At 47.2% G+C, this 57,671-nt stretch carries 52 protein-coding genes and 1 riboswitch (2 of these 53 running past the window's edge); of the genes, 10 read left to right on the top strand and 42 right to left on the bottom strand.

The annotated features are described in order from the left end of the window. Positions 1 to 1,051: the 5' portion of a hypothetical protein gene (locus tag AXG56_RS16695; RefSeq protein ID WP_062515559.1), read on the bottom strand. The gene continues 347 nt to the left of window position 1, outside the view; the window shows 1,051 of its 1,398 coding nt (coding positions 1–1,051); its start codon is at positions 1,049 to 1,051; its stop codon lies beyond the left edge, outside the window. 289 nt (positions 1,052 to 1,340) lie between these two features. After that, positions 1,341 to 1,442: riboswitch (purine riboswitch) on the top strand. A 120-nt stretch (positions 1,443 to 1,562) separates the two neighbouring features. Between AXG56_RS16695 and AXG56_RS16700 the strand changes: the two genes are divergently transcribed. The 3 genes from AXG56_RS16700 to AXG56_RS16710 all read left to right on the top strand — a co-directional run bounded on the left by AXG56_RS16700 (position 1,563) and on the right by AXG56_RS16710 (position 3,993). Further along, the gene (locus AXG56_RS16700; protein WP_062515561.1) at positions 1,563 to 2,150 is read left to right on the top strand and encodes a xanthine phosphoribosyltransferase; all 588 of its coding nucleotides are present in this window, start codon (positions 1,563 to 1,565) and stop codon (positions 2,148 to 2,150) included. Further along, positions 2,147 to 3,439: a nucleobase:cation symporter-2 family protein gene (locus AXG56_RS16705; protein ID WP_008636428.1), complete on the top strand. Its 1,293-nt coding sequence runs from the start codon at positions 2,147 to 2,149 to the stop codon at positions 3,437 to 3,439. The genes AXG56_RS16700 and AXG56_RS16705 overlap by 4 nt, the downstream gene beginning before the upstream one ends. 86 nt (positions 3,440 to 3,525) lie before the next feature. Continuing rightward, the gene (locus tag AXG56_RS16710; protein WP_062515563.1) at positions 3,526 to 3,993 is read left to right on the top strand and encodes an N-acetyltransferase; all 468 of its coding nucleotides are present in this window, start codon (positions 3,526 to 3,528) and stop codon (positions 3,991 to 3,993) included. Between the two features lie 47 nt (positions 3,994 to 4,040). On the opposite strand, the gene AXG56_RS16715 is transcribed toward AXG56_RS16710, so the two are convergent. The 4 genes from AXG56_RS16715 to AXG56_RS16730 all read right to left on the bottom strand — a co-directional run bounded on the left by AXG56_RS16715 (position 4,041) and on the right by AXG56_RS16730 (position 7,975). Then, positions 4,041 to 4,325, bottom strand: coding sequence for a hypothetical protein (locus AXG56_RS16715; protein WP_152413366.1), 285 nt, complete (start codon positions 4,323 to 4,325; stop codon positions 4,041 to 4,043). 100 nt (positions 4,326 to 4,425) lie between these two features. Then, on the bottom strand, positions 4,426 to 5,016 hold the full coding sequence (locus AXG56_RS16720) for a bifunctional 2-polyprenyl-6-hydroxyphenol methylase/3-demethylubiquinol 3-O-methyltransferase UbiG (RefSeq protein WP_026578766.1): 591 nt from the start codon (positions 5,014 to 5,016) through the stop codon (positions 4,426 to 4,428). A 102-nt stretch (positions 5,017 to 5,118) separates the two neighbouring features. Further along, positions 5,119 to 6,519 carry a hypothetical protein gene (locus AXG56_RS16725; protein ID WP_062515565.1) on the bottom strand — a complete coding sequence of 467 codons (1,401 nt, stop codon included), beginning with the start codon at positions 6,517 to 6,519 and terminating at the stop codon, positions 5,119 to 5,121. Then, positions 6,512 to 7,975: a CDP-glycerol glycerophosphotransferase family protein gene (locus AXG56_RS16730; RefSeq protein WP_062515567.1), complete on the bottom strand. Its 1,464-nt coding sequence runs from the start codon at positions 7,973 to 7,975 to the stop codon at positions 6,512 to 6,514. The genes AXG56_RS16725 and AXG56_RS16730 overlap by 8 nt, the downstream gene beginning before the upstream one ends. Before the next feature lie 457 nt (positions 7,976 to 8,432). Between AXG56_RS16730 and AXG56_RS16735 the strand changes: the two genes are divergently transcribed. Beyond that, complete coding sequence (locus AXG56_RS16735) at positions 8,433 to 8,939, top strand: hypothetical protein (protein ID WP_062515569.1); 507 nt, start codon at positions 8,433 to 8,435, stop codon at positions 8,937 to 8,939. A gap of 37 nt (positions 8,940 to 8,976) precedes the next feature. Here the strand turns inward: AXG56_RS16735 and AXG56_RS16740 are convergent, their stop codons facing one another. From AXG56_RS16740 to AXG56_RS16820, 17 genes are all read right to left on the bottom strand, one after another. Continuing rightward, entirely contained in the window at positions 8,977 to 10,338 is a 1,362-nt protein-coding gene (locus AXG56_RS16740) for a GntP family permease (protein WP_008636418.1), read from the bottom strand. A gap of 42 nt (positions 10,339 to 10,380) precedes the next feature. After that, entirely contained in the window at positions 10,381 to 11,529 is a 1,149-nt protein-coding gene (gene dgoD / locus AXG56_RS16745) for a galactonate dehydratase (protein WP_062515572.1), read from the bottom strand. Next, entirely contained in the window at positions 11,526 to 12,170 is a 645-nt protein-coding gene (locus tag AXG56_RS16750) for a bifunctional 4-hydroxy-2-oxoglutarate aldolase/2-dehydro-3-deoxy-phosphogluconate aldolase (protein WP_008636416.1), read from the bottom strand. The genes dgoD and AXG56_RS16750 overlap by 4 nt, the downstream gene beginning before the upstream one ends. Before the next feature lie 14 nt (positions 12,171 to 12,184). Beyond that, positions 12,185 to 13,138: a sugar kinase gene (locus AXG56_RS16755; protein ID WP_062515574.1), complete on the bottom strand. Its 954-nt coding sequence runs from the start codon at positions 13,136 to 13,138 to the stop codon at positions 12,185 to 12,187. 12 nt (positions 13,139 to 13,150) lie between these two features. Continuing rightward, positions 13,151 to 13,900, bottom strand: coding sequence for an IclR family transcriptional regulator (locus AXG56_RS16760; protein WP_062515576.1), 750 nt, complete (start codon positions 13,898 to 13,900; stop codon positions 13,151 to 13,153). Positions 13,901 to 14,079: 179 nt separating this feature from the next. Then, the gene (locus AXG56_RS16765; protein WP_062515579.1) at positions 14,080 to 15,405 is read right to left on the bottom strand and encodes a hypothetical protein; all 1,326 of its coding nucleotides are present in this window, start codon (positions 15,403 to 15,405) and stop codon (positions 14,080 to 14,082) included. 153 nt (positions 15,406 to 15,558) lie between these two features. Then, positions 15,559 to 16,677 carry a D-alanyl-D-alanine carboxypeptidase family protein gene (locus tag AXG56_RS16770; protein ID WP_062515581.1) on the bottom strand — a complete coding sequence of 373 codons (1,119 nt, stop codon included), beginning with the start codon at positions 16,675 to 16,677 and terminating at the stop codon, positions 15,559 to 15,561. 193 nt (positions 16,678 to 16,870) lie between these two features. Then, positions 16,871 to 17,605, bottom strand: a complete 735-nt coding sequence (locus AXG56_RS16775) for a tryptophan-rich sensory protein (protein WP_062515583.1) — start codon at positions 17,603 to 17,605, stop codon at positions 16,871 to 16,873. Between the two features lie 183 nt (positions 17,606 to 17,788). Continuing rightward, on the bottom strand, positions 17,789 to 18,163 hold the full coding sequence (locus tag AXG56_RS16780; RefSeq protein ID WP_008636410.1) for a nuclear transport factor 2 family protein: 375 nt from the start codon (positions 18,161 to 18,163) through the stop codon (positions 17,789 to 17,791). Between the two features lie 130 nt (positions 18,164 to 18,293). Then, positions 18,294 to 20,033, bottom strand: a complete 1,740-nt coding sequence (locus AXG56_RS16785; RefSeq protein WP_062515585.1) for a glycoside hydrolase family 35 protein — start codon at positions 20,031 to 20,033, stop codon at positions 18,294 to 18,296. 74 nt (positions 20,034 to 20,107) lie between these two features. Next, complete coding sequence (locus AXG56_RS16790) at positions 20,108 to 23,209, bottom strand: glycoside hydrolase family 2 TIM barrel-domain containing protein (RefSeq protein ID WP_062515587.1); 3,102 nt, start codon at positions 23,207 to 23,209, stop codon at positions 20,108 to 20,110. 30 nt (positions 23,210 to 23,239) lie between these two features. Beyond that, a complete protein-coding gene (locus AXG56_RS16795; protein ID WP_008636407.1) occupies positions 23,240 to 24,067 on the bottom strand; it encodes a carbohydrate ABC transporter permease in 828 nt (275 codons plus the stop codon). Then, positions 24,064 to 24,996 carry a carbohydrate ABC transporter permease gene (locus AXG56_RS16800; protein ID WP_008636406.1) on the bottom strand — a complete coding sequence of 311 codons (933 nt, stop codon included), beginning with the start codon at positions 24,994 to 24,996 and terminating at the stop codon, positions 24,064 to 24,066. The genes AXG56_RS16795 and AXG56_RS16800 overlap by 4 nt, the downstream gene beginning before the upstream one ends. 126 nt (positions 24,997 to 25,122) lie before the next feature. Continuing rightward, positions 25,123 to 26,418: an ABC transporter substrate-binding protein gene (locus AXG56_RS16805; protein ID WP_008636405.1), complete on the bottom strand. Its 1,296-nt coding sequence runs from the start codon at positions 26,416 to 26,418 to the stop codon at positions 25,123 to 25,125. Between the two features lie 123 nt (positions 26,419 to 26,541). Beyond that, positions 26,542 to 28,347: a sensor histidine kinase gene (locus AXG56_RS16810; protein ID WP_062515589.1), complete on the bottom strand. Its 1,806-nt coding sequence runs from the start codon at positions 28,345 to 28,347 to the stop codon at positions 26,542 to 26,544. 9 nt (positions 28,348 to 28,356) lie between these two features. After that, positions 28,357 to 29,898 carry a response regulator transcription factor gene (locus AXG56_RS16815; RefSeq protein WP_062515591.1) on the bottom strand — a complete coding sequence of 514 codons (1,542 nt, stop codon included), beginning with the start codon at positions 29,896 to 29,898 and terminating at the stop codon, positions 28,357 to 28,359. A 201-nt stretch (positions 29,899 to 30,099) separates the two neighbouring features. Then, positions 30,100 to 30,456: a hypothetical protein gene (locus AXG56_RS16820; RefSeq protein WP_062515593.1), complete on the bottom strand. Its 357-nt coding sequence runs from the start codon at positions 30,454 to 30,456 to the stop codon at positions 30,100 to 30,102. 222 nt (positions 30,457 to 30,678) lie between these two features. Between AXG56_RS16820 and AXG56_RS16825 the strand changes: the two genes are divergently transcribed. Beyond that, complete coding sequence (locus AXG56_RS16825) at positions 30,679 to 31,452, top strand: carboxylesterase (protein ID WP_062515595.1); 774 nt, start codon at positions 30,679 to 30,681, stop codon at positions 31,450 to 31,452. A gap of 43 nt (positions 31,453 to 31,495) precedes the next feature. Here the strand turns inward: AXG56_RS16825 and AXG56_RS16830 are convergent, their stop codons facing one another. The 3 genes from AXG56_RS16830 to AXG56_RS16840 all read right to left on the bottom strand — a co-directional run bounded on the left by AXG56_RS16830 (position 31,496) and on the right by AXG56_RS16840 (position 34,880). Next, a complete protein-coding gene (locus AXG56_RS16830) occupies positions 31,496 to 32,446 on the bottom strand; it encodes a ribose-phosphate pyrophosphokinase (RefSeq protein WP_008636400.1) in 951 nt (316 codons plus the stop codon). Positions 32,447 to 32,601: 155 nt separating this feature from the next. After that, on the bottom strand, positions 32,602 to 33,837 hold the full coding sequence (locus tag AXG56_RS16835; protein WP_062515597.1) for an MFS transporter: 1,236 nt from the start codon (positions 33,835 to 33,837) through the stop codon (positions 32,602 to 32,604). Next, the gene (locus AXG56_RS16840) at positions 33,834 to 34,880 is read right to left on the bottom strand and encodes a helix-turn-helix transcriptional regulator (RefSeq protein WP_062515599.1); all 1,047 of its coding nucleotides are present in this window, start codon (positions 34,878 to 34,880) and stop codon (positions 33,834 to 33,836) included. The genes AXG56_RS16835 and AXG56_RS16840 overlap by 4 nt, the downstream gene beginning before the upstream one ends. Before the next feature lie 231 nt (positions 34,881 to 35,111). Between AXG56_RS16840 and AXG56_RS16845 the strand changes: the two genes are divergently transcribed. Further along, positions 35,112 to 35,357, top strand: coding sequence for a hypothetical protein (locus AXG56_RS16845; RefSeq protein WP_008636395.1), 246 nt, complete (start codon positions 35,112 to 35,114; stop codon positions 35,355 to 35,357). Positions 35,358 to 35,457: 100 nt separating this feature from the next. Here AXG56_RS16845 and wrbA read toward each other — a convergent pair whose 3' ends face one another. The 3 genes from wrbA to AXG56_RS16860 all read right to left on the bottom strand — a co-directional run bounded on the left by wrbA (position 35,458) and on the right by AXG56_RS16860 (position 38,313). Then, complete coding sequence (gene wrbA / locus AXG56_RS16850) at positions 35,458 to 36,069, bottom strand: NAD(P)H:quinone oxidoreductase (protein ID WP_026578777.1); 612 nt, start codon at positions 36,067 to 36,069, stop codon at positions 35,458 to 35,460. 173 nt (positions 36,070 to 36,242) lie between these two features. Continuing rightward, a complete protein-coding gene (locus AXG56_RS16855) occupies positions 36,243 to 37,649 on the bottom strand; it encodes a HAMP domain-containing sensor histidine kinase (RefSeq protein WP_062515601.1) in 1,407 nt (468 codons plus the stop codon). Then, on the bottom strand, positions 37,639 to 38,313 hold the full coding sequence (locus tag AXG56_RS16860) for a response regulator transcription factor (protein ID WP_062515603.1): 675 nt from the start codon (positions 38,311 to 38,313) through the stop codon (positions 37,639 to 37,641). Before AXG56_RS16860 ends, AXG56_RS16855 begins: the two co-directional genes overlap by 11 nt. Positions 38,314 to 38,483: 170 nt before the next feature. Between AXG56_RS16860 and AXG56_RS16865 the strand changes: the two genes are divergently transcribed. Genes AXG56_RS16865 through AXG56_RS16875 form a run of 3 tightly spaced genes read left to right on the top strand, consistent with a single transcriptional unit; the run spans position 38,484 to position 41,467 of the window. Continuing rightward, positions 38,484 to 39,197 carry a polyphosphate polymerase domain-containing protein gene (locus tag AXG56_RS16865; RefSeq protein ID WP_062515606.1) on the top strand — a complete coding sequence of 238 codons (714 nt, stop codon included), beginning with the start codon at positions 38,484 to 38,486 and terminating at the stop codon, positions 39,195 to 39,197. Then, positions 39,197 to 39,892, top strand: a complete 696-nt coding sequence (locus AXG56_RS16870) for a DUF4956 domain-containing protein (protein ID WP_062515608.1) — start codon at positions 39,197 to 39,199, stop codon at positions 39,890 to 39,892. The genes AXG56_RS16865 and AXG56_RS16870 overlap by 1 nt, the downstream gene beginning before the upstream one ends. A 60-nt stretch (positions 39,893 to 39,952) precedes the next feature. Continuing rightward, the gene (locus AXG56_RS16875; protein ID WP_062515610.1) at positions 39,953 to 41,467 is read left to right on the top strand and encodes a CotH kinase family protein; all 1,515 of its coding nucleotides are present in this window, start codon (positions 39,953 to 39,955) and stop codon (positions 41,465 to 41,467) included. A gap of 534 nt (positions 41,468 to 42,001) precedes the next feature. Here AXG56_RS16875 and AXG56_RS16880 read toward each other — a convergent pair. Then, positions 42,002 to 42,874, bottom strand: a complete 873-nt coding sequence (locus AXG56_RS16880; protein ID WP_062515612.1) for a peptidylprolyl isomerase — start codon at positions 42,872 to 42,874, stop codon at positions 42,002 to 42,004. Between the two features lie 12 nt (positions 42,875 to 42,886). Next, positions 42,887 to 44,050: a S1C family serine protease gene (locus tag AXG56_RS16885; RefSeq protein WP_062515614.1), complete on the bottom strand. Its 1,164-nt coding sequence runs from the start codon at positions 44,048 to 44,050 to the stop codon at positions 42,887 to 42,889. Positions 44,051 to 44,365: 315 nt separating this feature from the next. On the opposite strand from AXG56_RS16885, the gene glpT reads away from it, so the two are divergent. After that, the gene (glpT, locus tag AXG56_RS16890; RefSeq protein WP_062515616.1) at positions 44,366 to 45,727 is read left to right on the top strand and encodes a glycerol-3-phosphate transporter; all 1,362 of its coding nucleotides are present in this window, start codon (positions 44,366 to 44,368) and stop codon (positions 45,725 to 45,727) included. 82 nt (positions 45,728 to 45,809) lie between these two features. Here glpT and AXG56_RS16895 read toward each other — a convergent pair whose 3' ends face one another. The 12 genes from AXG56_RS16895 to AXG56_RS16950 form a co-directional block, all read right to left on the bottom strand. Then, positions 45,810 to 46,337, bottom strand: coding sequence for a VOC family protein (locus AXG56_RS16895; RefSeq protein WP_235601521.1), 528 nt, complete (start codon positions 46,335 to 46,337; stop codon positions 45,810 to 45,812). A gap of 81 nt (positions 46,338 to 46,418) precedes the next feature. After that, positions 46,419 to 47,390, bottom strand: coding sequence for a Gfo/Idh/MocA family protein (locus AXG56_RS16900; RefSeq protein WP_008634480.1), 972 nt, complete (start codon positions 47,388 to 47,390; stop codon positions 46,419 to 46,421). Between the two features lies 1 nt (position 47,391). Next, positions 47,392 to 48,072 (bottom strand): ribose 5-phosphate isomerase A, encoded by a 681-nt coding sequence (gene rpiA, locus AXG56_RS16905; RefSeq protein ID WP_026578783.1) that lies wholly within the window; start codon positions 48,070 to 48,072, stop codon positions 47,392 to 47,394. Between the two features lie 4 nt (positions 48,073 to 48,076). Beyond that, complete coding sequence (locus tag AXG56_RS16910; protein WP_255358541.1) at positions 48,077 to 49,054, bottom strand: sugar-binding transcriptional regulator; 978 nt, start codon at positions 49,052 to 49,054, stop codon at positions 48,077 to 48,079. A 74-nt stretch (positions 49,055 to 49,128) separates the two neighbouring features. Then, a complete protein-coding gene (locus AXG56_RS16915) occupies positions 49,129 to 50,283 on the bottom strand; it encodes an amidohydrolase (RefSeq protein ID WP_062515622.1) in 1,155 nt (384 codons plus the stop codon). After that, positions 50,280 to 52,412, bottom strand: a complete 2,133-nt coding sequence (locus AXG56_RS16920) for a helix-turn-helix domain-containing protein (protein ID WP_026578785.1) — start codon at positions 52,410 to 52,412, stop codon at positions 50,280 to 50,282. Before AXG56_RS16920 ends, AXG56_RS16915 begins: the two co-directional genes overlap by 4 nt. A 50-nt stretch (positions 52,413 to 52,462) precedes the next feature. Continuing rightward, a complete protein-coding gene (locus AXG56_RS16925; protein WP_026578786.1) occupies positions 52,463 to 53,131 on the bottom strand; it encodes a DUF1028 domain-containing protein in 669 nt (222 codons plus the stop codon). Positions 53,132 to 53,135: 4 nt separating this feature from the next. After that, complete coding sequence (locus tag AXG56_RS16930; RefSeq protein ID WP_062515623.1) at positions 53,136 to 54,098, bottom strand: ABC transporter ATP-binding protein; 963 nt, start codon at positions 54,096 to 54,098, stop codon at positions 53,136 to 53,138. Next, complete coding sequence (locus AXG56_RS16935; protein WP_026578788.1) at positions 54,049 to 55,074, bottom strand: ABC transporter ATP-binding protein; 1,026 nt, start codon at positions 55,072 to 55,074, stop codon at positions 54,049 to 54,051. The genes AXG56_RS16930 and AXG56_RS16935 overlap by 50 nt, the downstream gene beginning before the upstream one ends. Positions 55,075 to 55,085: 11 nt before the next feature. Beyond that, on the bottom strand, positions 55,086 to 55,925 hold the full coding sequence (locus AXG56_RS16940) for an ABC transporter permease (RefSeq protein ID WP_026578789.1): 840 nt from the start codon (positions 55,923 to 55,925) through the stop codon (positions 55,086 to 55,088). A gap of 15 nt (positions 55,926 to 55,940) precedes the next feature. Further along, positions 55,941 to 56,882 carry an ABC transporter permease gene (locus AXG56_RS16945; RefSeq protein WP_062515624.1) on the bottom strand — a complete coding sequence of 314 codons (942 nt, stop codon included), beginning with the start codon at positions 56,880 to 56,882 and terminating at the stop codon, positions 55,941 to 55,943. 72 nt (positions 56,883 to 56,954) lie between these two features. Then, a protein-coding gene (locus AXG56_RS16950; RefSeq protein WP_008634465.1) for an ABC transporter substrate-binding protein crosses the window boundary here: on the bottom strand, positions 56,955 to 57,671 show its end. Its footprint extends 849 nt past the window's final position; only the last 717 of its 1,566 coding nucleotides appear in the window; its start codon lies off the right edge, out of view; it ends in the stop codon at positions 56,955 to 56,957.

Genomic DNA, 57,671 nt, shown 5'->3' on the forward strand with positions numbered 1-57,671 from the left:
TGACCGTTTTATATTTTTGCTGGAGGGCAAGCGTTTGGGACGTTCTACTCTGTTTGCCGTTCCTCGGCTTGATCAGAATGTTGTATTTCCCTGTTTTCAAGAGCTTATCAATGATGATTTGTGGAATTTCCGTCTCCTGATGATGCAGAACCAGCAGAATGGTCTTTTTAGTCGGTACAAGTTTGAACTTCGCCTGAAAGACTTTGGGAGACATCGGTTTTCTCTTCACCATTTCGTCGAACCTAGGATGGCCGACCACTTTGATGACTGCCGGAGGGACACCTTTACTGGTGTACCAGGCTACATCTTTCGTCCCGTACACACCGAGATAGGTAGCGGCACGCGGGAGGTAGCCGAATTCAAGCAGTGGAATGCCGTGCTGAAGACAAATGGAGGGAATCCCTTTACTTGCAGCTGTCAATGCCAGTATCCTCGTGTCACTGCTGTTCGTCGTACCAAGCACGAGACAGGAAGCCGGGTAGCTCGCGAAAAACTTATTGGCAGCGAAGATCTGCTTCATGACGACCGGAATCTGTCTCAGAAATCGTTTCTTGAAATGTTTATTCCCGTAAATCAGATGCGATCGTTTGGAGAGAAGAATACGATTTGCTTTCTTTTTGAAATTATCTATCATCTTCTTAGGAATCGTTTCATATTTGCTTAATGCAATAGACGGAATAGATGATTTTACCTGGGACGGCCGATGCATGAGCAGGAGAGCTTTACCAGGCTTGAATTGTTCAGCGATCAACGAAGAAGGGATGCGAAGGACATTGTCATAGAAGACGACCCTCCCTTTCCTCTTCACTACTTTCTTCCGGTAAGGGGCCAGATGTTTTTCAAAATGAGCCTGAATGCTTTTTTCTTTGACGATTTTTGTGCGAAGTATTTTCTCCGCTCCTCCGCCTTTCAATTTATGGATGGCATTTTCATGAATAAGGACATAATATGGCATGACGAGAGGCAGGGAAATCCCAAGGTAATTCAATGCTTTAAAGTCATTAATGAAATCACAATAGGATGACCAATACCTTCGTTCGAATTGATTCATGGTAGTCAAAGAACCTCCTTTCTGAAGGACCCGTGCAGCCATAGGTCCCTACCATTTATGAGTCCTTAACTATCTTATGCCGGGATGCTGATTCTGTATAGTTGTGTGACTATGGTGCAGAAGGGAGAAAAATTTAATGACGAAGGAGCTTGAGATGAATGTTTGGTTGACACATACATTTCTTTGATTTTCCTCCTTTATTACAGACTGAATATTCCCTCTATTCATCCAGTTGTACAAAATGACGAATTCGGTATTGTCTTCCAGTTTTCGCGTGCTATACTGTGGATATTAACTGAATAAACGATTTCATATAATAGCAGGGATACGGCCTGCGAGTTTCTACCGGTTCACCGTAAATGAACCGACTATGAAAGGAAGAAAATAAGATGGATGATCGTGTTTGTCATGGTCGTTCTCTACGTTACATGCGCAGCAGCTTTGCTCCCTTCATAGTCAGGGAATGAAGCTGCTGCGCATTTTTTACTTTCCATAAGGAGTGATCCATTCTATGCATCTACTAGAAGAAAAGATAAAAAAAGAAGGCCGCGTCCTTTCCGACACGGTGATCAAGGTCGATTCCTTTCTCAATCATCAGATCGATCCACAGTTGATGAAGGAAATCGGTGAAGGCTTCGCCGAACGATTCCAACAGGCCGGCATTACCAAAATCCTGACGCTGGAATCCTCCGGCATCGCACCGGCCCAAATGACCGGACTCAGCCTTGGAGTACCCGCCATATTCGCAAGGAAGCGGAAATCCCTGACGCTGAATGACCATCTCTATTCTGCCGAAGTCTATTCGTTCACGAAACAGCAGACGAATGAGATATCTGTTTCGAAAGACTACCTGACTGCCGAAGATACCGTCCTCATACTGGATGATTTCCTCGCCAATGGACAGGCAGCACTCGGGCTTGTTGATATTGTTGAACAAGCCGGGGCAGCGCTTGCAGGTGTCGGAATTGTCATAGAGAAGGGATTCCAAGACGGCAGGAAGCGGCTTTTGGACAAAGGCATCCGGGTGGAGTCGTTAGCCATTCTATCTTCCCTTGAGAATGGAGAAGTACGCTTCGCTGAAGAGGAGGCGTCCGTATGAAAACAGGTGCACTGGCTGTCCAACACCTCCTTGCTATGTATGCGGGAGCCATTCTCGTCCCACTGATCGTCGGTGCTTCTCTCGGTCTGAATTCCGAGCAGCTCACTTACCTGGTCGCCATAGACATCCTTATGTGCGGCGTGGCGACGATCCTCCAGGTACTGAGGAACCGCTTCTTCGGGATTGGTCTCCCGGTCGTTCTCGGATGTACGTTCACAGCCGTCGGGCCGATGATCGCCATCGGCGGCGAATACGGGGTATCTGCGATATACGGGGCAATTCTAGTATCCGGTTTGTTCGTCATCCTCATCAGCTGGTTTTTCAGTAAATTGGTCCGCTTCTTCCCTCCTGTCGTCACGGGTACGGTCGTTACGATCATCGGGATTACCCTGATCCCTGTTGCTATCAACAACATGGGAGGCGGCGAAGGAGCAAGCGACTTCGGATCCGTTTCAAATATTGCCCTTTCTTTCGGTACGCTCTTATTCATCGTGCTCTTATACCGTTTCACGACAGGCTTCACCAGATCTGTCGCTATTCTGATCGGCATCATCGCCGGCACCGCGGCAGCATCCTTCATGGGGAAAGTCGATGTCACTTCCGTCATGGAAGCTTCCTATTTCCATATGGTCGAGCCCTTCTATTTCGGTACGCCCACCTTCCATTGGTCTGCCATCCTGACGATGATCCTCGTTGCCATGGTGTCTCTCGTTGAATCGACGGGTGTCTATTTCGCTTTGAGTGACTTGACGAAAAAAAAGATCGAAGAGAAGGATTTAGCCAACGGCTATCGAGCAGAAGGGATCGCCATTCTGCTTGGAGGAGTGTTCAACGCCTTTCCTTATACGGCTTTCTCCCAGAACGTCGGGTTGATGCACATGACAGGCGTAAAATCACGGAAAGTCATTTTCGTCACAGGCGCCATGCTCATCACCCTCGGATTCATTCCTAAAATTGCAGCCCTGACCACAATCATCCCGGAACCTGTGTTAGGGGGCGCGATGGTTGCGATGTTCGGCATGGTCATTGCACAGGGAATCAAGATGCTCAGCGCCGTCATCGCGGAATCACACGAGAATTCCATGATCGTCGCCTGTTCTGTAGGAATGGGGCTCGGCGTAACGGTCGTGCCCGAGCTGTTCGCCAAGCTCCCTCAAAGCTTTCAAATCCTCACGAGCAACGGCATCGTCGCTGGAAGCGTGACAGCAATCGTTTTGAATATCCTATTCCATATGCTCCCTTCCAAAGCCTCTAAGAAGGTTACGGTACTAAGCGAACGAGGAGCTTGAATAAACAAGGGGAGCGTAAATGCTCCCCTTGTTTATTTCCATAGAATGTATATACTTATTTAAAAAACAACCAGGGAGAGATGACCATGAACATCCACCAGGCTACCATCGAAGAAGTGGAAGCAGCCGCTGTTTTATTCGATCAATACCGCCAATTCTACAAGCAAGATCCGGATTTAGAAGGAGCGAAAGCCTACATAGAACAACGAATGACGCGGAAGGACTCTGTCATCTTTCTCGTAAAAGAAAAGGATAACTACGTCGGCTTCACCCAGCTCTATCCGACCCATTCTTCCATTTCCATGAGGAACGCTTGGATATTGAATGATTTGTATGTCATACCAGCAGCCCGCGGCAAAGGCATCGGAGAACTTCTGTTGAACAAAGCCAAAGACTTTGCCAAAGATACCAGAGCCGTCAGCCTCAGCCTGTCGACTGCTTTTGATAATTATACGGCGCAAAAGCTGTACGAGAAAAAAGGGTACAGCAAGGAAGCTGATTTCTTCCACTACAGTCTTCCCCTGGACGAAGCCGCAACTATACAAAATCCCTGATAACAGGTAAGGTCAGGCACAGGTCCCGACCTTACCTGTTTTTTTTGTCAAAAGGCCCTCATCACCTTCTTCCTCTTCCCGCACCTCCTGCATTCATAGATTGCTCCCGACGCCATTTGCTCATCCCAACCGATATGAACGAAACTGTGCCAGCCGACCCGGCAGCGAATGGCGGTCTCTTTATTAATCCTTACAGCATAGACGGTGAATAAGAACACAGCGGCGAAAAGACAGAGAAAAGGGAAGAAGATGAGGGCATCCCCCGTGATCCATCCCCATAGAAACAGAACCAAAGCTGCGAACAAGAAGACACCGGCAGACTTCTCTATCATGATATCCTCTCCAGACTTAAGCAGAATGTTCCTTTTATTCCCTTCCTTCAATCAGAAAAACTCTTCCTGGGAATATCCCAACAAGAGTCGCTTTCTGCTGTTATTTCAATTTTTTAAAGACCCGAAGCGTATACGCCTTCAATCCGGCAGCTTTTGCATTGCTTTCCGTCACTTGTTTAAAACCGAGATCTTCAAAGATAGCTTTGTAATTACGAGGGAAAATGTGCCAACCTGATGCTTGTTCTGCCTCGACCGTGATGATGTAATCCCGGGATATCCTTGCCATCTCTTCGAAAACCCAGTCGCTGTCCGGGTGTATATGAAGGAGTACGGCCATGGAAAACACGAGATCATAGGAATTGGACGGCAGGCGTTTGATGATTTGTTCCACGGGTGCATTCATGATGTGCGCCGCTTCGGCTAATTCCGGAAACGTCTCCTTCATCGCCATTACCGCTTCCTCGCTGATCTCAATTCCACTCAGGTTCTGGTAGCCCTGCTCTCTTAAATAGTTCAAGTTTCGACCGACGTTGCAGCCGACCTCCAGAATTTGTCCATTTCGGACGATGCATTTGCGGATATATTTGGTCAGGAACTCACTTCTCTCTACTCTCGGAGCATACAAATCTGGTGTACTGCTGCTCTTCCAGTGGTCATGAAGCTCTTCCATCGTTTTTTTCTCTTCTTCCATTCTCTTTATCCCCCCTTCTATTTTCAAGCATACGTTATTCTATGAAAGTTATGGAAAAGCGTATTGGTAGATGACTAAGATACTCTATCTTTTTATCGTTCGTTACAGAATTAAAGATCGAACAAGCTCTGCCAGAACCTTTGTAGAGGTTCCACTGCGGTTCTGGTAAAGGGATGCAATCGTCTTTTCCCTTACAGCATGATACCCCTGTTTATACGACCCGTCCTCAAGTAAAAGACAGAGGGCTTCAACGAGCTCTTCCGGCTTCTCAAATCGATAGTATTCCAATGAATCGTAATAATTGGTAGAACTGCGGGACAGGCTGTTCAGCGACCAAAGCAGGACAACCTTTCCAGCAAGCATCGCCTCAAGAACGATCGTAGAGTCATAACTGATCACCGCATCCACATGACGGAGAACGTCATGCAAAGGCAGATCATCGACATAAGTGAGTTTTTTATATTTCTTGGCAAGTGCAAGCGTTGCCTCCGATTGGCGTTGTCTGCCGTTTCGTCGCTTGACTACTATGTTGCACACCGCATTCTTTTGCAGCTCAGAAAGAATGGAATCCACCATCTCCATCTCTTCATGATGAAGCACCAAAAGGATAGTCTTCCTCTTTTTATTCAACGATAATCGATGACAGAAGGCTTCTCTGCTCATCCCTTTCCTCTTATAAATATCATCCATACGCGGGTGGCCGATCATCCGCAGAGTAACGGACGGAACCCCCCGGCTCTCATACCATCGCTTGTCTCTTTCCCCATAAACGGCCTGGAACGTGGCCACTTTAGGAAGATAACCGAACTCCAGCATAGGAATACCATGCTGCAGACAGATAGTAGGAATGCCCCGCTGCGAGGCAGCAAGTACGAGACTGCGGCTGTCGCTGCTGTTTGTCGTACCGACGATCAGACAGGAAACTTCTGTCGTTTCAAAGAACTTGGCAGCTGCCGCGATCTGCATAAGCGCAGAAGGCAGCAGCATCCGAGCCTTCTTCCGGAAGTGGACATTTCCATAGATCGGATGGTCGATATACTGATCCATCGTACTATTCCATTCTTTGATGAACGATTTCTTCGTTTCCTTATCCACCTGCTGAAGCGAATAGAAGTACTTCGTCTTATAAGCTGTATAGGGATTGACCGACTGCTTCTGACGGAGAATCAATGTCTCGGCCGGAGGGAAGGAAGACCGTAAGAGGTATTGGGGAATTCTTAATACCGCATCATAAAAAACGATTTTCCCTTTTCTTTTCATATTTCTTTTCTTATACGGCCTCAGTACTTGTTCAAAACGTGACTGCAGATCTTCTTCCTTCGCTAATGGGACAGACCACCTTCCCGCTGTAGCCGGGGTTCCTAACTTATGCAGCCCGCGATCCATGATCAGCACATAATAAGGGAGCACAAGCGCAGCAGGAATACCCATAAACTTCAACCCTTTAAATTTATCAAGAAAATCAAAATACGAACTCCAATAGTCTCTTTCATAATCATTCAAACGGAACCCCTCCTTGTTTCGAGAGACGCCGCAGGAGATCCATCAGTCTGGTACCGGACGGCTTGGCCGTTGGGTACGCATGATTCAGAAACGCCTGCCGTGTTTCTTTCACCTGCTGCTTCCATCGATCATCGCTGAAGTATTTCCCTACCATACGGGCTACTTTCATAGGACGCGGATCTACTAACGGGACCAGTCTGTCAAAATAACCTGTATAGGTCGGAAAAGTAGTGGATAGGACGAACACTGGTTTATCCGCGATCATCGCTTCCAGACCTACGGTTGATAAATAGGTTAAGACGACGTCGCTGTGGTGGATTAAATCATATAATGGAATCGCTGCGGATGAATAGATATGAGGAGAAAGTTTCGTGAGCGGATGAGGTGTGCCCCGATAGAGGAAGTCTTTGATGATGATATTATAGTTTCCTTCTTTACTTAAGTTCTGGACCAGCGTCTTCCACTTATCGACTTGTTTATCTTCTCTTACAATGACAAGAATCGTTTTTTTACCCGGATTTATTTTCAGCTGATTGACAAGCTCTGATTTCATTAGGGACGAACGGCGGAAGAGGTTATCAAACCGCGGATGACCAATGATTTCAACAGCCGTCTTCTTTACACCGATCTTCTGAAACCATTCCGATTCAAAATGTCCGTACACTCCTTCCACGTCAGCAATTTGGGGCATGTACCCTATTTCATCCCCGATAATTCCATGCTGCATGCAAACCGTCGGGATACCCGCTTCTGCCGCTACCATAGCTATCGTCCTGCTCTGATAATAATGGGTGGATGCAAAAACGATACAGGATACAGGGTTTTTTCGAAAGAAACGATTAGCCTCTTCGATTCTCTGGACAATCCCTGCCAATTGTTTGTGGAAGTTCACTCGAAACGATGAGTGGTTAAACATAGGATGACCAGAGTATGTTTGAATGATTTTATCCGCCTGCTTCTGCAGCACCTGGACGCTTGCTTCTACAGGGGCACGATAGGAACTCAAATAGTTGGACGGTACACCTTGGACCGGAATCCCTTTAACGATTTTCGGCTTCTTCTTTGCAGGAAAATCCTGAAGCAGTACGGTCTGGTCAGGGCGGAAATGCCGCTCCATCGTCTCTTTCGGGAAGCGAAGGAGATTGGCCGCATTGTACAACACAATTTTACCCTTTGGAGCCCTCATCCTTGGGAACAGTTTACTCTTTTTCTTTTTCACATGGGACTGTTTGTATTGATCGAACAGTGCCTGCAGAGCCTTTCTATCCTTCACATCCTTGGATAAATGTTTACGGAAGGCTGCATTCGGTAGATTCTCCCATATATACGTATTCTCATGGTTCAAACTCCTGAAATGGCACAGGTAAGGAATAGAAAACCCTTTATACCTGATCGACTGGAAAGCAGATAAAAACTCTGCATATAAGGACCAGTAATTTCTTGAGGCGTCGTTCATGTCCACACTCCTTTCTTTTTTAGTGAGATTACTCCTAACTATATATATGAAGACTCTATCAATCATGTGAAGTTATCTACCTATCCTACGAACGGATATCTATTAAAAATGAGCGGAAAGTAACACGGACGCACTCTTCCTGTTTCTTTCCGGCTTCCTTTTCCACAATAGGAACGTCACCTTCGACAGGAAGCGTTTTTAATAGACAAAATAGCTCAGCCCCTGCAATAGAAAAAGAGTAATTCCCTGCACCTAATAGTTCCCTGCGCCCATTCCCTTTCTGCCGTCAAAGGGATTAAAATGGTAGTAAGCCTCGATGGATGTCTGATGTATTCTGGGATTTTTTGCAATTAAAAGGGATATCAGGGAGGGGTTCTCCACCTTTTGTAGAACTATACATAATAGTACAGTTCACGCTTCACAGGTTCAGGCTTATACTAAAAGGAAGGTGACTAGTATGTTCAAAAATCCAGTATTTAAGAACGTTCTATTCAAATGGATGCCGCACAAGGAACAAAATATATGTGAGAAAAAACTTGAGAAAGTCATGAAACGTCTGAAGATTGACGACTATCACTTTAACTGGGACCGCAACAGCTGTTTTATCGAATTTGCATACCAAGGCGAACCTTACCGCCTGGAGCATTCGATCGAAAAGGCGAAAGAACGGGGAATTATTTTAAGAAACGGGCTGGACTGTTTGAATGAACTGACCCAGTCTCTCGAAGAGTTATGCGTCATTCTCGACCGTGGTATTTACAAATTCGAAATGTGGATTACAGGCATGAGGCTGCCTACTGCCAAACCGAAAGATGTCCCGGAGTTCCAGGAGGAATTCCACATTCGTTATAAATCAACCGGAACACAAGCGCCTCCCGAATTCCAGAAGAACGAAGAAAACCTTCCGTTCCAAAACGAATTCGAGGAAGAAGCTCCGAATATCCAGCGTCACTCGCTGAAATAAAAAAACCAGCCCTTTGCAAAGGGCTGGTTTTTCTTCCTTATGCTACAAACAAGCTGAGGATGAGCGAAACACCGAAACCGACAAGCGCGATGATCGTTTCCATCACCGTCCACGACTTCAACGTATCCTTCTCAGACAATCCGAAGAATCGGTTAACCATCCAGAATCCTGAATCGTTGACGTGAGAAGCAATAGTAGCACCAGACGCAATGGTAATAACCAGCAGCGCAAGCATCGGACCTTCGATTCCCATCGTGTTGATGACAGGAGAAATCAAGCTTGCTGCAGTAACCATCGCTACCGTTGCCGAACCTTGAGCGATACGGACAGCAGCAGCTACAAGGAAGGCGAAGACGATGATCGGCATATTCATGTTACTCATCGTATCGGCAAGGACATCGCCGATTCCTGTTTGTACAAGTACTTCACCGAAGACTCCACCGGCACCGGTGATCAAGATAATGACACCTGCAGGTTCCAGTGACTTCGTGGCAATCTTCTGGATTTCCTCTTTCGTATAACCACGGCGTGTTCCAAGTAGATAGAACGTAACTAAAGCGGTCATTGTCAAAGCAACACCGGGATCACCGATGAAGGAGAAGACCGTTACCCACGTGCTTCCTTCTGGTAAAGCGGCACTGCCGAACGTATTAAGTAGAATCAAGAATAGTGGAAGCAGGATAAGAAAAGCGATCATACCGAAGCTTGGAAGCTCCTTATCGTATTCTTTTCCTTTTGCTTCTTCTGCCATGTTCTTCAGCATTTCTGCAGGCACTTTGACATGGATTTTCTTACCGATGTACGTTCCGAATACCGGCCCTGCAAGGATCGCTGCCGGAATTCCGGCAATGAATCCGAAGAGGATAACCCAGCCGATGTTGGCACCGATCAAGGATGCTACAGCGATCGGTCCCGGAGTAGGCGGGATGAAGCTGTGTGTAACGGCAAGACCTGCAAGCAACGGAATACCGAAGTGCAGCAATGATTTCCCTGTTTTCTGTGCAAGACTATATAAAATAGGAACGAGAATGACAAAGGCTACATCTAGAAAAACGGGAATGGAAATAATGAAACCGGTAAGCACCAGCGCCCAGTTGACGCGTTTTTCACCGAATTTGTTCATCAAGGTCAAAGCAAGACGTTCCGCTCCGCCGGATGCTTTAAGAATTTCTCCGAACATAGCTCCGATACCGATGATGACCGCGACCTCAGCGACGGTACCTCCCATCCCTGCCTGAACCGCTTCCAAAACTTCCATCGGATTCATTCCGGACAAGAGCCCGACAATGTAACTGACAAGAATCAACGCGATGAACGCCTGCAGCTTCGTCTTCATGACGAGGAATAACAGCAGAGCGACTCCGAATACTGCAAGCAGGATCAATCCTGTTGTGGACATAATTATCTCTCCTTCATAGTTGTAAATACGAGTGAACTTTCTTTACCATTCAGCGACGGTACCGTCCGCATGCCGCCAGATCGGATTCTTCCAAAGCTCCGCCTGTTCCGACATTTCCTTGACTTTCTCTTCGTTGATATCGATTCCAAGCCCTGGTCCTTTCGGGATTTTCACCGAACCATTCTCATATTCAAAGACGGTCGGATCCACAAGGTAATCAAGCAGATCGCTTCCCTTGTTATAGTGAATACCTAGACTCTGTTCCTGGATGATGCAGTTAGGCGTACAGGCGTCGACCTGCAGGGACGCTGCGAGATTGATCGGGCCGAGCGGCGCGTGCGGCGCGACTGCTACATCAAAGGCTTCTGCCATAGCGGCGATTTTTTTCGTTTCCAGAATCCCACCAGCGTGTGACAAGTCCGGCTGAATGATGTCTACTACTCCATCCGTCAATAATTGCTTGAATCCCCAACGGGTGTAGTTCCGTTCGCCTGTTGCAATCGGAGTCGTCGTGTGCTGTGCAATCTCTCTAAAGGACTCTGCATTTTCTGTCAGAACCGGCTCTTCAATGAACATCGGACGATACTGCTCCAGCTCTTTGACGAGTATTTTCGCCATCGCTTTATGGACGCGCCCGTGGAAATCGATTCCAATTCCAAAATCCTGTCCGACAGCTTCACGAATTCCCGCTACCCTTGCTACTGCTGCATCGACTTTGGTATAGCTGTCTATGTAATTCATTTCTTCTGTACCATTCATCTTAATTGCGGTGAAGCCTGCCTCCGCTTTTTCCTTGGCAGCAGCTCCTACATCGCTGGGCCGGTCGCCTCCGATCCAAGAGTAAACTTGGATATTGTCACGGACAGATCCGCCGAGCATTTCATGGACAGGCATGTGGTAATACTTCCCTTTGATGTCCCACAGCGCTTGTTCAATTCCTGAGATGGCGCTCATCAAGATCGGTCCTCCCCGATAAAAGCCGCCGCGATACAATACCTGGAAGTGGTCTTCAATGTGACGCGGATCTTTACCAATCAGATAGTCCATCAATTCTGTAACACAGGCAGCAACGGTATGCGTACGTCCTTCCACAACAGGCTCTCCCCATCCGCAGACGCCTATATCAGTTTCTATTTTCAAGAACAACCAACGTGGTGGCAGCTGATACAGTTTGAAATCTATGATTTTCATACTCTCTCCACATCCTTTATCGCTTCACTGAATTGTCTTGCCGTTTCTGTCAATTCCCTGAGTGCCGTTTCATCCATCGTTTTATTGGAAGGGACAAGCGAGCTGCCAAGCCCTGCGGCTACTGCTCCTTTATCAAAGTATTCGCGGACGTTGGACAGGTCGACTCCACCTGTAGGCATTAACGGTATGTGTGGCAGCGGTCCGTGTACATCTTTGATATACCCAGGTCCCATCGCTCCTGCCGGAAAGACTTTAATCATGTCTGCACCCTGCTCATAGGCTGTCAAAATCTCAGTCGGAGTCATTGCTCCCGGAATACTTACAACGCCGTACCGTTTCGCCATCGTGATCGTTTCTTTGTCGACCGTCGGCGAGAAGATGAACTGCGCTCCGGCAAGAATGGCTGTCCGTGCTGTTTCCGGATCCAGTACCGTTCCGGCTCCGACAATCATGCGCTCACCGAAAGCTTCCTTGACTTGACGGATATGCTCGTCGAATCGTGGAGTATCCACCGTGATTTCCATCATGTGCACCCCACCGTCATGCAGCGACTGGGCGATGTTCACTATATCTTCTTCTTGTTGCCCACGAAGAATCGCTACAAGCTTATGCTCTAACATTCGTTGAAAGACTGTTCCCATTTGTCCATTCCTCCTTATCGCTCTACATCCTCTTTGACATCCTGATTTTGAAACGCTTCGACACGTTCCTTCGTTGGCAGCCCTTCTACGTCACCCTCGACTAACGTGACCATGGCCCCTGCAGCATTTCCGCGTCTGCATGCCTCTTCTACCGGCAAACCGTCCAGCAGGCCTGAGAGACAGCCGGCTGCGAATGCATCGCCCGCACCGACCGGATCGACCACATCATCGATGGGATAACCATCGACATAGCCTGTGAATGAATGGTCTTTCACGTAAGCTCCCCTTTTGCCGAGCTTCATGATGACGACAGAAGCTCCAAGTTCCTGAAATCTATCAGCCAGCTGCTCCGTAGAAGATGGTCCAAAAAGGAATTCTGCTTCATCGATACCGGGCAGCACAATGTCCGCCATGGAGGCAATTTCCAACAGAGCCGATCGTGCTTCTTCTTCTCCCCACAACTTCTTCCGCAGATTCGGATCGAAAACCACTGTTACGCCGTTACGCTTGGCATAATGAACAGCAGTTAAAACGCTTTCAAGACAACTTGAACTGAGCGCTGGTGTAATACCTGTAATATGCAGGAACCGGGCGCCGGCGATATAGGATTCGTCCAGATCGTCCGGAGTCATCGCACTCGCTGCAGATCCTTTACGGTAATACTGGACCCGCATCTCGTTCGGTGTCAGCTTCTCTTTGAACATGATACCTGTAGGAGCTCCTCCGTAAGAAGTAACTTTGTTGACGTCCACTCCTTCTCCTCGGATGAAGCTGCGAACCTTCTCACCGAATTCATCGTCTCCTACTTTGCTGATAAATCCAACATCATGTCCTAATCGTGCAAGGGCGATGGCAACGTTCGATTCTGCACCAGCCACTTTCATTGCAAAGTCTGAAGCGTAACGCATCAGTCCTGAAGATTTGGACGTGAAAGTAACCATTGTCTCTCCCAGTGTGACTACATCCATTTCGTACCCTCCTTATAAAACGTATCCATTCCTTTCTGAAATCGCTTTCGAAACTGTCAATAAAGATTCAGAAACGAATTCGTAACGCTCGAGGACCCTTGTTTTGGGACCGGCTGTGCTGATTGCCGCAACCATTTCCCCGGCAGCATTGTAGATAGGAGCTGCCAAGCAATACAATCCCACTTCATTCTCTTCATCATCAATCGCGAAACCCTGTTCACGAAAGCCCGCGAACTGCTCTTTCAATGCTTGAGGATCTGTAAGGGTCTTACTTGTAATCGGTTCCAATTTCATGTTCGAAAGAAGATGGTCACTGACAGGTTCCGGCATAAAAGCTAAGAAGGCTTTTCCAAGACCCGTACAGTACAACGGTTTCCGCATCCCGATCTGCGCGGTCGTTCGTATAGACCGATAATTATCGAATTTCGCCACATAGACAAGCTCTTCTTCAATCATCATTGCCATGAATACCGTCTCCTCGACCTTCTCCATTAATTCACGGAGAAAAGGACGTGCATCGGCATAGACATCGAGTGTCTCTAAAGCTCTCGTTCCAATCTGTACGAGCTTCGGACCTAGTTTATATACTTTCCCTTCAGCCACCGTCAGGAAATGCCGTTTCTGCATCGTCTGCAGCAGTTGGAATGTACTGCTTTGCGGCAGAGCCAACTGGGCGGCGATTTCTTTAAGGGAAAGACCGTTGGGATAATCCTTCAAGTGATCCAATATAGAAATGACACGATCTGCTGATTTGACCGTCATTTTCCTCACCTTCCCATTCACATATGTAAATCGGTTTCTCATATGTAAATTTCATACACAACACTATCACAATGAACCGCTTTCATCAATAGATTGACAGAATTTTTTAAATGAAAGTTTCATCTCTTCGTTTATACCAAATAAAAAAACTGCCAGTAATATACTGGCAGTTTTCCCATTTATTCTGTTGCCTTCTTACGATAGACGAAGCCTGCTCCTGCTGCAGCAAGTACTCCGAATGCGATCCACATCCAAATGTACTGGCCTTGATCACTCATACCGCCCAAACCTGTGTCAGGCATTGCATCAGGCATTTCTGTACCGAATTGTTCCGGCATCTGCATCACGATCGCATCGCCTAATGTTTCCCCGATACCGAACATGAATGCATACCCTTCGCGGAACGAATCGTATGCTGCTTCATAATCCTCTCCAGCATAGCTTTCGAATGTTTCCAGGACGTCTTCTTCATGAGACCAAACAGCTTCTGTTGCTGCATCTGCTGGAAGATTTCCTTCTGTCGCCGCATCCAGGAATGCACCGAAGTCTTTAGCAAACAACTGCAGACTGTCTTCAGCCATCTGCTTCGCTTCCTCGTCCCCTTCCAGCGCGGCAGATACGACATCTGCTTGTGCATTGATGTGATCCTGCTGCCATACCTGCTCAAACTGTGCCGCACCATCTTCTCCGTAAATAGAGGCAATAGCTGCTGTGAAGTCTTTCGTATGTTCGTTTTCTGCCCATGTCACGAAATCATAATCCTCCGCCTGGTCATAGCCCTTCTGCATTTCCAGGACGGCTAATGCAAAGTGCTCGGCTGCCAGTGCATTCAGATTAGAACGAAGATCTGCTGCCTTCGTATCGGCCTTGCTACCTTCGAATTGATCCGGCATTTGAGTCACAATCGCAGTAGATAGCGCTTCACTGACCGTGAACATCCGTTGAAAACCTTCGCGGAACGCCGTATATGCTTCTTGGTAGTCTCCATTTACATAGTGATCGAAGACATTGACTACATCCTGCTCATGCGCTTTCAACGCTTCCTTCGCTGCATCTTCCGGAAGATTTCCGTCCGTCGCGGCTGCCAGGAAACTCCCGAACTCATTTACGAACTCATCTACTTCCGCTTCCGCCATTTCACGTGCATCCGCATCATCATTCTTAGCTGCTTCCACAAACGCGTCTGAATAATCATTGTGGCCGCGGAAAATTTCTTCGAATTGCGCTGCCGCTTCCTCGCCATAGACGGAGGCAATGGCAGGTGTCATATCCGCTGCGTTTTGATCAAGCTTCTCCCATACCTGTTCCGCATCAGGTGCATCGTCATACGACTTCATCATATAAGTAGTCGCAAGGACGAAGTGCTCCGATAAAAGCTGATCCAGTGTCGATCGTAAATCTGCTGCCGGTGTTTTCACCGTAGGACTGTTTGATGCCATGGCGAGGGAGGGTACGAGGAGGACCAACGCCAACATCATGATCGTGATTTTCTTCAAGTGTTTCATCTGACACTCTCCTTTATTAAATAATTTCTACTCAGCTATCGGAAGAGGAAAAGAATTGGATCACTTTTTTAGAAAAAAATCATAATTTGTCTGAACAATAGAGGGAAAAGCAAATAAAAAAAGCCTCTCCTGTCTAAGGAAAGGCTTGTTAGATCAATATTTAAGTGCGGTAAGATCCTGATCGAGCGGATGACCCGTATAGTCCCATATGTCATCCACTTTCACAGCAGCGGATAGAGCGCCTGCTGTGGTATGCTTCCTGTCTACCTGCCGAAGCATACCGGATGTCAGGACGTCACCCATTTGGTTGGAAATAATCAAGACACCAGGCAGGATTACGTTCTGATCTATTGGATGATTAGTGGAATGGGTGTATGTCAACGGCTCTTCGACGGCATAAGGCTCACCCATGAAGTCATAGACATCGTCCGGAGATACCGTTGTCGTCTCAAAGTTATCAAACCCATAATCCAGCAGTTTCTCCGTATCATGGTAAGCGCCGAGCTGCGTACTGTTCTTCATCGTGATGGCAACAAGACTGGTACCGTCCCGTTCGGCACTCGTTGCCAATGTGAAGCCAGCCTGTCCGACATACCCCGTCTTGCCTCCAGTCACACCGTCATACGGCATTTCCCGCATCAGCTTATGGTGCGTGTATAACGTCGTATCCCAAGACTCACTGTCCCAGTCTATCTGCTTCTTTCCGAACATTTCTTTAAAGGTATCATTCTTCATCGCATAAGCGGTTATCCGTGCCAAATCCTCCGCTGTCGTCATATGCCGTGGATCAAACAAGCCGTGTGGATTGAAGAAGGTTGTATTCTCCACCCCCACTTCGTCTTTCAGGTATACGTTCAAATCTTTAGCAAACTGCCCCGAGCTTCCGCTGAGGTGCTCCGCAATCGCTACCCCTGCATCGTTTCCTGAATTAAGCAGCAATCCTTGAATGAGCTGACCGAGCCTCATCTGATCGCCTTCTTTGAGGAAGACGCTGGATCCGCCTGTTTCACTTGCCTGCTTACTCACTGTTACCGTATCATCCAAATCCCCATGCTCGATGGCGTAGATAGCGGTCGCAATTTTCGTCAAGCTGGCTGGGTACAAACGCTCTTCTGCATTTTTTTCATACAATATCCGTCCTGTATTCGCTTCCATGACAATGCCTGACTCACTATCGATCTGTGGAGTATCCCCGGCTTCTGCGGCAGCAGGAGAGGTTAAGATAAATGGTGCGATAATGAATGCAGCGATTATGGCTATAAATATTCTCACATTCCCTGACCCCTTATTTTTCAAAAATTCGTACTTCCGATTACAAAAACTAGAACCTATTATAATAGCAAATCCCTGATGTTTCGACATGTTCCGACTCTTTGTAACACAAAATTAATTCCATTGTAATTTTCAATCCAAAAAAAAGAAATTCCAACTCTTATAGAGCGGAATTTCTTCGAGGTGTCGAAACTTATGATGTTCTCTTTTGTTTAAATCCGAATACAATCGTCAGGATGAAAATCAACGCAGCCAAAAGGTAAGCGGTATAGACGACAACCGTCTCATCGGAACCCTGGTTGCGCACACCAATGCCTATGAACGCCCAGACGAAGACGAGCGGATATACCCAATCCTCTTCGCTTACAAGGAAAAATACCGCTAATACCGTGGCGACAACCAGCAGAATAATCGTCCAGACGGTATCAGAAAGACCAAAGCCGTCCCATCCAATATCTGTTAGATAATAGCTGATGTTAGCGATCGTCGCTACACTGATCCACCCTAAATAGATGGAGAATGGCAGAAGATCGAAAAACGATGCCCCGCTTGCTTTCACTGTCGTATACAGCCGGATCAGGGTAAGCAATAGCAGCAGCATGACGATCACGGTCAAACCGAAGTAATTATAATGCCAAAGGAAGATCCATAAACTATTGAGCAGGCTGCTCAGGACGAAAAGTCCACTCGTATTTAGATAAAGCGGCAGATCTCTGCGGCTTGCCGGGAACTGACGCAGCACCCAGATTCCAAGCAGAAGATAAATTAGTCCCCAAATACTGAAGACATACCCTGCCGGTGTAAATAGAACATCGAGGCGGTTGGAAATTTCACCAGTCGTTTGTCCATTCAACGGCAGCGCGTTCGCAAGTCCGTTGACGACGACGACAAGGATAAACGCCAGGAGATTCAAGATGAATTTACCCATGAAGACACTCCCTTTCCTTTTCCTTTTCTGTTACATAGTATTCCTCTCCTCGCCGGGTTAAAACATAATCATGAAATATCGGTCCTTTGGCCGCTGTAGATGATTTTGATCCTGATTGTACTCTCTCCATCCTTCCTCCATAAAAAAAGCGCAGCTTATGGAATAAGCTGCGCTTTATCATCTTTAATAGCCTTGGAACAAATCCTGTTGATCCGGGACGTTTTCCAAATAGCTGATCCGGCCCGCTTCGTCCAGACGGGCAATGTCCTTCCCTGTCTGCGTGTACACCTTTCCATTTGCAAGCTTTCCGCACACGGCCCACCGCGTTTCATATGCATCGGTTCCTTCGACTTTTTCCCAACCTTCATACATATGCTTAATGTCTGTATTATTGGTGAATACCTGCTTCATGAACAGCTTCCATTGATCCAGCCCCTGCTTCCTGCTGCCATTTAATACGAAGACCATGTCATCCGTGAACAAACCATTTAACTCTTCCATCGCCTCTTCACTTGTTCGGGAACGATCAAAAAGATCGAAATATTTATCTAAATTCATGCTTATTATTCCTCCTGCAAATCTCGCTGTCTTTTTTCCACTAGTAGGTACTTTACACCGCTATAGGAGAAAAATCCAGCATCGTGCTTCCTCAAAAAAAGTCACCGCTGTAAGGCGGTGACTTTTCCATTTATGATTTCACAACGGCGGCAAGTTCAGGCTGATCCACCAACTGCACTTCTGAAACAGAAGAGTGCTCTAATTCCAGTATGACCAGTTCATTTCCTTGCTCCTTCAACAGCGGGCCTGGGACGTAGATCCGCTTTTGAGGACCGGCTGTGTTCCAATATCTCCCCAGATTGAACCCGTTTACGAAGAGATTCCCCTTCGTGAACCCTTCACTGTCGATGTAAGTGTCGTGTCTCCCCGGCGCATCGAACGTACCGCGGAAGAATTTCGGATAACGGGAGTCCTCCTGCTTTGCGTAGCTTTCAGGAAGGATATCCAATTCAACGGCGTACATCTCCCATTCAAAGAAATACTGCTCCCCGAGCCAAATATTCTTCGTCAAGCCTTTACGATCCTCCAGATGCTCACCGTAGTTGGCTCTTCCCATATTCTCGACGAGGATTTCCAGCGTATTGATCTTTTCCGGGAAAACGAGTGTCGTTTTCTTCTGTTCGTCATTGATATAAATGGTTTTCTGATACGTACCATTAACGTAAATAAACGCACGGTCATGAACGGCTTCGATCCCCATACTCAGCTCTCCGGAGCGGTTGACGGTTGTCTTATAAAGGGTGTAGCCATAAGCCTGGTCAATTTCCTCCATAGAGAGCGGCTTTATGTGTGCCGTCCGCTTCCCGATTTCGGCAAGGGTATCGAACAGACTCACGCCCTCCTCCACTTCCACCCTGCCGCAAGCTTCGGATGAAAGCACAGACTCATAGTCGGCCGGGACGGTTTGGTAGTCGGCAAGGATGGATTTCACTGCATTGTATTTCTCTGTGATCGCTCCACTCTCTGTCAACAAGCTGTCATAATCATAGCTTGTAATCGTAGGGTAGTAGACATCATAGTGGTTGGCTCCGTTCATGAACCCGAAGTTCGTGCCGCCATGGAACATGTAGAAATTGACCGATGCTTTTCGTTCCATCAATTCTCTGAAGACAGCCGCAGCATCTCCTGCGTCACGGGTGTGATGCTCCCCTGTCCAATAATCGAACCAGCCGATCCAAAATTCTGCAACCATCTTCGGTGAACCCGTCTTGAATGCATCCAGACGTTCAAACGCCTGCTCCACCTTGGAACCGAAGTTCAACGTTGTCGTCACGTCCGGGAGTGATCCCTGTTCGATAAAGTCTGGACCGTCTGATGTGAAGAGGAAGGTATCCAGACCATGCTGCTCGTATTGTTTCTTAAGGAACGTCAAATATTTCTGATCATTGCCGTAAGCGCCGTACTCATTCTCAATCTGCATCGCGATGATCGGACCGCCGTTCTGGTATAGGTGCGGGACGAACTTAGGAAGTAGCTCTTTGTAATAACTTTCTACGTACGACAGATAAACGGGATCACTGCTTCTCATGACAACATCCTTGTCCTTTAGCAGCCAGGAGGGAAGCCCTCCCATCTCCCATTCGGCACAAATATACGGGGCCGGACGGACGATCACATAGAGTCCCAGATCGGCCGCTGTCTGTATAAAACCTTCGATATCGGCTAAGCCCGAGAATTCGAACTCCCCTCTGCGCGGTTCATGCAGGTTCCAAGGGACATACGTTTCTACCGTATTCAATCCGAGAGCCTTCAATTTTTCCAGTCTGTCTTCCCAATGCTCCGGGACGGTACGGAAATAGTGAATGGCACCGGAAAGGATTTGAAAGGGCTTATCATTTAAATAAAATTGACCGTTTTCAGCTGTAAGCATGGCGCTCCTCCTTCTTCATTTGGACGATCTTAAATGTCACACTTCTTCCTGAATACAAGCGAGGCGGACCGCTATCAGATGGTGGGCACCATGGACACCCTGAACTGGAATGGCCCGCTCTTCAGCTGATACTTCTCCAATACATCCGGTCCACAGCTTGCAGACCCCAACCCATGCTGGCGATGGTCTATCAAAAGCGTCAGGAAGTCTTCTTTATTCAGGTCATACGTATGTTTGGCAGCTTCCAAGTTTTCGACGGTGTAATAGTGGGCGTTGAAGTCGAACAAAGAAGCACTCTTCACCTGCAAACCTATCCCATCTAAACGATGAAGCTTCATCCAGCGGACTTCATGACGATTCCCGTTCTCCTGAGGGAAGACATAAGGAGTACGAAGCTCCTCTACATGCTTGGACCATACTCCGATACGGGCCGCCTGCCTGCTGTCGATATAAGCTTCACCCGGTCCACGTCCGAACCATTTTACGTGATCCAGTCCGGCTGGGAGTTCCATTTTCAAACCAATCCTCGGGAAGGTTTTCGGGGGTTTCCCGTAAGGTTCCCCTTTCACCTGAAGATCGATGATGCCGTCTTCCTGTACAAGGTAACGATAGGTCACGTCCAAGCCCCAGTTCAGGGACGGTGGAGCCACCCGGGTCTCTACCGTAACCTCCATCCGGTTATCAGCATGTGCTTGATAATGAAGCGATCGCAGGCGATGACGCATATCCGAAAGCCCGGCGTCTCTCCACTCTTTTATCGAAGGGGTTTCCTTCCATTGATCCTGTCCCCATAGGTCATTGTCAATAGGCGCCCTCCACAGATGAAGAGCAGGGCCTTTCTCGAGCATGGATATCCCTTGATACGTCCATTCCGTCAGCATGCCGTCCTTCTTCGACCATATGGCGGTGAAAGAATCTCCGTCCAAGCGAAGGTGTCGCTCGTCCTCTACCCGTGTAATCGGCGAATGGGTCTCTGCTTGATTATTAACCGCCAATCGCTGTGCCGGAAGCTCAAACTGCGCCCAGGCAATCTCGTGCCCAGTCTCCGCCCAGTCTGTTTCGTGAGCAAGCCTGCATTCTACTGTCAGCCATACTTCCTCTTCGAACGCTTTATCCTTCAGAGATAGAAAAGGAATGTCCACCGTTTTCGATTCGCCCGGCATGATCCCTTCTAATGAAACCACTCCACTATCCAGACAGCGTTCTCCTTCCATCACTTTCCAGGAAGCGTGCAGGTGGTCAAGAGAAAGGAAATCATAGCGGTTGGTTACGTCGATTGTCCCTTTTGCAAGGTCTGCCGCTTCCATACGTACAGGTTCTATCACCTTTTTGTATTCTGCAAGCGCCGGAGACGGGGTGCGGTCCGGCATGACCAAACCGTCGATAACGAAATTGGAATCGTGAGGACGTTCACCGAAGTCCCCTCCGTAGGCATAATACTCCTCACCGTCTTCGTTCGTCTGTAAGATTCCGTGGTCCAGCCATTCCCATACGAATCCTCCCTGCAGACGGTCGTATCGATAAAAGGTATCCCAGTACTCCTGCAATCCTCCAGGTCCGTTCCCCATGGCATGGGCATATTCACACAATATGTGCGGCTTCTTCAAATCCTTACGCTTCCCTAATGCCTCCATTTCTTCTACAGACGTGTACATCGTTGTAAATACATCGGAAGCTTCCGGATCTATTTTCGGATCATAGAAGCGTTCCGAGGAAGCAAGGGCGCGACTCTCCCCTTCATAATGAACCAGACGCGTGTCATCATATTCTTTCACCCAGCGGGCCATCTCCTGATGGTTGCTTCCGAAACCGGACTCATTCCCAAGCGACCACATGATGATGGACGGGCGGTTCTTATCCCGGGCAACCATCCGCTTCATTCGGTCTACATAAGCATCTTTCCATTCAGGGTCATCACTCAGTGCATTCCAGTCCCCGATGACTTCGAAACCATGGCATTCCAAATCCGCTTCATCAATGACGTACAAGCCGTATTGATCACACAAGTCATAGAATCTTGGATCGTTAGGATAGTGGGCCGTACGGACGGCGTTGATGTTATGCTGCTTCATCAAAAGAACATCTTGTTTCATCCACTCGAAAGGAACGGCACGGCCTAGTACCGGATGGTGATCATGGCGGTTGACGCCTTTCAGTTTCACAGCAGCGCCGTTGACAAGGAATTGTCCATTGACAAGCTCAATGGAACGGAACCCGACTTTCAAAGGGATAATCTCTACGGTCTTTCCTTCCCCGTCTTTCAAGGTAAGGAGCAACGTGTATAAGTAAGGATCTTCTGCAGACCAAAGCCGTGGCTTCATTACAGAGAATTCACGGACAGGTGCCAGGTCTTCCAACGGATCATGGATTTCGGAAAATACAGGCTGCTTCTCTTTATCAAAGAATTGATAGTCAAGCGAATAACCGGATATGTCTTTTCCTGTTCCGTTCTCCACCTTGGTTTCCACGACCAACTCTGCGACATCGGACGATTGTTTCCATACCGTCTTCACGAAGATATCGTCGATATGTACTTTTGGAACGACAAGCAAATAGACATCCCGAAAGATGCCGCTCAACCACCACATATCCTGATCTTCTATATACGAACCGTCCGACCATTGATATACCCGAACGGCGATTCTGTTCGTACCTGCTTTAAGAAACGGAGTAAGATCGAACTCAGAGGGGATACGGCTTCCCTGGCTGTATCCTGCCTCTTTTCCGTTCACCCATAAATGGAAAGCACTGTCTACTCCTTCGAATTTGACGAATACTTTCTCCTCCAGCCACTCCTCAGGAACATAGAATTCCCGTACATAGGACCCTGTCGGATTCTCATCCGGTACATAGGGTGGATCGACAGGGAATGGATAGACAACGTTCGTATAAGCCGGTTTCCCATAGCCGTGCATCTGCCAGGACGAAGGGACCGGAAGCTCCTCCCAATCCATGACATCATAATTCGTTTCATAGAAACGTTCCGGGGCATCAAGCGGATTTTCAGCATAATGGAACTTCCAATTTCCGTTGAGAGATTGGAAGGAAGGCGAACACTCCCTCTCAAACGTCCATGCTGCCTGTTCCTTTTTATAAGGAAAGAAGTGTGCCCGCTCTCTTCTACGATTCCGTTCCAACACCTTGATATTTTCATAATCATGCGGCTTTAATTCCATGGATGAACCTCCTTATATCAGCTGTTTCTCTTAACCTTTGACAGAACCCATCATTCCAGCTACGAAATGCTTCTGCATAATGAAGAATACAAGCGCTGTCGGCAGTGTCGCGATAACAATGGCAGTCATGATTACTCCGTAATCCGGAGAATATCCTGCACCAAGATTGGAAATTAACAACGGGATCGTCTGGTTTTCAGGCGACTGCAAAATGACCAACGGCCATAGATAGTTGTTCCAGCTGTTCATAAATGCAATGATCGCTGCAGCTGCATACGTCGTTTTCATTGTAGGCAGGTAGATACGGAAGAAGATACCCAGCTCACTCAACCCGTCCATACGCCCGGCTTCCACCAATTCCTTCGCGAACATCTTCGTATTCTGACGGAAGAAGAAGATAAAGAATGCCGTAATGACGGTCGGCAGGATGGCAGCCGCGAGGGTATCGATTCCAAGAAACGGGATGGTGGAAGATACGCCTCCGAACAAACGGTAAAGCGGAATCATGATGGCTGCAAACGGAATCATCATAGAAAGAAGAAGAACATTAAATATGCGGTCCTTGCCCGGTGAGCGGTAAATTTCAAACCCATAACCAGCAAGGGAACCGATCAACAAAGTCAAAAATGTCGTGATGACGGCAATGATCGTAGAGTTTACGAGCGCCGTGACGACATCCACTGACTCGAACAACACACGGATGTTTTCAAATAGATGGGTACCCGGCAGCAAGCGCCCTTGAGTAACGTCCACCGACTTGTTGGTCATGCTCACAATCATCCACAAAAACGGGAAGATAGAGAACAACGCCGCGACACTCAAAAACACATAGACACCGATTCGTTTTGCTTTCTTCATTTTTCTTCACCTGCCACTTTAAATTGAATTAGCGAGAAGATAACCACAAGAATAACGATTACGTAAGATACAGTCGCTGCATAACCAAAATCAGGGCTGTACTTGAATGATAGATTATAGATGTACATGGAGATAGATAGGGTTGCGTTACCCGGTCCTCCACCTGTGATGTTCATGATTTCATCAAAGATCTGAAGTGTTCCGATCGTAGACATGATGGAAGTGAACAAGATGATCGGCTTTAACATAGGGACAGTAATATAGAAGAAACGTTGAATGCTTGACGCACCGTCTATTTTTGCCGCCTCATACATGGACTTATCTACGTTCTGCAAGGCCGATAGATAGAAAATCATATTGTAACCCGTCCAGCGCCATGTGATGGCAAGAATGATCGTGATCTTGGCAAGCAGTGGATCCGCCAGCCAGTTCAACGGTTCCGAAATGAGAGAAAGATCCAACAGGAACGTGTTGATTAAACCATCGACACCGAATAAGTATTTAAAGATAACTGCATAGGCGACCAATGAAGTGACACACGGAAGGAAAATTGCCGTCCGGAAAAATCCTTTGAATTTCAACGTCGAATCATTCAGGATGACCGAAAAGACCAGAGCCAGAATGATCATGACAGGCACTTGCACAAGAAGATAAATGAACGTGTTTGTCAGAGCTGCTATGAAGGTGGGATCACTGAAGAGGCGAATATAGTTATCCAGCCCTACATATTCAAGATTGGCTCCCATCCCGGATTGGAAGGACAGCAGCAAAGCTCGTAACATTGGATAGAAATAGAACACTGCGATTCCAAGAATGGCAATGATGATGAACAACCAACCGACATAATTCTTTTTAAACCACCGTTTCGTTCCGTTCTTCTTACTTTTCTCCACATAAGTAGAACTGGTACTTTCCATGGAATTGCTCATTTTGTACTTCCTCCTCTTTCCGCCTGATCCACACTTTTTTGTAAAGAAAGGGATTCTTCGAAAGCATGAACACTTCCCAAGAACCCCTTTTTTTAGTGAATCAGTCCTGACTGATTTCTAACGGAATTATTTCAACTGCGCTTCTGCCTGAGCTTGAGCATCTGCGAGCACAGCATCCAATTCTTTTCCGTTCAAGTAGTTCTGCATTTCCGCTACAAGGATATCTTCAATGGCGTACGTGTGCGTTCCGTAATCGACAGCCGGGATCTCGTTTGTCCATTCAGACAAGTCAGAGACCAATTTCTGTCCGCCGAAGAATTCGCTTTCCTGCTGATAAGCTTCTCCCTCTGCTGCTGGAGAGTACGTAGCGACAGCTCCTACTTCCGTAATTAGATCCTGATAGAAATCAGTATTGCTTCCGAAAGTTTCACCCAGGAATTCAGCTGCTTTCTCTTTCCCATCGATGTTCAACACATAGAAGGAGCTTCCTCCAAGGTTCGATGCGTTGACGGCGCCCTCTACATCAAGTTTTGGAATTGGAGCGACCGCCCATTTACCGGACTGGGATTCTTCCGCCATGATGCTTGCACCGATCCAGTTACCAGTCGGAACTGTCGCAATGTCTCCACTGTTAAAGGCAGCGACATATTGACTCCAGTCTGAATTCGCTTTCACAATATCCGCTTCCATCATGGACTTGTAAGTTTCGAACGCTTTCTTCAGTGCTTCGTTACCTTCAATGTTCAATGTTTCTCCATCTTCCTCGACATACCATTTACCAGCAGACTGGATCATGGCACGGACGATTCCAAGATCATTAGGATCCATGGAAACCATGTCTTTTCCTGTTTTCTCTTTCACGTCTTTACCGATGGCAATGAATTCATCCCACGTGATGTCTGTCAGATCTTCTTTCGTATAACCGGCTTCTTCCAAGTAGTCCGTACGGAAGTAAAGCCCCATAACGCCTGTATCAAAAGGAAGTCCGTACTGCTTTCCATCCAAGCTCGTCGGAGCGATCTTATAGGATGCGAAATCATCTGGATTCATATAATCATCAATTGGATAAAAAGCATCAGGATAAGATTTCAAGAAACTTTGAGCACGCTGGTCTTCAATCAGAACGATGTTCGGCATACCTTTCATTGTTCCGGAACTGAGTCCTGTATTCAATTTCTGTACGATATCATCTTGAGCATTTTCAATAATTTCGATTTCTGCATCGCCTTCGTAGGCATCTTTAGCAATTTCCAATGCTGCTATATTGAACTTCGGATCCCACGCCCATGCTGTGACTTTATTGGAATCTTCCCCACCTCCATCACTACCGCTCGATTCATCCGAAGAACAAGCAGCAAGTGTGAAAATAGCGATCAGAGCTAAAGCGAACACCCAACTTTTCTTAAAAAGAAAACCTTTCACAACGAAAACCCCCTTTTATTTGTAAGCGTTATCATTACGCCTATATTTATCATAACGGATAAAAAAAAAGACCGTTAGAACGATCTTTAGAAAATTATTTAACTATCTTTGGAGTTTCTATGATTACGATGGGCCTATTTTGGTATTATTTATAGGTATGGTCATATCTTTAGGATTTCCTTCGAGTAATGGTAGAACTATTTTCACTTTCGTGCCCTTTTTCCACTCGCTGGCTATTTCTACTCCGTAATTTTCTCCGAACAACATCTGGATTCGATCATGTACGTTCCGAATCCCTATACCGCTGAACAACTTTCGTTTCTCCTTCTGATTTCGGAACGTTTCCATCCGCATGCCGTCTCCTGTATCCACAACTTCACAGACCAGTTTGTCCTCCCGCTGGGCAATGAGAATTTGAATGAAGCCTTCCTTTTTCTCCGTAAATGCATGAAAGAAAGCATTTTCCAGGAAAGGCTGGATCACCAGCTTAGGTAAATGATAATGAAGACAGTCAGGGGAAATAAGCGTGTTCACCTTAATTTTGTTTCCATAACGCATCCGATTAATAAGGATATAGTGCTCGATGTTCGCAGCTTCCTGCTCTACGGTAATGGTTTCATCCACGTTTCCGAGTGCATTCTGCAGCAAAGGAATAAGCGCATCGATCGTATCGAATGCTTCTTCTTTCTTCCCTTCTTTCACCATGAATTTAACAGAAGTCAACGTATTGTATAAGAAATGGGGATTGATCTGGTGTTGAAGGGCCTCAAGTTCCGCTTTTCTCGCCTGCCGCTGCGTTTTCAGCAGAATATCCACATGATCCTGAAGCTCGTTCAACATATAATTGAAAGCCTCGCCGAGCTTCCTGGCTTCGTATCCACCCTCTTCGTCTACCGGCTTTCGGAAATCGTATTTTGACATATTGGAAATCTGTCCGACCAGCCTGCTCAAGGAATTGGTCATCCTCCTCGATATAATGAATACGATTCCTACGGCCAAGATGACGATTCCTACGCTGATCATCACCAGTTCCTTCGTATCAATCAAGTTATTGACGACGACCTCCTGATCGATCAAATTAATGACATACATGTCCAAAGCCGGCAGAGATTCTGACATCATTAAATAGTCCTTATCGAAAGCCTCCGCATCTCTATATTCCTTACGGTTTACATCAGAAGCTTCTGCAACGGAAAGAAGGTGCGGGGTACGGCGTCCGATCCATTCAGACCTATTACTGGAAACGATCTCCCCCTGTCCGTTCATGACAAGCACACTATTCCCTTCACTCGTAAACCCTTCATAAAAGGCGTGAACGTCCCTTTCCCGGATGGGAATATATACATATCCATAGATATTGCCAGTCGACCTTTCCGTCAAGGCTTTAGAAGCAACGACCATATCTCTGCCATTTGAAATTTCACTGGCAGGAATGAATTGGTACAGAATTTCGTCCGGGTTCTTCCGCAGATTTTCTGTAATTGGATGGTTGATCAGAGCATCTGCAGTGACAGGCCAATGGTTATATTTCATATTGAACAGACGGCCGTTGTTGCCAAGTACGATCATATTAGCCTGATTCAGACTATCTGTATAAATACGGTCCAGCTGTTCTGTAATCCCGTAGTACGACTTCGATTCTTCTACCGAATTCATATCCTCTCTCGTCAGCAGTCGCTTGATCGTCCCGTTATCCTGGACATTCATGGTAGTAGATGCGACTGCATTACTGAAAGATTCGAATTCCTGCTTGATCTGATTCAACACTTTCGTATTGGTAATACTGAAGGTTTCCATGAATAAATTATTGGACATTCGAATCGTACTGAAGGCAATTAAGACCGAAACAGCGACAATACTGATCACCATGACCAGAAACATCTTCATGAACAACCGATTGTTCCGAATAAATTCTCGCAGTCTTTTCATCTGGTTTCCTCAATTCGCTGCCATAGCTTTTTTACGATACTTTCCCGGAGAGGAACCGACCAGCCGCTTGAATACTTTACCAAAGTAGCTTGGATCAGAATAACCGACCTGCTCACTCACTTCGCTTACAGGCGTATTCGTCGATTCCAGCAGCCGTTTCGCTTTCTCAATCCTCACCTTGTTCAAATAATCGCTGAAACCGATATGAAGGTGCGTACTGAAATACGTAGATAAATAAGATGCGTTAAAGTGAAAATAGTTGGCAAGCGTCGTCAAGGACAGCGGTTCCGCGTAGTGTTCTTCTATATATTGCAGCAGACGCTGGACATCGGTCGGGCATTCCCTCTGGGTATCCTCTTGAACGACCACTTGAACCTTCTCCAAAAAATCATAAAAAGGTGCGACCGCATCATTTACATTCCCAGCCTCGTTGATGACTGCAAAGTATTCATACTTTAACGTTTCCAGGTCATCCACCGGATATTTCATATTGCCGAGGAGAACAATGCTGTTAAAAATGACGTTCTCCATCCAGGATTTAAACTCAAAGATATCGAGAGTATAATCACTCGTCAAGGCATCGAGGTGCCTTCTTAAATTTTGTATGGCCGTATCGAATTTCCGCTGCTTGAAGCGATCAATGAAACCACTTAAATCGAATGGGCGCTCCTTCCGCTCCAAATCCGGCAGCAGCCCTTCCATAAGAATAGGAGCTTCCGGCATATAAAAGGCGTATTCTTTCAAGCGAATAACCTGGTCGCGATAGACTTCACCGACTTCCTTAAGAGAGAAAAACGGTGCACTGACGACCCACGGAGCGCGGTCTCCGACTCCTTCATATTCATCGGAGAAACGTACCAGCCTTTCTTGGACAGCAGCTGTATGAAGGGAGTCATAAATGAGCAGAGCCACATTGAAATCGCTTTCAACGTCAGCGATCCACTCAATTCCTTTAATCGCTCCCTCTTCGGATAATTTTTGATGCAGAGATATAAGTGCCGAATTGCCGCCATTCCGTCGGGTCTCGGTCAATCCAAGGAGCGTGTAGGCTCCCTGCGGGAATGCCTGTAACTTCTCTTCTTCTTCCGCCGTCCACTCCTGTCCCTCCAATTTCTTACGCAAAAGATCTTCCAAGGAGATATCTTTTTCATATTCAACCGGGTTGTCTGCTGTATTCGGCGAAATCCGATTTAACGTCCGAATCAGCTCTTCCCCGTTCAATTTCGGCTTTAATATATAATCGGCAATACCGAATTGAAAGGCGGAACGCACATAGTCGAAGTTCTCAAAACTGCTCAGTACGATAATTTCAACGGACGGATGCCGTTCCTTGACGGCCTTCACTAATTCAATTCCGTTCATGCCAGGCATAACGATATCCGTAATAAGCAGATGTGGATGAAGCTCATCGACAAGCTGCAGCGCCTCTTTCCCGTTTGATGCTTCTCCCACAATACGGAATCCCTGACTCTCCCAGTCGATATAATTGATGATCCCCTGCCTGATCAGCATTTCATCATCTACAATGACCACTCGATATAAATCTTCCATACGAACCCCTCCCCGCTTTCATTCCCAAGGCTTGATCCTGTTTGCCTTTCTCTGTCAGCTGAACCCATCTTCACCAGGAAACCAGGGTTTTTGCAGAAAATTCTTTATACCTATATTCTAATGTCATTTTTTTAAACCGTAAACAGCAATCCATGCGAGGTCTCTGACAGAACAAAAAAAGGACCAGCATCCTGGTCCTTTTCATAAGCGGGGAGAAGGAATATCGACAAGGAAGCAGCGGAAACCGTCTTCCCTTCCCATCTTTTCTGTATAGTCTATCCATCTGACAGCTGCTTCCATCTCAAGCGTATGCCGGTGGATGTCTCTCTCCAGATCTTTCATGGTTTGAAGAAGTTCAAACAACGTCATACCAAACCTTCGGGCGGCCTTCCGGTGTGGTTGATCGCTGCTTATCAATCGAATGAAATCGTCCGGGGTCGACACTGTTTCTGCAAGTTCATCCTCCATTTGAATGACATAGGTATATAATTCTCTTTTGTCAGGATTCATCTGAAGCAGGACATTCTTTTTTAGTATGTTGCGCAGATAATGACTCACGCCTTTTCCCTCGATTCTTTTGCTGAATATACATAACATAATTAAAGAGTAACGATTACTATTTAAAATTATACAATATGCGCTACGTATGTAAAGCTGAAATTCCCAGAAGACAACCGAAGAATCAAATTATTTTTAATACCTAGTTGACTGATAGGAATTATTGTAGTTTAATACCAATAATAGCAAATTCGATCCTCAAGAGGACAAAGGAGTGGAAGGATGTACGAATCATATCCGGTAATCAATGGAGCAGAATCGTTTACGTACGAAGGCAGTAACGGCGTCGGGATCCTTTTGTGTCATGGTTTTTTAGGTACACCACAAAGCATGAAGGACCTTGGGACGGCGTTTGCATCCAAAGGCTACACCGTTAAAGCACCAAGGCTTGCAGGCCATGGAACACATGGGGAAGATCTGAAGCACTGTTCTTTCTCCGACTGGTTCTTATGCTTGGAAGAAGCCTACAGCGAGTTAAGCGCCCAGTGCGGCCGGGTTTATGTTGTCGGTCAATCGATGGGCGGCACGTTGACGCTCGACCTTGCCAGCCGGCATAAGGCAATAGACGGTATCCTGTTGATTAATCCAGCTATGTCCATCCCCTCTTTCTCTACTTATAACAGGAATGATTGTCCGATGTGGATCGAAGAAGGACGTCCGGACATCAAGAAAAACGACGTGGAAGAAATCACCTATACCAGAACCCCGCGATTCGCATATCGACAGCTGCTTCAATACATGGAAGTGGTCCAGAAACGGCTTCCCGCCGTATCCTGTCCGATCAGCTGTTTCCAATCAAGGATCGATCATGTCGTTCCACCGGCAAACACCGACTTCATCCTCCAACGTGTTGGTTCGAAGCAGAAGTCCAAAGTGGTGCTTGAGGACTCTTACCACGTCGCATCGATGGATAATGATCAGGAAACGATCATTGATCACACCCATGCTTTCATTCAGAACCACCTGCACTACGCCTTACCAAAAGTCGATCTCTAACAAAAAAAGCTGCCATTGCCTGGCAGCCTTTTTTTGTCTTCTATTAATCGAACAGAACACTGACGGAGTGCTCGTGTTGGACACGAAGGAGTGCATCTGCAAGCAATGGTGCCACAGACAGCGACTTGATTTTAGAGATCCGCTTTTCCTCCGGAAGGAAAATAGAATTGGTTACAAGCAGCTCTTTGATCGGCGATTGATCGATTTTCTTCACAGATGGATCCGAAAGTACGGCATGAGTTCCACAGGCATAGATATCTTTCACATCATGCTTGAGGAGCGCTTCCGCAGCAATTGTAACTGTATCGGCGGTATCAATCATATCATCCACGATAATTACGTGTTTGCCTTCTATGTCACCGATGACATTAACCTGACCTGGTTCTCCCGGCCCCTGCCTGCGCTTATCTACGAAAGCAATCGGCAGATCCAGAATGTTGGCCATTCTTCTTGCGCGGCTTAAACCACTCGTATCCGGTGCAACGATGACTGTATCCTGCAGATTCTTATAATTTTCTTTGTAATACTGTGCAAGAATCGGAATACCAAGCAGCTGATCCACCGGCGTATTGAAGAAGCCTTGGATTTGAGGCGCATGCAGGTCGAGAGTGATCACACGTGATATGCCCGCTGTTTCCAGAAGGTTTGCAATCAATTTCGCAGTGATCGGCTCACGAGGACGTGCCTTTCGGTCTTGACGTGCATAACCGAAGTAAGGAATGACGACGTTGATCGTCTTCGCCGAAGCACGTTTCATCGCATCAATCATAATAAGCAGCTCCATCAAGTTCTCGTTGACAGGCTGGGACGTCGGTTGGACGATATACACATCATCCCCGCGGACGCTTTCTTCAATGTTGATCGTAATTTCTCCATCACTGAAACGGATGACGGAACTCTTTCCTAAAGGTACTTCCAGAATGTCCGCTATTTCCTCCGCCAACGGCTCATTGGAATTCATGCTGAACAGCTTCATCTTTGATTCTGAACTCATATAGATCTCTCCCGTACAAAAAAAGTGAAAACCGGATTAAGGTTTATGAAAAAAATACAGCAGCGTTTTCCGCCCCTATAAATGGAAAGTACACCTTCTTATTATAGCATCAAAATCCCCTATGCTTAAATCAGACTCCTGTTCCATTTATTCCCTCAGATCCTCCTTCTCTTATCCAAGGCAGGATGAAGATAAAAAAAGGAGGCCGACAGGACAAGTAATCCTCCTGTCAGAATAGGAACAGTTGTCCCGTACACTTCCGCCAGCCATCCTGCAAATAAAGCGGAAACCGGCATGAGGGACCACGTCATGAAGCGGCTTGTCGCCTGCACTCTCCCGAGCAGATGCGCCGGACTCCCCTGCTGACGGATAGTAAGGATACATGGACTGCTGATGGAAGCTGTTCCTGTACCGACGGCATTCATCACAGCAAGCCACCAGAAAGACCCCCCTGCCGCGAAACCTGCAATAGACGCCCCGCCGAGAACGCCTGTGCAGAAGAGAAGCGTCCGGTATGTCATTCGTTTACTGAGCCAGCTGGACGCGAAGGATCCTGCCACAGCTGTAATGCCCCCAACAGAAAGAAGAAAACCAATGGGGACGGTGGCCATGTTAATGGTGGAATTCAAATGCACAATGTACATGGTAAGAAACATGGTCGTTCCGAAAACAGAAAACAGCATAGCAAGGTTCGTGTGAAGAATCGCTTTGACAGACCAAACATAACGAAACCCTTCTTTCAACCCGGATATCATTCCGTCTTTGTTCTTTCCACTCCATGCCGGCGGTTGTATAGGAAGGCTCCAAACGACCAAAGCCCCGATCAGAAACGAGAAACTATTCAGGATCAATCCAACTCCGGGGTTCCAAATACTCAGAAGAATCCCTCCAAGCCCCGGGGACAGAAACACAGCAGCCTGAAAAGTTCCACTGTTGACAGCATTCATAGCCGGCAGCTCTTCCTCTTTTACTAATTCAGGAAGAATAGCAAACTGAGATGTTTGATAGAGTTGGGTACACACGCCCACAAACAGTGCTGCTGCATACAGATGCCAGATTTCCAGCTGACCCGTTATGTATAGAATCCCTAAAAGTCCAATAGCTGAAAATCGGGACAGGTCACTTCCCAAAAGAAGGAACTTCCGGTTGAAACGGTCCGTCCACACACCAGCCAACGGCTGAAGGAGAACAGGCAGCCTTTCCAATGCCGCAACGATTCCCATACTTAAAGGAGAACCTGTGATGGATAAGACAATCAGTGGCAGAGCAATCAAGTAGATTTGATCTCCGAAGAAAGATACAAGATTCCCTCCAATGAACCGGAAAGCCGGATGACGAAAGGTGTATCGTCTCTTATCTTCGACAACGTCCGGAACGGCTCCCCTCCTCATTTACATCCCAAATAAGCTTTCATATCTGTTCCCATAGATTCAATTACTTCCGGATTTCCCTCATAAACATTCCCTTCCTGCTTAACAAGTCGCGCAGATTTCAACAGTTTCAAATGATGGTGAATGGTCGTCTTTCCCATTCCCAGCTCTGTCGTCAACGATTGGAGCGAATGCGGTTCCTCCATCAGCCGCTTCAATACCCTCAAACGTGTTTCATCCCCCAGCGCTTTGTATCTTTGCACCAGCTGTTTGTTCGGAACATCCGCTTCCGGATAGATGCTTCCATTCGCTGCTGCATAGTAAAACACCTTCACGCCTTCCAAGTCGGCCTCCACATTCCACGGACGATAAACATAGTGAGGGATAAGGATAACTTTATGGACTCCCGGCTCCGGGAGATACTTCACTCCATCTGTTGCCCACTCCACAAGCTGTTCCGCATTCATCTGCTTCTGCCTCTTCTGTTTAGAAATATGATCTCTCGTTAAAATGGAAGAAAGCTTTTCCTTATCCGGACGTATCACGGTCTCAAACCAGCCTTCCATCACCTTCCCCAAGTGCTCCTTCAACTGTGTGCCGGAAACATGCATAATAAATGCTAAGTAGCCGGGCAGGAAAGGATGATTCTTTAATTCTTTCTGGAGCACATGCAGCGCTTCCTCAGAACCTTCCAAAAGCTCTTGTTTTCTGGCCTCATAATTTCTCCCAAGATAAGGAACAGCATAGGATTTCAATTCCTCATTCGACAGCCCTTCAATAAAGGACTGAAATTCACTCATCTGTGTAAAGTCCCCTTGATGAAGCAGCTGCAAAAGCGTCTTCCATGTATTATGTTCTTTCACATAGGATAGGTGGTCGATCATATCGCTTGAGAAAGAGGCAAGAATCAATTCCCGATCTTTCTCCTTCCATTCCAGCGTGTCCAATAAGGAATCGTTGGTAATGGCTGCAATGCCAAGAGCCGCTTCCCATAATAAAGAAGACTTCACCTCCACCTCATACGTCTCTCTGTTCAGCTTCGTCCCTGCAGAAAATAATTCCATATTATCCCTCCCATCTATATTCTATACATATAGAACATAATATTCAAACTATTTGAAATAAAAACTCAAAAATCCTTTCTTGCTACTTTTCTAGTAAACAGCACATTCAGTTATAGGAATAAAGTTCCAAAATCCTCCTAATTCGTTGAAAAGCATGGAATCAATTGGTAAGGTGATAAAAACTTCCAATTAATCCTCATCCATGACAAAACAAAAGGAGAGTTATGTTTTATGAAGAAACTTGCAAAAGTAGGAATCGCTTTAGCCGCTGTAGGTATCTTGAGCTTTGGGGACGTTACAGGTTCGACCTCTTCCGTCGTGGAAGCAAAAAGCATGACATCCGACACCCTTCACCACGCAGGTTCCACTTCTTTCGGAAGCGATTGGAAAAGTGGACGCGTAGGATTCTGGGGCGGTTGTGCTCTATCCGGTTGGTTAGGGACATTTGAATGCCATGAGTCCCAACTTCCTTGGTAATAAAACGACTACTCATAAGAAATGATAATGAAATGAATCCAAAAAGCCCCTGTTTCCTCTCAACAAGGAAACAGGGGCTTTTTGATATAGAGATCTTTTATTATTTATTACCTTGCTTGACCCATTCAGCTACGGAGATGGTCCGTTTCGTCTGATGTTTGACAGCTGCCTGAACATCTTCCACCATCTTGCCTTCCTGATCTACGGTCACGCTCGTACCATAAGGATTGCCTCCTGCGCCGAACAGAACAGGATCTGTATAACCAGGAGAAGCGATAATGGCGCCCCAGTGCATCATGGACGTGTAAAGAGACAACAGGGTAGCTTCCTGACCACCATGTGGGTTTTGAGCAGAAGTCATACCGCTGACAACTTTGTTGACTGTTTTTCCTGAAGCCCAAAGACCGCCCTGCGTATCAAGGAACTGCTTCATTTGAGCAGGCATGTTCCCGAATCGTGTCGGCACACTGAAGATCAAGGCGTCTGCCCACTCAATATCATCGGAGCTTGCAGTCGGAACGTCTTTCGTCGCATTTACGGTCGCTTTCCAAGCATCATTCGCCTCGATAACAGAAGCAGGTGCTAATTCCTCTACTTTAACAAGCCTTACCTCCGCTCCTGCTTCTTCCGCTGCTTCTTTCGCCCATTTCGCCATCTGATAATTCGTACCACCCATACTATAAAAAACAACAGCTAATTTTACATTTGCCATCTCTTCCATCTCCTTTTGCTTACCGAATAGTTTATTTAGAAATCCCATTGGAATCTTCCCTTCTTGAAATCTCGAAACTGAGATATGTCCTACAAAAAGAATTATACATCTCATTTATCTTGAAATCAAGATAAAAAATTCATTATTAAAAAACCCCTTCTGATGGAAGGGGTCTAGTGTATGGGTAATTGGATACGGAAGGTCGTTCCCGCGGAAGAACTATCAAACAGGACAAGATCTCCCCCAAGAGACTGGGCGATCATTTTACTAAACGGGAGACCGAGACCGAGGCCACCGGTTTTATACTTCTTCTCTTCTCCCCTGTAAAACCGCTCAAAGATGAAGTCTCTTTCTTCTTCTTTGATTCCACCACCTGTATCCTCGACATCAATATAGATCCATTGTTCCCGCTGATCCATGCGGATATAGATGTCTCCTTTTCCCTCTATCGCATGAGAGGCGTTGTTGAGCAGATTCGTAATAATTTGTTGGAACCGCATAGAATCCATGGGTATGTCTACATCTTCAGAAAGAAGATCCACGGAGATGGTAAGGTTGTCCTTCTCCTGACCTACTTCCCAATGATGGACCGATTCCTTAACCGTACGATTGACGGACTGGATTTCCTTCGTTAGAGGAACGGAATTGGCTGCAAACGTGTTGAACGATAACAGATCGAGGACCATCCGCTCCAGCTTCTCTGTCTCCTTCAACGAGACCCTTATGAAGTCTTCCGCTTCCTCTTCCTCAACAATCCCATCCTGAACGGCTCGCAGCATGCCGCTGATCGACGTCACCGGTGTCTTCAATTCATGGGTAACTCCGGCAAGCAGCTGACTACGGAGCTCTTCCAGATGCTGCAGTTTCCCGGACATCTCCTGGAAAGACTGAATAAGGTCGTAAATTTCCGCTTCTTTCACCCGCTCATCATCGATATGGAATCCGTAATTTCCTGCCTCTACTTCTCTCGCTGCCTGAGCAACTTCCTGAATAGGCTTAGACAGCCGCTTCGACAAGAAGTAGATAGCCAGCCAGCCCAGCAGCGCAAGACAAACGAGGATGAAAAACAACTGCCAATACTCCTGATCGACCTTCGTCAAGTTCTCCTTCGATTCCAGAAGAATGACCCATCCGACGGTGGCATCGTTAATTTCGACAGGTTTGGAAACCATGTAAAACAACCCGGAGCTGGTGTCCAGTTTTTGAATAGTCTGCTCTTCATCAAGAAGGTCGACGGCAAAGCGCTGTGGAAGCCTCTGACCTCTAAGCCGGTCCTGGAACAGAATGGTCCCCTGCTGATCAACGACGTACAAATCAGGCCGGCTGTCCATGTTCATGAAGTCTTCCCTGCCTTGAATGACAACGTCTTCCTCTTCCTGCGGCTGGACCTGTCCATCATTCACCAGGCGGCCGGCCGTCTGTTCGGCAACGAATTGCATCATACTCAGGCGATTATCCATCGTCTGATGGCGGATCCAGGCGACCGATATGATCCCGATTACGAATAATCCGATGACAAGCGTCCACACATACCTGGTCGTCCAATAACGCTGTAACGGCACTTTCTTTTCAGTAAACACTGAGCTGATATCCTAACCCGCGCAGCGTGCGTATTTCCCCTTGCGAAGAAGGCCAGCTCTTCAAAGCATGACGGATGCGCTTGATACTGACATCGACGGCACGGTCACTACCCTCGTACTCCCATCCCCACACTTTCTCTATAAGCTGGTCTCGTGTAAATGTCTGATTAGGGTGCTCCGCAAGAAAAGTGACTAAAGAAAGATCCCTTGGTGTCAGCGTCACTTCTTCCCCATCCACCTTCACTCGATGACCGATGATGTCGACCTCCAACTTACCGAAACTCTTCACAGGCGATGTCTGCGTTCCAGCCCGTCTCAAAACTGCTTTGACACGCGCCACCACCTCATCTCCGACGAATGGTTTGGCAATATAGTCGTCCGCCCCGTGATTGAGTCCTGCAAGCCGGTCATCCACTTCACTGAGAGCCGTCAACATAATAACAGGGCATTCGCTTTCCTTACGAATATCAGTCAATAAATCCCAGCCATTCTTCCCGGGCAGCATGACATCCAGGATTACCAGGTCCGGCGAAGCACTCTGAAAGGTATCAAGGACCTCGTCTCCCCGAAACACCTGTATAGTCTCAAATCCTGCTTTCTTCAGATATGCCTTCAACACCTGGCTGATCGGCATTTCATCTTCTACAATCATGATCTTACTCACGGTATCTTCACCTTCTCCAGTTGAAATCTAGTTTCAGAATAACACAGGCACATGTCAAATAGATGTCAGTTCCCTTGATGAATCTTTTGTCATTCTCATATTTTACAACATTGTCATATCCCTGACACATTGTGTCATTAAAGTAAGGATTGCGAAAGGAGGAAGGGTTTATGCTCAAGGAATTAAAGTTCCGTCATGAACTGAAATACTACGTTAACCAGCATCAATACCACATGATACGAAATCGTTTGAAGCATCTCCTGAAACAGGATGAACATGCCAATCATAAAGGAGACTACCATATTCGAAGCGTTTATTTCGATGATATGGAAAACAAAGCATTACAGGAAAAGCAGGCGGGGATTGAAAATCGCCACAAATACCGAATCCGCCTGTACAACAAGCGTGATACGGTTATTCATTTTGAAAAAAAAATTAAAAGGAATACCTTCATCGCCAAGCAGAAAGCGATCATTTCCAGAGAAACGATGGACCGGCTGATTCAAGGGGACTATAAGGTGCTCCAGGATACGACATCTCCTCTTCTTAAAGAAATCCATTATGAAATGAAGCATCGACAGTTACGACCGAAAGTCATCGTTGATTATGTAAGGGAAGCTTATATTGCAAAAGAAGGCAACGTGCGAATCACCTTCGACAAGGATTTACGAACGGGGTTGTGGAAGACTAACCCCTTTGATTCAGACCTGCATCCTGTCCGGGTGCTCGATGAACCCTTGTACATTCTGGAAGTGAAATTCGATGAATTCATACCAGACTATATCCGGGGGGCCCTGCAGTGGAACGGTCTTCAAAGACAATCCGCTTCTAAATATACTATTTGTCGAAAACATACAAAAGCAAACACGTGGGAGGATCAATAATGAATAACACGAACGAACAAACGACATTTTCAGACTTACTGGACACGGAGGTGCTGGCTAACTTCCAAACCGATATTTCACTGCTTCAAATCGGCATCACCATGCTCTTGTCTTTTTTAGTGGGAATGTTTATCTACACTTTATATAAGCGCATATTCAGTGGAGTGCTTTACTCCAAGAATTTCAACATCACACTTGTCGGTCTGGCGATGATCACATCCCTAGTCATCATGGCGATCGGCTCAAATCTTATTTTGTCACTTGGCATGGTCGGAGCTCTCTCCATTGTCCGCTTCCGGACACCAATCAAGGACCCGACGGACCTCATTTTCTTATTTTGGTCATTGGCAAGCGGCATCATCATCGGGGCCGGGTTCTATGCGTTAGCGATCCTTGGGTCGATTATCATCGGACTCGTACTCTTCTTCTTTATGAAGAAATCAACGTTTGAAACTCCTTACTTGTTCATTGTCCATTTTAACGGAGAGAAAATAGAACAAGAAATCTATGATCAGATGAAGAAAACGGTCAGCCGTTACGATGTGAAGCAGAAATCCGTCACAGCGGACGAAACGGAAATAACTTTCGAGGTCCGATTGAAAGGAAAAGAATCCGGTTTCGTTAACACTATTACCAATATAGACGGCGTAGGTAATGCAGTGTTGCTGAGCTATAACGGGGATTACGTGCAGTAACAACAACCGGAAAGGGTGCGGCGCGCACCCTTTTTTTAAATAAAGAAGGGAGAAATACCAATGAGGAAATTAATGACCATAGGGACAGCCAGCCTGCTTTTCATTATCCTTCACACCGGCACGGTCAGCGCTGAAGAGATAACGGTGTTTGATAAAGAACAAATTAGTGAGGTTAATATAGAAATAGACGAAGAAGACTTTGAGGATATGCTGGAGAATCCGTTGGAGGAAGAATATAAGGAGGCCACCATCACCTATAATGGGAAAGAAATCCCGTATACTGGTGTACGCGTTAAAGGAAACTCTTCTCTTAGTTCTGTCGCCAACTCCGATTCCGACCGCTACAGTTTCAAGCTGAAATTCAATGAATATATCGAGCAGGACTTGGAAGGGTACACAAAAATTAGTTTGAACAATAACTTTGCCGACCCCTCTTATATGCGTGAGTATTTGACATATGAAATGATGGAGAGCATGGGAATCCCGACACCGGAATACTCATACGTCCGGGTATCGGTGAACGGGGAGCTGTACGGCTTTTATCTAAGTGTAGAAAATATAGAAGAGCCATACCTGGAAAAAAGCTTCGGCAGCGCTGCAGGTAACCTGTTCAAAGGGGAGACCGGTGCCAGCCTCACTTGGGAAGACGGCATGAGTATAGAAGAGACCAACCTGACACAGAAAGTAGGACTCGAGACGAATACGGGTCTTCTCGATTTTATGGAAGCATTAAGTAAAGAGGAGAACGTCGAAGATTATTTAGATGTAGACTCCTATTTACGCTACCTTGCCGTCAGTACAGTATTGGCTAATATGGACAGCTATCAAGGTAATTTCAGCCACAATTATTATTTATATGAACAGGATGGTGTATTTCACTTCCTGCCGTGGGATCATAACATGTCGTTCGGCGGAATGGGGAACGGCGGAGACCAGATCTCCATGCTCATCGACGAACCAACAATCGGCGCGGTATCTGAGCATCCACTCACAGAATTTGTGTTATCTAATGAGGATTATAAAGAAACCTATCACACATACATTCAACAGACAATAAAGGAACTGGATACCTTCGAAGAACGAGTAGATCAGTTACAAGAATTAATCAGCGACGATGTCAAAAAAGACCCAACCGCTTTCTATACGTACGATGAATTTGTAGCGAACAGCGGAACAGGAGCCGTGGATGGATATCCCGGCATCACAAGTTTTATAGAACAGCGGTTAGCAAATGTCCAGCAGCAATTAAGCGGCCAGATTCCAAGCTATGATAATGGCGAGGGGCTGAGCGGACAGGGTGCGCCGGGGAATAGCCGGGAAGAAGGCGAGAGACAAAACGGGGAACCACCAGAAGGAATGAATCAAGAGCAGAATCAGGACGAACAGATTCCGGCTGTGAATGAGGGGGAGCCACCGGTGGGAATGGAGAACATGCCTCGAGGCATGCCCGGAATGGAAGGAAATACAGCGGCCGCACCCATTCAGAAAAAGAACATGATCATCATCGCTGTTTTAACCGCAGTCCTTCTTGCAGCAAACATATTCATTCATTTATTCAGACGTTATCGAAAATAATCAGACGGCAGCAGGAGCACTAGTCTTCCTGCTGCCGTTCTTTTTTTTCTATGCATCAGGTTTCTCTCCTACCGCACTCCTTTGCCCATCTAGGACTTCTACAGGTTGTCGATAAACGGAAGAGGTTAAGGAAAAGACAATCGATCTACTCCATATACAGCATGGATTGAAATCAGTGTTTCTTCTCTTACAAGCATCATCTCGTACCCTTATATTTAATAATGGAACTATGTCGAATGGAGGATGACAGGCAGACTCCTAATTTAGTGTGAGAGCGCCTTGATCAGCTTGTATATAATCTGGGCAGAACCGTAGGAGATAAAGAAAACACAAGGAAGGATAGGGATTCGGTGCTGGCTTGCGGAGAGAAGCTTCATTATCCACAAGACGCTGGAACTGAATAGAGGAAAGGGCGGAACGATAAGCCCCCCGGATGCACCGGATAAGCGTTCCAACTCCCGTTGCCCGCTCTCACCCGTAATCTTTTTCCTCAGCAAGCAGAAAAAACCAGCCGATCAGGCTGGTTTCTACTAACTAAAGATTGTTCTTTATTTCATATTCCTCCATCTTTTCATCAAGCCAGGAGGTGTATTCTTCATTAACTTTAGAGTCATATAACGCGTCCGTAACCTCTTCTTTTACGTCTTCATATGTCGCTTCTTCGGCATCCGTATGATCGGTTACTTCAATAATGTGAAACCCATATTCCGTTTCCACAGGGTCGCTCACTTCCCCTGCTTCCATGGAGAAGGCGGCATCGTCAAATGCATCCACCATTTCCCCTTTTCCAAACGTCCCGAGATCCCCGCCGGAATCTTTCGTTGCCTCATCCGTCGAATACTCTTCTGCCAAATCAGCAAATTTCTCTCCGTCATTATATTTATCTAGAACCGTTTGTGCCTCTTCTTTCGTTTCCGTGAGAATATGCCTTGCCGTCACTTGCTCCGGCTGATTAAAACTATCTTTATTCTCTTCAAAATAAGTTTCCTTCTCTTCATCCGTAATGGAGACCCTGTCTTTTAATAGTTTCTCAAGCGTCAGGTATTCTTCCAAATCCGCTTGAAAATCCTCCAGGGACACCCCGTTTTCATTGAGGGCGCTCAGGAAATCATCCTTGCTGCCATATTGATCGTAATACGTCTCCATTTCTTCCTTCATCTTGTCCTGATCCACTTGGATATCATTCTTCTCTGCTTCCATCTCTACTATTTTACTTGTTACTAATGAATCAAGGGCGTCGTCTCCATATTGACTGACGAGCAACTCATATAAATCATCTTTGGAAATCTCTTCTCCATCTACTGTGGCAACAGCTTCCTGTTTAGCCCCGACATTCACACTGAGCAGGATACAGAGCGCCACAACAACCAGCACTCCTATCCCTCCGAACATAACCTTTTTATTCATTACATATCTCCCTTATGATTCTTCCTGTGAAGACAGGATGACCTGTACCGTCTGCGCTTGGCCGTCACGGTAGTATTTCACAGACACTTTATCTCCTGCTTTGTGATCGGTGTACAGATATTTACGGAGATCACTGGAGCTTGTCACCTGCTGATCATCAATCGAAACGATGACGTCCTCTTCTTTCAAACCTGCTTTTGCGGCAGCAGACATTTCATCAATGGAACCGATGATGACCCCTTCTTTCACATCTTCCGGCAGTGTCTGCGTGTAATAGGCAGGCACTTCGTCGATGCTCACTACCCCTACACCTAGATATGGGCGGTCAACCTTTCCATCATCTGTAATGTCAGCGATCAGATCCTTCACATCATTACTAGGGATGGCAAACCCTAAGCCTTCCGCTTCTTCACTGGCGATTTTCAGACTGTTGATTCCAATAAGCTGGCCTGCAGAGTTGATCAATGCACCACCGCTGTTTCCAGGGTTAATGGCTGCGTCGGTCTGAATGACGTCAAGATCCCATTCGCCGGCAGATGTGGAAGTGGTGATCGTACGACTCTTGGCACTGATAATTCCTTGTGTAACGGTTCTTGATAAGTCGAGTCCCAGTGGGTTACCGATGGCAATGACTTCATCACCGGCCCGGACATTATCTGAATCGCCGAAGGCAAGCGGTTTAATATCATAGTCTCCATCAATTTTCAGTACGGCAATGTCTGTCAAAGCGTCGGTCCCGATTACTTCGGCATCTACTTCGCTGCCGTCATTCAAGGAGATTTTCAATTCGGACGCTCCCTCCACCACGTGGTTGTTTGTAACGATATAGGCAGCATCATCCGTCACTTTATAGATGACCCCGGAGCCTGTTCCTTTTTCCGTCGTTTCTGCTGATGCCTGGAACGGGCTTTGCTGTGTTGTCATATTGACGACGCCGACGATTGCATCCGAAGCTGCTTCCGCAATGTCCGCCGTGGATTTACCGGAATCCGAAGCTATGGTCGACACATCTACATCGGACGCCTCCTGCGTCGCACTTTCCACTACAGCATCTTTGCCATTATCCTGTGCTTGATCCCCGTACGACGTAATTCCTAATGTAAGCGCAGATCCAAGCACACCTGCGGATAGTGATAACCCGATTACTTTAAATAGTGACTGCTTTTTTTCACCCATTTGTATCCCTCATTCCGTTAGATTTTTTCTGATACGCTTACTATAAAACCGGAATGTGTCAGCTGTATGACAAAGAAGAATTTTCCCAATCCTGCTATCCTTTTAAAAGATGAGTCTTTTCTCCCTAAAACACTAGTATTTTTAATCCAAATATTGACAGCGCTTTCACTCGGTGGTAATTTGTTTATACAAGTTAAGACAAATGGGCGGAGATTTGGAGAAGCACCCTATGCATACATCGATTCTTGATGTACAGGGTGTTTTTTTATGGTCTGTTTCTATAACTTGATGACATTGATAAGGAGGAGTCCAAACATGTTAGGTTTATTTAAAGCAGCACCACACAAAGAAAGAATTCCTGAAGAGCGGATCGATGAAGAGTACAAGAAATTGAGGTTTCAGGTGTTCATGGGAATATTCCTCGGATATGCGGGTTATTATTTGATACGAAAGAATTTCACACTCGCGATTCCATACTTGACGGAAGAAGGTTTTTCAAAAGGGGAACTGGGGGTCGCACTTTCCGCTATATCCATTGCTTATGGAATCAGTAAGTTCGTAATGGGAACCGTTTCTGACAGAAGTAATGCGAGGTACTTTCTAGCAACAGGATTGATTTTATCTGCAATCATCAATTTACTTATGGGCTTTGTTCCTTTCTTTACTTCAACAGTCACAGTTATGTTTGTTCTTTTATTCCTTAACGGTTGGGTGCAAGGTATGGGATGGCCGCCTTCTGGACGGACGCTTGTCCACTGGTTCAGCGTCAGCGAACGTGGAGGAAAAACGTCAATTTGGAACGTCGCGCACAATGTCGGCGGAGGACTGATGGCCCCGCTCGCCATTTTCGGGGTCACGATTATCGGGTCCTACTTCACCTTCATGGAAGATTACAAGGGGATATTTATTCTGCCGGCAATCGTCGCCATCGTCGTAGCAGCCATCGCCTTTATGCTTATGAGGGACACACCACAATCCGTCGGCCTTCCACCTATTGAGGAATATCGCAATGATTACCCGAATAATTCAAAGACGACGTATGAGAAAGAGTTCACGACAAAAGAAATATTATTCAAGTATGTCCTGAACAACAAATGGATATGGATCATCGCTATTGCCAATGTTTTTGTCTATTTTGTACGCTACGGTGTGCTTGATTGGGCACCTACTTATCTAAGCGAAGAAAAAGGGTTTAACATGGAGGAATCGAGCTTCGCTTACTTCCTTTACGAATGGGCTGGAATTCCGGGGACCCTGTTATGTGGCTATATCTCTGATAAACTCTTCAAAGGACGACGCGGTCCAGCAGGATTCTTCTTCATGATCGGAGTTCTTCTGGCAGTCCTCGTTTACTGGTTCAACCCGGCAGGCAATCCACTGGTCGATAACCTGGCACTGATCGCCATCGGATTTTTAATTTACGGTCCTGTCATGCTGATCGGTCTGCAGGCGCTCGACTATGTACCGAAGAAAGCAGCAGGAACCGCTGCGGGACTGACCGGACTTTTCGGTTACTTAGGGGGAGCTGTCATGGCCAATGCACTAATGGGTTATATCGTTCAGTTCGCTGGCTGGAATGCAGGATTCGCTCTTCTGACCGGATCTTGTGCGCTCGCCACTATCCTGTTCGCGTTTACTTGGAACGTGCGCGGCCAGGAAGTCGTGAAGCATGGATGAACTAAAACAAGCTCTCTCCCGGCATTCGGGAGAGAGCTTGTTTTTTGGATGTCGACAATAACACCTGTCTAATCCACTCGGTTCATTCTCTTGAGTTTTTCGGCGGCGTCCAGCGCGGTGCTTCACTTCCTTTTGGATAATCCACCCCGTCCGGATACTTGATCAATTCGACCAAGCTCCCCCAGGGCGTTTTCCCATACACTCCTGCATTATGAGGTCCGTCCTCTTCATCATCCAACGAATGGGGCGGGGACAGTAGAGAACCTCCAGCCGCTTCAAAACGCTCAGAAGCTTGTTCGATATTATCTACATAGAAAGCGAAATGGTGGATGCCTATATCTGAAATACGCAATGGTTCCTTATCCGGTTCGGTTCCAAGCTCAAAAAGCTCCAACGTAGGACCGTCGCCAATTCTCAATAACCGCATATGAATAATGGACGTTCCCACCGGCAGTCCCAACTGCTTCTCCACTTCATCTCCTACCATAGGTTCTTGTTCCGGGCGCTGCACATCATAGCTGACCTCGGCACCAAAGGCTTCCTGGAAAAAGGCGGTCGCCTCTTCTATACTGGGCACAGTCATTCCTATATGGTCGATTCCTCTTGTCATTACAATCTCCCCTTCCATCCTTACTTCCCCGTTATCCCCCTGCAGAAAAACGAGACATAGAATGGATCATGGAAGATCCGCTTATTCGAAATCGTACGTTAGGTTCCACTGTTGACGGGCATCATCCATTAAATCCATAACCTCTCGAGATAAAGCGAGCGTCCAATTGTCCCCTTTATTCAAGATCAAATCGTTCATAGCCTCCACTTCATATTGAAGCGCATCTGCTTCCACTCCGGCTTCGACTGTTTCCACAGAGCCGTCGGCTGTATAAGTGATGGTTGCTTTATCAGCTCTCGGGAAGTTATCCACCGTAATAAACCCTTCATCACCGGCGACAATGCCGCGTTTCGGCATTTTTGCCCGCATCGCAAGGGAAACGACTGCCATCTCATCATGGTCATTCTTCATGACGATACCAGACTGTTCGTCTACTCCTGTCTCATGCTTCTTCACCGTAGTATGCAGCTCCGTCGGCTGCCCTGAGAGGAAGAAACGTGTAAAGGAAAGAGCATAGGTCCCGATATCAAGCATTCCCCCACCGGCAAGATCCGGATTAAAGAAGCGGTTTTCCGGATCATCTTCCTTACAGCTTCCGAACGTCACGTTGACCATATTGATCCTGCCGATTTTTCCTTCTTCGATCATTTCGCGGAGCTTCTTGTACAGCGGCATATGGTAAATGGTCATGGCTTCTGCTACTACCAATCCTTTCTCTTCTGCCAATTCCGCAATCGCTTTTAACTGCCTGCCGTTCATCGTAATCGCCTTCTCACAAAGAACGTGCTTGCCGTTCTTCAAAGCATCCATGATGTAAGAATAGTGAATGCTGTGCGGTGTCGCTATGTAGACGACATCGACTTGATCGTCCCGGTACATATCCTCTGTATTCTCATAGACATGATCGACGCCCTCTTGTTCCGCGAACCGGCGGGTTTTGTCCATATTTCTTCCCCATACACCGTAGATATGCCCATTCACCGCTTTGATTGCTTTGGCGAAATCTCCAGCGATTCCTCCAGGTCCGACAATACCCCAATTAACTTGTCCCATTTCAATTCTCTCCTTTTATCGTGATTTCCCTTATCCCAGACGGTCCTGCCACCAATGCTTTCGTTACAACAGAGGTGAACAAGGACGTGTCGATCACACCCGTCAATCCTTTTAACCGGCCTTCCAAACCGGAATCTGCCTTATCCGGATCGACGTAGACATCCAGCAGCAGGTTCCCGTTTTCCGTTATGACGGCCCCGTCTTTATCTTCACTCATCCGAATATTCGCCTGAAGCACTGGGAACGATTCCAATTTGCGGCGGACGTAAGGAAGAGCCTGTGGGAGTACTTCCACTACCACCGGATGTTCGAAGGTCAACGCAGGAACGAACTTCGACTCATCCACAAGCAGCACGTACTCATCTGCCATATAAGCGACAAGCTTCTCTTCCGTATGGATGCCGCCCCCGCTCTTAAGCGCATGCAGCTGCTGATCTACTTGATCACATCCGTCGAAAGCTATATCGATAGAGGGGACGTCGGACAACGGAAGTACCTGCAGACCTTCGCTCACACAATGCTGTTTCGTTTCCCAGGAGGGTGTTACGACCTTTACAGAACGACCACTGTCTTTCAGAAAGGTGACGAGATGCTTTATCGTGCTTCCACCTCCCAGCCCGACAGTCATCCCGTTTTCTATATAGGTCAAAGCTTCTTCGGCACACTGTTTCTTAACATCCATTCGCTTACTCCCCTTCTCGTATCAATGCCTTCGCTGTCTCTTCGGTCGTGACAAGAACGTTGAGATGCCCTGCTGTCAAGGCCGCCTTGATCGCTTCCACTTTTTCATTCGATTCCGCTACTCCGATGGAATACCTCGTTTTATGAAGAGCTTGCAGGTCAATAGAGATCGTCCGGTGCAGGAGTTCCGTGTCCATCATCCGCCCTCTTTTGTCATAGAAATTGGAACAAATATCTCCTGCGACTTCTCCCTCTTCCATCTCTGCAGATAATGTTCCACCGTAGAAAGCTTTCCAATTATCGCCTTGATTGATCGCAGGTGATCCTATTCCAACAACCGCTATCGTCAGCCGGTCCCATAAAGCTTTTACTTCCTGAAAATGTCCGGAAGCGGCCAGTGCCGATTTTAATTCCTCATTGCCCGCAATAGCAGGGACATCGATCAATGTCGACCCCCCCTTCCATTTACGGGCAGCTTCGTAAACGATGGTATTCGCGTGATAACGACTTGCAAGCTTCCCGTCAGGTCCTCCGATTAACGGAACGCAAATAACTTCTTCCTTCGGTTTTTCAGGCTCCAGCTCTTCGGCCACCGCAGCAAGGGAAGTCCCCCACGAGAAACCGACGACATCACCGGCTTGAACGATTCGGTCAAGAAATTTCGCACATGCCTGCCCCATCGCTCTCCGCTTCTGATCCTTGGTTTGATTTTCCTTGTCAGGGACGAGAAGGACTTCCTTCAGACCAAACCTTTCTTTCAACTGTTCGCTTACCGCAATATCGTGGAAAGCCTCATAGTTGATACGAATCTGGACAATTTCTTTCTCTCTGATTTTTTTCAACATCCGACTGATGGTCGTCCGGTAGATTCCTAGTTCTTTGGCAATTTGACTCTGCGTCATGTCCTGTTCATAGTACATCCGAGCTATTTGGTAGAGTTTCTTCAACTCTTCTCTCTCTTCCATAGACAACCCCCTTTGCACAAATGTATAACATTAAGGTCATTTGTGCAAACGAAAGCATTCCATAATATTCCACAAAATAAAAACCCGCCAGCCTAAAGAGGCTGACGAGTTTGATAGGTGATTTCTCCACCGGCCATCGTCAGGACAGCTGTACCGCCATCTTTCACCGGGTGCTTATCCCATAATACGAGGTCCGCATCCTTACCGACTTCGATACTGCCGGTTTGATCTTGCAGACCAAGCACTTCTGCAGCACGGATCGTTACACTCTCCAATGCTGTATCCGCATCCAGGCCTGCTTCCACCGCAAGCTTCACGGACGTCTTCAGCTGCTTGACCGGCACGACCGGATGATCGGTGATGATAGAGAAAGAAATCCCCTGTTCATCCAGGGCTCTATACGTATCCCATGACATGCCGCTTAGTTCGACTTTACTCCGCCCGGAAAGTGTCGGTCCGATGGAAAACTTGCAGCGATCCTTGTATTTCACCAATGCAGGTACAATCCGGTGGCCTTCGGTGACGTGTTCCAGGTGCAGGTCAAGATCGAATTCTTCTGCAATTCGTATGGCTGTCATGATATCGTCCGCCCGATGAGCATGAACACAGACAGGTATCCGACGCTCCAGCACTTCCCCAAGCGATTCCTTCCGTAAATCTCTCGGGGAAGGATTTTTCAGATATTCAACGGCCAGCACCAATTGTTCCCGGATCATTCCGGCAATGCCCATTCGTGTCGAGGGCGTGCGTCCCTGCTGACCATGATATTTCTTCGGATTTTCGCCGAATGCCATCTTTAACCCGGCACGCTCACGAACGATGATGTCTTCAAGGATAAACCCGGGCTTCACTTTTACAATCGCGGTGATTCCACCTATGACGTTGGCACTACCGGGAAGCACCTGTGCAGTCGTCACACCACCTTCTGCCGCATCAAAAAATCCACGGTCGAACGGGTTGATGCCGTCAATGGCTCGAAGGTGGGGAGTGAGTGCTTCGGTCGTTTCGTTGAAGTCGGCCCCCTCCCAACCAATACCTTCTTCATCAATGCCAAGATGCGTATGGGTATCGATAAAACCAGGGGTCAGAATCATCCCCATGCCGTCGATCACTTGTTCATAGTTTCCGAGATCCGCTTCTTTTGCTGTGCAGATCTGTTTGATTTTCCCCGCCTCGACAAGGACGGTCGCGTCTGTTTCTCTTTTTCCTCTTACAGGTTCCAAAACGACATTACAAATGGCTATCATCGGACGTCCCTCTCTTCTATCTGTAAATATTCATAGACCCGGCAGGCCAACTGGACATTGAACCAGTCATCGAACCGGTCAAAGGTCACATCAAGAATTTCCTGAACACGGTTGATGCGGTAATACAATGTATTATGATGGATGTTCAGCTCCTTGGTCACCTTCTTCAAGTCTTTATCAAACCGGACATAGGTGATCAATGTGTGCAGCATGTCGTTATTCTTTTCTTTGTCATACCTCATCAAAGGACCAAGAAAGTCAGATACATAGAGAGAGAGGTCTTCCTCACTGTTCTGAAGAAGAAAGCGATAGAAACCTGCATCGACGAAGCTCATCACATTTTTCGACGGCTTCGTCTTTAAGACCTGGATGCACTTCTCCGCATCTGCATAGGACTTATTCAATTGGAAAAGATTCTTATGGACACGGCCGACACCAGCTTTAAGCGGCGCGGAGGATCGTTCCAGCATGTGAACAAGCGCCTTCATCTTCTGACGCGCAGACCCTTTACCTTCTGATTCCGGAAAGCTGATCATAGCGAAAACATACGAGCGGTTCATGGAAACAATCCCGTTCAACTCAAGCTTCGTTACTACACTTTCGAGCGCGTCCCCTATCTCTTCCCGCTGACGCCTGGAATTGACCGTCATCATCTCTTCCCCCATCTTGTCCGGATCAACATGACAGAGCACCATCGCATAAAAATCGGCTGGGTAGAGGCCAAGGTTGGATGCCTGCACTTCGACCACCGGATCACGCTCCCCTGTCAGAATTCCTTCTACCAGCTGTCCCTTCGCCTGCTGCTCCGCCTCCCTTATGGAATCCTCTTTCGTTAATTCCAAGGAAAGAACGGTCGTCCCGTATTCAAATAAGACGATATCATTCTCGAAGAAATCGGCAGAATCAATCCACACACAGACAAATCCCCACACAGAGACCGGACCCGTGATCGGCAGAACGACGAGCTGCTCGCCTGCATGAGCAATCTGCTGCCATTTATTCATTTTAATAACTTTCTTGACCCTGTCATGACTGAGAAACCTGTCCGGGAGTCCCTTCTCCCCCGCTTCCTCATCGACGAACAGCGGCTTAAGGAGCGCATCATACACGGCGAAAGGGTACCGGACCATCGTTTTCATCGTTTGAATGATCCCTTGAACTCCGCCTCCACTGGCGGCTACGTTCGTCAAACGATGGTGGAAATCCGTTGTACGCTGCATCGTTTCGTGTTCTTTCCTTAACGCCAGATGGGTCTGCTGTAAGGCTTCCCGCTGCCTCTTCTCCTGACGGTACAACCGTGCATGCATGATAACAACAGCGATATGATCCGCCAGCGCCTCCACTAAGTGGAGGTCGTGCTCTGTCAGATAGGGATGGTCCCTGAAACTGTCCAACGTGAGGACACCGATTGTTTCCTTATGAAACAAAAGCGGGACCGACAGCATGCTCTCTGGTATGGAACGTTCTTCAGCCGCCTCCAGATAATGCTCGTAATTAAAAGCGGACATCGTTTCCATTGCTTCCTTAATGGATCCTGTACCTTGCAGAAGCGAAGCTCTCCCGCTTTCAAACACACGGCCGCTGACACCTTCTCCTGGTTTCAGTCTCGTCTTCTTATATCCGGAATCACGAAAACCGACAGCTGCTTCCACGAGGAGTTTCCCGATTTTCTCATCATAAAGAAACAGAAATCCGGAATCCGCCGCTGTGACAGCATCCACCACGGAATCCAAAATGATCTGCAGGAACCCTTCCTCATACATCCTCGAGGAGAGGGTATGAGAGACCCCGGTCAATACGTGGAGCGCATTCTTCCTTTTCTGTTCATTCGTATGATGAAGAAGCAGCTTCAGCCATGCTTCATGCTCTTTCAGGAAAGAGGCAGCTGCCCCTTCATCATACTTGTGACGCCCGATCAGAACGACCATCACATCTTCCCCGTTATATACCCATCGATCTCCCGTCTCCCTTATCGTTCCTTCTTCCATACAAAGGGAAAGGGAAACCCATTCAGAAATAGAGTCGGTGTATGTTTTCTCAGACACACTGGTCCTTGTATGTTTATCGACGATGACGATATCCTCCAACCGATACCTTGCCTTCAGTTGCTGCAATAGTTCTTTTTCCATAGGTGCCACCTCTAAAATAACTATAAGGAATTTTCAGAAAAAAGTGTATGTCAATCTAAGGGAATTCCCTCTTTGACTGCATCGATCCATTCATGATACCTGTCAATCAGGACAGATTTGTTCTTGTCATAAATCCGACGGAGCTCTTGTACCGGGTTCTCATGATCGTCGACGCGGAAGTCGACGAAAGGAAATCCTTTTACCGAGGCTACCTTGATGACCGCAGACTGTTTCCCACGGATGTCTCCACCGGCTGCATCACCGGCATGAAGGGCTTCAAGAAGCTTTTCGGCGAGTGATCCCTCCGCCTCTTTAAAGGCGGAAACCATCTGTTCAAGGACTTCCGGTCCGGTAAGCAGATTCCCTTGGACCGCCCATTGGTCTCCGACAATATGTCCTTTATAATCATCGTTCTCCACCCCTGTATAGACGCTGCTGTTTCCATATTGGTCCATCACTGAAACTTGGCGCAGTTCTTTGCCCGGGTCATGAAAGAGGAGATGGTTGAGCGTTTCATTGGCCGTCCGCCCTTTCTTCAGATGGTCCACGCCCTCCTGGCCTAATGCCGGATTGACCCATCCCTGGGTGATGACGATCCCCACATTCGGTTCGATATGGGGAGAATAGGCACCGACGCCTGGAAACCGCGTGGCAACAGCAGCTCCGAAATTGCCCGTTTCCGGACAGCGGGCCATGATAGAAAATGTATTTAGCTTCATAACGTTACACCTCATGACAGGCCACATAGTGACCCTTCTTTATTTCTCTAAATTCCGGTACTTTGGTTTTGCAATGTTCCTGTGCAATCGGGCAGCGGGTATGGAACCTGCAGCCTGACGGCGGGTTGTCCGGACTCGGTATTTCCCCCGCGAGCGTGATTTTCTCCCGCTTCGTATAAATATCAGGAACCGGAATGGAAGACAGGAGCGCTTTCGTGTATGGATGGAGGGGATGCTCATAAAGCTCATCACTATCGGTCAATTCGACCATCTGCCCTAAGTACATAACCCCTACGCGATCGCTGATATATTGGACGACACTTAAATCATGGGCGATGAAAAGATACGTGAACCCGTATTCCTCCTGAAGGTCCATCAGCAGGTTAATAATTTGCGCCTGAATGGAAACATCAAGGGCAGCAACAGGTTCATCTGCCACGATGAACTTCGGATTTAACGCCAGGGCTCTCGCAATCCCGATCCGTTGACGCTGCCCTCCAGAGAACTCATGCGGGTAGCGATCTTTGTAACTCTCCGGAATACCGACATCCGTAAGCAGTTTCCCGACGCGCGCCTTCCGTTCCGCCTTCGTCATACCGATCGTTTTCAACGGCTCTTCGATAATATCTTCGACGACCATCCTTGGATTAAGAGAGGCGAATGGATCCTGGAAAATCATCTGAAAATCACGTCGCTTCTGCCTCAGCGTTTTCCTGTCCCAGTCCATGATGTTCTCGCCTTCAAAATATACTTCTCCATCCGTTGCATCCAGGAGACGCATTAGCAGACGCCCGGTCGTCGACTTGCCGCATCCGGACTCTCCTACAATCCCGAGCGTTTCCCCTTTGTAGACCGTAAAGCTCAAATCGTCTACTGCTTTGACTTCACTCTTCTTTCGAAATATGCCATTGGATACATTAAAATACTTCTTCAGGTTGTCGACGCGGACGAGTTCCTCTGTCGTCATCGTTTCTCTCCTCCTCCAGCCAGCAGGCGACTCTGTGTTGTTCCGACTCCGAAGCCTTTAACGCCGGTTCCTTATGCAGGCACTGTTCCATGACGAATGGACACCGCTCGGCGAAGCGGCAGCCTTCCGGTAAATCATGCAGGTTAGGCGGCTGTCCTTCAATCGGCTGCAGCCGTTCCCTGATACCAGGACGCGGCACAGACTTCAACAACCCTTGCGTATAAGGGTGCTTCGGTCGATCGAATAGATCTTCCACGGACCCTTCTTCGACAATTTTGCCGGCATACATGACCGCCACTCTGTCACACAGCTCAGCAACAACGCCTAAATCGTGGGTGATCAGAACAATCGCGGCGTTCGTTTCATCTCTAAGACGCCTTAATAAATCCAGCACTTGCGCCTGTATGGTTACATCCAAAGCGGTGGTCGGCTCATCAGCAATGATCAAATCCGGATCACAGGACAAGGACATAGCGATTACCCCGCGTTGCCTCATCCCTCCACTGAATTGATGCGGGTATTGATGCACCCGTTTGTCTGGAGAGGGGATACCGACTTTCTTCAGCATCTCCACCGCACGTCTCCATGCCGACTTCTTGTCTTTGTTCTCATGAATCATCGGCATTTCGGCAATTTGTGTACCAACCGTATAAGCCGGATTAAGGGAAGTCATCGGATCTTGAAAGATCATCGAAATATCCTTACCCCGGACGTGCTGCATTTCTCTCTCTGTTTTCTTGAGAAGATCCTCCCCACGGTACAGGACCTGTCCGCTGACTTCTTCGCTTTTCTTCTGACCGACAAGGCGCATGATCGATTGAGAGGTCACACTTTTTCCACAGCCGGACTCACCGACGACTGCGAGAATTTCTCCTTGCTTTACTTTTAAATCGACACCGTCCACCGCTTTGACTATCCCTTTCTTCGTATGAAAATGCGTCTTCAGATTTTGTACTTCCAGCACATACTCAGACATCGGCTTCCTCCTTATGCAGACTCATTCTTCAACCTTGGGTCAAGGGCATCCCTTAATCCATCGCCCATCGTATTGAAGCTGAACACGGCAAGCGTAATGGCGATGCCCGGGAATACCGCCGTCCACCAGGCCGTTTCCATCCAACTCTTCCCTTCACTCAGCATAATTCCCCAGGACGGTGTATCCGGAGAAACTCCGAGACCGAGGAAGCTGAGCGCCGCTTCTGCCAAGATAGCGAAAGCGAAGGAAAGAGTCACTTGCACGATAAGCGGGGCCACACTATTGGGGAGAATGTGTTTCCACATGATCTTCATATTGCTCACTCCCATCGAGCGGGCCGCTTCGATATACAGAGAATTCTTGATGGAGAGCACCGATCCCCTTGCGATCCTGGCGAAAATAGGTGTGTACACAATCCCGACAGCGATCATCAAATTCGTGAGGCTTGGTCCTAAGATAGCCATAATGACTAGGGCAAGCAGAATATCCGGGAAAGCGAACATGACATCCGTCAGCCTGGACAGCACATGATCGACCCATCTGCCGTAATAAGCAGCAACGACTCCGATGATGGTCCCACAGACAAAGGACAGACCGACCGAAATAATACCGACTTGTAAAGAGATCCTCGTTCCATAAATGATCCGGCTCAAAATATCACGTCCGAATTGATCGGTACCGAGCAGGTGGGCCATACTCGGTCCCTCCAAAATAGCGTCCGTCATCATTTCGTATGGATCATAAGGGGCAATCAGCGGGGCAGCGACCGCCATCACTGCAAACAAAAGCGTCATGCCAAGTCCGAAAACACCGACTTTATTTTTTTTGAATTGATACCATAAATCAGACATCACGATTCTCCTTTCTTAATATCTGATTTGCGGGTTCAGGAATCCGTAAATAATATCCACAACCAGATTGACAATCACAAAGGCGCTTGCAATGAACAGAATCGTCCCTTGCAGCAGCGCGTAATCCCGGTTTGTTATCGCCTGCAGAGCGAGACGACCGACACCAGGAAGACCGAAGATCTGCTCCACGACGACAGAGCCTCCAAGCAGATAGCCCGTTTGAATGCCGAGTACTGTCACAACAGGAATGAGCGCATTCTTCAGCGCGTGTCTCCAAATCATCCGAGAATTGGAAACCCCTTTTGCTTTTGCCATTTTGATATATTCCTGATTCGTCACTTCCAGCATCGAGGAGCGCGTCATCCGCATCGCGACAGCTCCTACAGCTGTGCCTAAGGCGACAGCAGGAAGCAGCATGCTCTTCAGATTTCCCCATACGCTGTCATAAAGGCCGACGAATCCGCCGGAAGGAAACCAGCCGGCATAGAGACTGAAGAAGAGAATCATCAATGTACCAAGCCAGAAGTTAGGAACAGATATGCCGAGCATCCCGACAAAACTTGCTCCGTAATCAAACTTACTGTTCCTCTTGAGAGCCGCTATCGTACCAAGTGGAATGGCAAGAATAACAGCGATGATTACACTAAGCAGGGCAAGCTCGATCGTAATCGGAAGCCGGGCCATGATTGCTTCAAGCACCGGAGTGTTCGTAAATTGCGAATATCCGAAATCCCCTTGCAGAACGTTTCCGAGCCATAAGAGATATTGCTGAATGAGTGGTTCATCCAGCCCGTACTTATCTCTCAAGGCAGCTGCCTGATCCGGAGAATAACTGGTACCCAGCATGGCTGTGACCGTATCCCCGGGAACCAGCCGGACGATGAAGAACGCCACAATGGAGATTCCGAACAAGACCGGAATGGAAATAAGCAGCCGTTTGATGATGTATTGGATCATCCAATCGTCCCTCCTTGCACGTAAAGTGAAGGAAAAAGTGGCCGGAAGCCACTTTTTCGTTTTATCTATTTATTATTGGTCAACCTTCGTCTCTTCTAATGAAATCGTCGTCACCGTAGGATGAACATCAAATCCGCTTACACGATCGCTGAGTGCCGACGTCTGCGGGTTGGCGTACAAGAAGACCATCGGAGCATCTTCGGCAATCATACGCTGTGCTTCTGCATAGATTTCCGTCCGTTTCTCTTTATCCATCTCTTTACGTCCCTGTTCCAACAATGCATCGACATCCGGGTTGGAGTACGCCTGTTGGTTGTACATGCCGTCTGTATGGAAGATGTTATAAAGGAACTCATCCGGATCGACGAAACCGACCCAGCCGACAACAGTCATTTCAAAATCTCCATTACCGAGAGCATCAAAGAAGACACTGTCCTCCTGGGAGACGACCTCGACCGTCACGCCGACTTCCTGAAGCTGCTGCTTAATGACCTGCGCGGCATCGATCTGCGCTTGGTTCGTACTCACTTTCATTGTCAAACTCAAGTCAGAGACTCCTGCTTCTTCCAACAATTGACGCGCTTTGTCCAAATCCTGCTCTGGATACACGGCATCTTCCAGGTGTGCCCAGTGGTTATCCGGAATCGGGCCGCTTCGTAGCGGAGTCGCCTGTCCCAGCTTCACGACGTCGTTGACAGCATCACGATCGACAGCCCACGCAATGGCCTGACGGACCTTCGGATCGGACAATGGACCTGCCTCGGTATTCAAACCGACATACTCCCAATA

Source organism: Halobacillus sp. KGW1 (assembly GCF_001592845.1).
Classification (GTDB): Bacteria; Bacillota; Bacilli; order Bacillales; family Halobacillaceae; genus Halobacillus.

What these genes read in the sequence shown, in the direction of transcription:
- AXG56_RS16700 (WP_062515561.1), top strand. Translation starts at nt 1,563, where the DNA reads ATGCATCTACTAGAAGAAAAGATAAAAAAAGAAGGCCGCGTCCTTTCC.
- AXG56_RS16705 (WP_008636428.1), top strand. Translation starts at nt 2,147, where the DNA reads ATGAAAACAGGTGCACTGGCTGTCCAACACCTCCTTGCTATGTATGCG.
- AXG56_RS16710 (WP_062515563.1), top strand. Translation starts at nt 3,526, where the DNA reads ATGAACATCCACCAGGCTACCATCGAAGAAGTGGAAGCAGCCGCTGTT.
- AXG56_RS16715 (WP_152413366.1), bottom strand. Translation starts at nt 4,325, where the DNA reads ATGATAGAGAAGTCTGCCGGTGTCTTCTTGTTCGCAGCTTTGGTTCTG.
- AXG56_RS16720 (WP_026578766.1), bottom strand. Translation starts at nt 5,016, where the DNA reads ATGGAAGAAGAGAAAAAAACGATGGAAGAGCTTCATGACCACTGGAAG.
- AXG56_RS16730 (WP_062515567.1), bottom strand. Translation starts at nt 7,975, where the DNA reads ATGAACGACGCCTCAAGAAATTACTGGTCCTTATATGCAGAGTTTTTA.
- AXG56_RS16735 (WP_062515569.1), top strand. Translation starts at nt 8,433, where the DNA reads ATGTTCAAAAATCCAGTATTTAAGAACGTTCTATTCAAATGGATGCCG.
- AXG56_RS16740 (WP_008636418.1), bottom strand. Translation starts at nt 10,338, where the DNA reads ATGTCCACAACAGGATTGATCCTGCTTGCAGTATTCGGAGTCGCTCTG.
- dgoD (WP_062515572.1), bottom strand. Translation starts at nt 11,529, where the DNA reads ATGAAAATCATAGATTTCAAACTGTATCAGCTGCCACCACGTTGGTTG.
- AXG56_RS16750 (WP_008636416.1), bottom strand. Translation starts at nt 12,170, where the DNA reads ATGGGAACAGTCTTTCAACGAATGTTAGAGCATAAGCTTGTAGCGATT.
- AXG56_RS16755 (WP_062515574.1), bottom strand. Translation starts at nt 13,138, where the DNA reads ATGGATGTAGTCACACTGGGAGAGACAATGGTTACTTTCACGTCCAAA.
- AXG56_RS16760 (WP_062515576.1), bottom strand. Translation starts at nt 13,900, where the DNA reads ATGACGGTCAAATCAGCAGATCGTGTCATTTCTATATTGGATCACTTG.
- AXG56_RS16765 (WP_062515579.1), bottom strand. Translation starts at nt 15,405, where the DNA reads ATGAAACACTTGAAGAAAATCACGATCATGATGTTGGCGTTGGTCCTC.
- AXG56_RS16775 (WP_062515583.1), bottom strand. Translation starts at nt 17,605, where the DNA reads ATGGGTAAATTCATCTTGAATCTCCTGGCGTTTATCCTTGTCGTCGTC.
- AXG56_RS16780 (WP_008636410.1), bottom strand. Translation starts at nt 18,163, where the DNA reads ATGAATTTAGATAAATATTTCGATCTTTTTGATCGTTCCCGAACAAGT.
- AXG56_RS16785 (WP_062515585.1), bottom strand. Translation starts at nt 20,033, where the DNA reads ATGCTTACAGCTGAAAACGGTCAATTTTATTTAAATGATAAGCCCTTT.
- AXG56_RS16790 (WP_062515587.1), bottom strand. Translation starts at nt 23,209, where the DNA reads ATGGAATTAAAGCCGCATGATTATGAAAATATCAAGGTGTTGGAACGG.
- AXG56_RS16795 (WP_008636407.1), bottom strand. Translation starts at nt 24,067, where the DNA reads ATGAAGAAAGCAAAACGAATCGGTGTCTATGTGTTTTTGAGTGTCGCG.
- AXG56_RS16800 (WP_008636406.1), bottom strand. Translation starts at nt 24,996, where the DNA reads ATGAGCAATTCCATGGAAAGTACCAGTTCTACTTATGTGGAGAAAAGT.
- AXG56_RS16810 (WP_062515589.1), bottom strand. Translation starts at nt 28,347, where the DNA reads ATGAAAAGACTGCGAGAATTTATTCGGAACAATCGGTTGTTCATGAAG.
- AXG56_RS16815 (WP_062515591.1), bottom strand. Translation starts at nt 29,898, where the DNA reads ATGGAAGATTTATATCGAGTGGTCATTGTAGATGATGAAATGCTGATC.
- AXG56_RS16825 (WP_062515595.1), top strand. Translation starts at nt 30,679, where the DNA reads ATGTACGAATCATATCCGGTAATCAATGGAGCAGAATCGTTTACGTAC.
- AXG56_RS16830 (WP_008636400.1), bottom strand. Translation starts at nt 32,446, where the DNA reads ATGAGTTCAGAATCAAAGATGAAGCTGTTCAGCATGAATTCCAATGAG.
- AXG56_RS16835 (WP_062515597.1), bottom strand. Translation starts at nt 33,837, where the DNA reads ATGAGGAGGGGAGCCGTTCCGGACGTTGTCGAAGATAAGAGACGATAC.
- AXG56_RS16840 (WP_062515599.1), bottom strand. Translation starts at nt 34,880, where the DNA reads ATGGAATTATTTTCTGCAGGGACGAAGCTGAACAGAGAGACGTATGAG.
- AXG56_RS16845 (WP_008636395.1), top strand. Translation starts at nt 35,112, where the DNA reads ATGAAGAAACTTGCAAAAGTAGGAATCGCTTTAGCCGCTGTAGGTATC.
- wrbA (WP_026578777.1), bottom strand. Translation starts at nt 36,069, where the DNA reads ATGGCAAATGTAAAATTAGCTGTTGTTTTTTATAGTATGGGTGGTACG.
- AXG56_RS16865 (WP_062515606.1), top strand. Translation starts at nt 38,484, where the DNA reads ATGCTCAAGGAATTAAAGTTCCGTCATGAACTGAAATACTACGTTAAC.
- AXG56_RS16870 (WP_062515608.1), top strand. Translation starts at nt 39,197, where the DNA reads ATGAATAACACGAACGAACAAACGACATTTTCAGACTTACTGGACACG.
- AXG56_RS16875 (WP_062515610.1), top strand. Translation starts at nt 39,953, where the DNA reads ATGAGGAAATTAATGACCATAGGGACAGCCAGCCTGCTTTTCATTATC.
- AXG56_RS16880 (WP_062515612.1), bottom strand. Translation starts at nt 42,874, where the DNA reads ATGAATAAAAAGGTTATGTTCGGAGGGATAGGAGTGCTGGTTGTTGTG.
- AXG56_RS16885 (WP_062515614.1), bottom strand. Translation starts at nt 44,050, where the DNA reads ATGGGTGAAAAAAAGCAGTCACTATTTAAAGTAATCGGGTTATCACTA.
- glpT (WP_062515616.1), top strand. Translation starts at nt 44,366, where the DNA reads ATGTTAGGTTTATTTAAAGCAGCACCACACAAAGAAAGAATTCCTGAA.
- AXG56_RS16895 (WP_235601521.1), bottom strand. Translation starts at nt 46,337, where the DNA reads ATGACAAGAGGAATCGACCATATAGGAATGACTGTGCCCAGTATAGAA.
- AXG56_RS16900 (WP_008634480.1), bottom strand. Translation starts at nt 47,390, where the DNA reads ATGGGACAAGTTAATTGGGGTATTGTCGGACCTGGAGGAATCGCTGGA.
- rpiA (WP_026578783.1), bottom strand. Translation starts at nt 48,072, where the DNA reads ATGGATGTTAAGAAACAGTGTGCCGAAGAAGCTTTGACCTATATAGAA.
- AXG56_RS16915 (WP_062515622.1), bottom strand. Translation starts at nt 50,283, where the DNA reads ATGATAGCCATTTGTAATGTCGTTTTGGAACCTGTAAGAGGAAAAAGA.
- AXG56_RS16920 (WP_026578785.1), bottom strand. Translation starts at nt 52,412, where the DNA reads ATGGAAAAAGAACTATTGCAGCAACTGAAGGCAAGGTATCGGTTGGAG.
- AXG56_RS16925 (WP_026578786.1), bottom strand. Translation starts at nt 53,131, where the DNA reads ATGAAGCTAAATACATTTTCTATCATGGCCCGCTGTCCGGAAACGGGC.
- AXG56_RS16930 (WP_062515623.1), bottom strand. Translation starts at nt 54,098, where the DNA reads ATGACGACAGAGGAACTCGTCCGCGTCGACAACCTGAAGAAGTATTTT.
- AXG56_RS16935 (WP_026578788.1), bottom strand. Translation starts at nt 55,074, where the DNA reads ATGTCTGAGTATGTGCTGGAAGTACAAAATCTGAAGACGCATTTTCAT.
- AXG56_RS16940 (WP_026578789.1), bottom strand. Translation starts at nt 55,925, where the DNA reads ATGTCTGATTTATGGTATCAATTCAAAAAAAATAAAGTCGGTGTTTTC.
- AXG56_RS16945 (WP_062515624.1), bottom strand. Translation starts at nt 56,882, where the DNA reads ATGATCCAATACATCATCAAACGGCTGCTTATTTCCATTCCGGTCTTG.